Here is a 56,084-nt window from a genome sequence, read left to right as displayed (position 1 = left end):
CGCGCTCCCGCGCTTCGGCCGCGTCATTCGCTTTCGGCGATCCTGTTGGCGACGACGTCGGGAAGCAGCGTCTCGAACCGCGATAGCGCCTCCGCGCCCAGCGCCCCGATCGCATCGACCAGCGTCAGGATGTCGGGGCGGCTCTCCCCGGCGCGGACCGCCAGATAATGCCCGCGCGCGCTCTGCATCATCGGGACCGGCAGGGCGCGCAGGCTCCCGTCATGGAGGGCGTCCGCCGCCATCGGGACCCGCAGCAGGATGACGCCGAACCCCTGGCGCGCCGCCTCGACCGCCACGTCATGGTCCAGAAACTGCCGCCTGGACCCCAAGGCGGCCTGCGGCGCGCCGACCAGTCGGCCCCATCTCCGCCAGTCGGCGCTGTCGCCGTCGATCAGCAGCGGTTGCTGCATCATGTCGCGGGCAGCGATGCCCGCCAGTTCGGCCGCCAGATCGGGCGCGGCGGCCGGAACCACAAGGTCGGGAAAGAGCGGATGGACATCGACGCCGGGCCAGGACCCCAGCCCGTACCGCACGGCGATATCCATGTCGCGGGCCTCGACCTGCGCCAGGCGATATTCGGGAAGCAACTCGACATGCCGTCCGGGCACGACGGCCTCCAGATGCCGCAGGCGCGGCATCAGCCACAGCCGCACCATCGACGGCAGCGCGGAGATGCGCAGCGCGCCCCGATCGCGGCGGCTGATCAGTTCGGATCGCAGCGCCTCGATCGCGGCCAGCGACCGTTCGGCGCGGCGCAGGAATATCGTTCCCTGCGCAGTGGGTACGACACCCCGGCCCCCTCGCTCGAAAACCGGCGCGCCGAGCCATTGTTCGAGCGACTGGATCCGGCGGCTGACGGCACCGTGGGTCAGCCCGAGCCGTTCGGCGGCGGCGGCCATCGACCCCGTTCGGGCGGCCTCGATCGCGGCGATGAGCGCTTCGGAAGAGGGGATGTTGAGCAAGGATCGGGTCCGGCACGGAAGGAAGGATATGTGATTTTCACGCAAGGGAGCATGGCGATCGGCGATCTGGCTCGTCGATCGCCCCTGCCATAGCAGCTTCGCGATTGCAGGAGAAATGCCATGTTCCAGCCGACGGGGCTCACGCCCGTGTCCTTCGAAAGTTGCGAAGCCATCGCCATCGGTCCGGGCTGCACCCGCCGCGACCTGCCGTCGCGTCCCGGCGTGCGCGTCTGGATCGTCGAAATGGCCCCGGGTAGCGAATGGCCGCGCGTCGACCGTCATGGGGAAGGCGGCGAGGATGTCTTCGTCCTCGACGGCGAAGTCATCGAAGGCGACGAGCGGTTCGGCGTCGGCACCTATCTTCATTTCGATCCCGACAGTCGGCATCGACCCCGAACCGAAACGGGCGTCCGCCTGATCGGGTTCAACCTCCTGTGACGCGGCTTCTTTCCCGCGGCGACGGCACGAGCCGCAGGCAAGTGCTCGGCGGCGGCATCGCGGCGGCGGCAGTCGCGCTGGTGAGCGGCAAGGCTGCGTACGCCGAGACGGTGCCGACGCTGCGAATCCGGCGTCTGGCGTGGGCGGGTATCCGCCTCCAGCTTCCGAAGGCGACGCTGTTCGTCGATCCGCTGATCGACCCCGCGGTCTGGGGTTCCACGCTGCCCGACGAACTGATCGGCGTCGACGATGCGGTCGGCGACAGCGTCGTTCTTGTCACCCATCGCCATTCGGACCATGCCGACCCGGCCGCCATCGCCGCCGCCCTCGCTCATGGCGGCACGCTGGCCTATGCCGCCGGCACGCCGCCTTTCGGCGGCCTGCCCGACCGTGTGCGCCAGCGGCCCTGTCCCCTGTGGGAACCGCAGTTACTGGGCGATTTCACCGCGACGCCGGTTCCGGCCTCCGACGGCTATGGCGATCTGCAGGTGTCGTGGGTCGTTTCGGGCGGCGGCCGCCGGATATTCCACGGCGGCGACACGATGATGCACGGCGGCTGGTGGCGCGTGGGACGGCAGTTCGGCCGGTTCGACGCCGCGTTCCTGCCGGTGAACGGCGCGGCCTTTTCCTTTCGGCAGCCGACGACCGAAGAGCCTGCGGTCCTGACGCCGAAACAGGCGATCGCCGCGGCCACCATTCTGGGCGCGGAGCGGATCGTTCCGATCCATTACGGCATCGCCGGCGCCGAAGGCTATGCCGAGATGCCCGACCTTCTCGACTCGCTGCGCGGCGCCAGCAAGCCCGGCGGACCGCGCGTGGCGATCCTGAAACCGGGCGAATGGCTCGACTGGCAAGGCTGAGCGCCGCTACGGGCGCTGGAGGGGCTGCTGCCCTAGGCCTTTTCCAGCAATCGCTCGTCCTTGATCCGCTTCTGCCACACCAGCGGCGCGTTGACGTGGACGTTCTGACCCTCGCTGTCGACCGCGACGGTGACGGGGAAGTCCTTCACCTCGAATTCGTAGATCGCCTCCATGCCGAGGTCGCCGAAGCCGACGACCTTGCTGCCCTTGATCGCGCGCGAAACGAGATAGGCGGCGCCGCCGACCGCCATCAGATAGGCGCTCTTGTGCTTCGCGATCGCATTTGTCGCGGCGGGACCGCGCTCGGCCTTGCCGACGCAGGCGAGCAGGCCCTGTTCGAGCATCATGTCCATGAACTTGTCCATGCGCGTCGCGGTCGTCGGGCCGGCGGGGCCGACGATCTCTTCGCCGACCGGATCGACCGGGCCGACATAATAGATGACGCGGCCCTTGAACTCGACGGGCAGCTCCTCGCCTTTCGCCAGCATGTCGGCGATGCGCTTGTGCGCGGCATCGCGGCCTGTGAGCATCTTGCCATTGAGCAGGATGCGGTCGCCCTGCTTCCAGCTTGCGACGACTTCGGGCGTCAGCGTGTCGAGGTCGACGCGCTTCGCCGCGCTGTCGGGCGCCCAGTCGATCTGCGGATAATCGGCGAGCACCGGCGGTTCGAGGAAGGCCGGGCCGCTGCCGTCGAGCGTCACATGCGCGTGGCGCGTCGCGGCGCAATTGGGGATCATCGCGATCGGCTTCGACGCGGCGTGGGTCGGCCAGTCCCTGATCTTGACATCGAGCACGGTCGCGAGGCCGCCGAGCCCCTGTGCGCCGATGCCCAGCGCATTGACCTTTTCATACAGCTCGACGCGCAGCTCCTCGATCGGCGACGACGGCCCGCGCGCGAGCAGTTCGGTCATGTCGATCGGGTCCATCAGCGACTGTTTGGCGAGCAGCATCGCCTTTTCGGCGGTGCCGCCGATCCCGATGCCCAGCATGCCGGGCGGGCACCAGCCGGCGCCCATCTGCGGCACCATGTCGAGCACCCAGTCGACGATCGAGTCGCTGGGGTTCAGCATCTTGAACTTCGACTTGTTCTCGCTGCCGCCGCCCTTCGCCGCGACGTCGATGTGGACCTTGTCGCCCGGCACCATCTCGACGTTCAGGACCGACGGCGTGTTGTCCTTGGTGTTGACGCGGCTGAACGCCGGGTCGGCGAGGATCGAGGCGCGCAGCTTGTTGTCGGGATGCAGATAGGCGCGGCGCACCCCCTCATCGACCACCTGCTGCAGGCTGCGTGGGGACTCGAGACGGCAGTCCATGCCCCATTTGATGAACACGGTGACGATGCCGGTGTCCTGGCAGATCGGCCGATGCCCCTCGGCGCACATCCGGCTGTTCGACAGAATCTGCGCCATCGCGTCCTTCGCGGCGGGCGACACCTCGCGCTGATAAGCCGCGCCGAGCGCGCGAATATAGTCCATCGGGTGGAAATAACTGATATATTGCAGCGCGTCGGCGATCGTCTCGATCAGGTCGTCCTCGCGGATGATGACGGTGTTCATTCGGTGCAGCCTTCTTGTCCGTGTTTCGGATTCGGGGTTTCCCTAAGGCGCGATCGGCGGGAATTGCAATATGCGTGTCCGCGCGAAGCCGGGGACACGGAGCGTCGGGAAGCTCTCCGGGCGGGGGCGTATATCGGCTTTGCGGTATTCCCCGTCACCCCGGATCAAGTCGGCATATATTTGCTGCAGGCAAGTAAGGAGTTGTTCCCCGACGAAAGCCGGGGTCCAGATGGCACAGCACTACTCCGCGTGGACCCCGGCTTTCGCCGGGGAGCGGTTACTTGTCGAAAAGGGATAATCGCCGATCAATCCGGGGGTGACGGCGCAAGCGGTCTGCGCCCGATCAGCGTCCCGTCACTGGCACTCGGCGCACTTGCCGCGCACCTCGATTACCGGGCGTTCGGCGGCGAAGCCCGTCGCCTCCGCGGCGGCGCGGACTTCGTCCGACAGCCGGTCGTTGTCGACGTGCACCGCGGCGCCGCACTGGTCGCAGATCAGGAAGATGCAGTCGTGCAGGCAGCCGGGATGGCTGTTCGCGACGAAGGCGTTGGCGCTTTCGACGCGGCGGACGAGGTTGTTGGCGACGAACAGGTCGAGGATGCGATAGACGCTGTTCGGTGCCACCCGGCGCCCACGCTTCTGCGAGACGATGTCGGCGATTTCATAGGCGCTCGCGGGCTTGCCGATTTCGGCGACCGCATCGAAGATCTGCGCGCGCATGTCGGTCCACGCCTCGCCCGCCTTTTCGAGCGCGTCGCGGGCCGCCTGCGCGAGCGGAACGCCGCTCGCCTCGATATGCGCGTGATCATGCTTGCCCATCGCTTGTCCTCGGCGCGCGGCCTCGGTCCGCCGCGCCTTTGCAATGTAGGCCTTTAGGGGAGAGGTCGCAAGCCGCGGGCGGCGTCAGTGGGTCGCGCGGCGGTTGAGGTCGTGGCCGAGCGCGACGATCGCGACGCCCGCCATCGTCGCCAGTATCTCGCTGCCGTCGTGCGGCCGCGACAGCGCGCCCGCCATCATGCCGAGCCCGAAGCTGCCCACCGCGAACGGCATCATATAGCCGTGGCTGAGCACCCCGGCGACGAGCGTGACCAGCGCGAAGCCGATCGCGACGATCAGCCCGATTTCGTGGAACAGATGATTCTCGAGTACCCCGCTGACCGAGGCGATCGAAGCGAAGACGATGGTGCTTGCCAGGCAGTGGACGAGGCAGAGCCCCGACAGGCCCATCGCCAACTGGTCGCCCGAAAGCGAGGTCAACGGCCGCGAATCGCGCGCAGCCCGAACGATGGCGCCGAGGCGCATCAGCAGGGGGGCATGGCTGGCGACGTCCGTCACCCGATTCTCCGTTGGTCAAGCGTGCAGCGGGGATATGGCATAACATGAAGGAGGTTACAACATAACATTGCAGGGCGCCCGTCGCGCAGTCCGTGAACGCCGCCGTCCCTCATCGTTCGTCATGCCGAAACAAGCCCAGCATGACGGAGGTGCAAAACAGGTGCTGATCCTCCCCGCGCCACGGCACCTCGGCCGCGTTTCACCCCATGGCCTCGGCGCGCAGCGCCTTCCTGTCGAGTTTGCCGATCATCGTCTTGGGCAGGCTCTCGCGCACCTCGACCGCGCTTACCCGCTCATGCTTGCCGAGCTGGGGATTGAGCCAGGCGGCGAGCGCGTCGCCCGATGCCGCATATCCGTCCTCCAGCGTCACGAACGCCTTGGGCACTTCGCCGCGATAGGCGTCGGGCACCCCGAGCACGATCGCCTCCTTGACCGCGGGATGCTGATAGAGCTTGTGCTCGATCTCGCTGGGATAGACCTTGAAGCCGCCGACCGCGATCATGTCCTTCAACCGGTCGACGATGCGGATATAGCCGTCGGCGTCGATCGTCGCGACGTCGCCGGTGCGCAGCCAGCCGTCGGAGGTGAAGCTGTCCTTGTCGGCGTCGGGCCGGTTCCAGTAGCCGCGCATGATCTGCGGCCCCTTGACCGCGAGTTCGCCCGGCTCGTCCGCAGGGGCGTCGCGCGTCGGGTCCTCCTTGTCGAGCAGGCGAATGTGCGTCGCGGGGATCGGCTGGCCGATGGTGCCGGCCTTGACCGGGCCTTCATAGGGGTTGGTCGAGACGACGCCGGAGCTTTCGGTGAGGCCATAGCCTTCGACCAGCGACGCGCCGGTCGCGGCGACGAACTTGTCCCGGAGTTCGGCCGGCATCGGCGCGCCGCCGGAGATGCAGATGCGCAACGATGAAAAATCGGTCCTCGCCAGGTCGGGGTGGTCGAGCAGCGCCTGGTACATCGTCGGCACGCCGGGCAGCGCGGTCGCTTTCGTCCGCGTGATCGCCTGCAACGTCTGCTTGGCGTCGAAGCGCGGCAGCATCGCGATCATCCCGCCGTTGAGCACGGTGCGGTTGAGCACCGCGGTGTTGGCGAAGACATGGAAGAAGGGCAGCACGCCCAGGATGCGGTCGTCGGCGTCGCGGTCGGGGTCGATGCTGTTCACCTGCCGCGCGTTGGCGGTCAGATTCTGGTGCGTCAGCATCGCGCCCTTGGGCGTGCCGGTGGTGCCGCCGGTATATTGGATCAGCGCGATATCCTGTTCGGGGTCGATCGTCGCCGGGTCGGCGCGCCCGTCGTTGTCGACGAGGGCGGAAAAGCGGATCACGCGCGGGTCGTCGGGCAGCGGCGCGGTCTCCCGCCGCCGGAACAGCCGATAGAGCACCGACTTGGCGGCGGGCAGCCCGCCCGCCACCGATCCGACGACCAGCCGCTTGAGGCTCGATCCGTCGAGCACCGCGAGCGCGGTCGGCAGCAGCGCCGCGGCGCTGACGGTGAACAGCGTGTCGGTCGCCGAATCCTCGACCTGCGCTTCCAGTTCGGCGACGGTGTAGAGCGGGGAGAAATTGACCACCGTCGCGCCCGCCGCGAGCGCGCCGTAATAGGCGGCGACATAGTGCGGGACATTGGGCAGGAACAGGCCGACGCGGCTGCCCTTGCCGATCCCGCGCTGCTGCAGGCCGCGCGCGACGCGGGCGACGCCGCGCGCCACCTCGGCATAGCTGAACCGGCGCCCCATGAAATCGAGCATCGGCGCATCGCCCCTGCGCGCGACGCTTTCGGCGAGCATCGCGGGCAGCGAAAGCGGTGGAAAGCTCTGGTTCCAGTCGGTCGGGTGACGATAGGCTTGCGACCAGTCAAAGGGGGTATTCATCGGGCCGCGTCATCCTCTCTCTCGCCGGTTACTGACATTGCTTTAAGCAGCAAAGACGCGCCATCGCAATCTTGCGGCGCGGCGGCGCGGCGGCTAGGCAGGAGCATCGCCATCGTCAGAGGATCGTCATGCCGCACCCGTCGTCGCATCTCGCCGCGCTGATCGCCGCTCTCGGCCTCGCCGCGGCCACGCCGGCCGTCGCCAAGGACAAGGCGCCGCCGCCGCGCCCCGCGCAGATCGATGCGCTGTTCGGCTGCCGGGCGATAGCCGATCCGACCGAGCGACTGGCCTGTTTCGACCGCGAGGTCGGCGGGCTCGCCGCCGCCGACGCGAACCGCGATATCACCTTCGCCGACAAGGCGACGATGAAGGAGACGCGGCGCGGCTTGTTCGGTTTTCACCTTCCGGCGCTGGGTGGCATCTTCGGCGGCGACGAGGATCAGATCAAGGAAATCGAAACGACGATCCGATCGGTCAGCGTCGACCGATCGGGCAAATATACGCTGGTGATGGACGACGATGCCGTGTGGACGCAGATCGATACCGCCAGCCTGGGCCGCGATCCCAAGCCGGGACAGAAGGTGAAGATCAAGGCCGCGTCGATGGGCAGCTATTTCGCCACCGTCAACGGCGGCCGCATGATCCGTATGAAACGCGACCGCTGATCGCGCCGACGGGTCGCGACGGCAGGTTGACGGCAATGGCGGCGATTTCCGTGCCGGACATTCCGGTGCCGTCTGCGGGCTGCGCGCCCTTCGTGCTGCTCGACGATGCGCGCGTCGCGGGTGCAGCGGCGGCGCGATTGTTCCGCGATCCGGTCGACCTGCTCGTCGTGCACCGGGCGGAGGCGGTTCCGGCGCTGCTCGACGCGCTCGACGACGCGCGGGCGCGCGGTTTGTTCGCGGCGGGTTATCTCGCTTATGAGGCCGGGCGCGGACTGGCGCCGGCGTGGCGCGGCGCGGTGGGCGAAACCGCCGGCGACCGGCCGCTCGGCTGGTTCGGGCTTTTCGAGCGGGTCGAGCGGATCGACGCCGACGCGGTGCCGGCGCTGCTTCCCGATCCCGGCGCCAGCTGGGTCGGTCCGCCCGTGCCGCGGCTGTCGCGCGAAGCCTATCTGGCCGCGGCCCGGCGCGTGCTCGACTTCATCCGTGCCGGCGACATCTATCAGGCCAATCTGACCTTTCGCGCCGACGTGCCGGTGCACGGAAACCCGCTTGCCGCATACGCCCGGCTGCGCCGCTCTGCGCGCGCCGGCTATGGCGGTTTCGTCTGGACCGGCGAGCAGGCGATCGCGTCGCTGTCGCCCGAACTCTTCTTCGCGCTGCGCGGCGGGCAGGTGATGGCGCGTCCGATGAAGGGCACGGCCGCGCGCCGCCCCGATGCGGACGCCGACGCGCGCGCGCGCCGCGACCTAGCGGAGGATCCGAAGCAGCGCGCCGAAAATCTGATGATCGTCGATCTGATCCGCAACGACCTGTCGCGCGTCGCCGCGCCGGGTTCGGTCGCGGTACCCGACCTGTTCCGGGTCGAAAGCTTTCCGACGATCCACCAGCTCGTCTCCGACGTCGCCGCGCGGCTGCCCGACGGTGTCGGCGCGACCGACGTGCTGCGCGCCGCCTTTCCCTGCGGGTCGATCACCGGCGCGCCGAAGGTTCGGGCGATGGAGATCATCGACGCGCTGGAAAGCGACGCGCGCGGGGTCTATACCGGGTCGCTCGGCTTCATCGAGCCTGGCGGCGATGCCGCCTTCAACGTCGCGATCCGCACGCTGGTCTTTCCGCCGGCGGACGGGTTGCGCGCGGGTGCCATGTGCGTCACGCTGGGGCTGGGATCGGGAATCGTCGCCGACAGTCGCGCGCCGGAGGAGTGGCGCGAATGTCTGGCCAAGGGGGAATTTGTGGCCGCAGCGGGGGACAGTTTCGATCTTCTGGAAACCATGCAGTTCGATCCGGTCGACGGCGTCCAGCGGCTCGAGGGGCACCTCGCGCGGCTGAAGGCGAGCGCCGAGGCGCTGGGGTTCCGCTTCGACCGGCACGGCGCGCGCAACAGCCTGCAATCGGCGACCTTTCGCCTGCGCCACGCGGCGCGGGTGCGGATGCGCCTCGCGGTGTCGGGCGCGCTCGCGATCGAGGTAACGTCGCTGCCTCGACTCGCCGAACTGCCGGTGCCGGTCGCGCTGCGGCCCGCGCCGCTGGCGGCGGACGATTTCCGCCTCGCGCACAAGACCAGCCTTCGCGCGCCCTATGACGAGGCGCGCCGCGACAGCGGCGCGGCCGAGGTGGTGTTCGTCGACGAACCCGGTTTCGTCACCGAGGGGAGCTGGAGCAACGTCTTCGTCGAGCGCGACGGCGTGCTGCTGACGCCGCCGCTGGCGCTCGGGCTGCTCCCCGGGGTGCTGCGCGCCGAACTGATCGAAAAGGGGCGGGCGGTCGAATCGCACCTGCGCGCCGCCGACCTCGAAGGCGGCTTTTTCCTCGGCAATTCGCTGCGTGGGCTGGTCCCGGCGCGGCTGGCCGCGGCAGCGGATCGTCGATAGCCGCGGCTTCGCCCCGCATAGGGAAATTATCCGGCTCCCGGCTTGCGCATTGCGGGCGAAGGCTTTAGGCGCGGCCCCGCGCAATTTCCTGTTCCTTCGCCCTGTTTCCTTCGCCCTGTCTCCCGCGCTGTTCGAGGACGTGTTTTCATGACGCTGAAGCCGCATCTTTCCGCCGCCCTGGGCCGCATCCAGCCTTCGGCTACGCTCGCGATGACCGCGCGCGTGACCCGGCTGAAAGCCGAGGGTGTCGACGTGATCGGCCTGTCGGCGGGCGAGCCCGATTTCGACACGCCCGACTTCGTCAAGGAGGCGGCGATCGCCGCGATCCGCGCGGGCCAGACCAAATATACGCTGGTCGACGGCACCGTCGCGCTCAAGGAGGCGATCCGCGGCAAGTTCCGCCGCGACAACGGCCTCGACTACGGCCTTGACCAGATCACGGTCAACGTCGGCGGCAAGCATACGCTGTTCAACGCGCTCGTCGCGACGGTCGACGCGGGCGACGAGGTGGTGATCCCCGCGCCCTACTGGGTCAGCTATCCCGACATCGTCGCCTTCGCAGGCGGCACGCCGGTGTTCATCGCGGCGTCGGCGGCGCAGCATTACAAGATCACCCCCGCGCAGCTCGACCAGGCGATCACGCCGAAGACGCGCTGGGTCATCTTCAACTCGCCGTCGAACCCGTCGGGCGCCGCCTATTCGCCCGAGGAACTCGACGCGATCGGCGAGGTGATCCGCCGCCACCCGCAGGTGATGGTGATGTGCGACGACATGTACGAGCATGTCTGGTACGCCGATTTCGCCTTCTCGACGCTGGCGCAGCGCTGCCCCGACCTGATCGACCGCATCCTGACCGTCAACGGCTGTTCGAAGGCCTATGCGATGACCGGCTGGCGCATCGGGTTCGCGGGCGGTCCCGCCTGGCTGATCAAGGCGATCGGCAAGCTGCAGTCGCAATCGACGTCGAACCCCTGTTCGATCGCGCAGGCGGCGGCGGCGGCGGCGCTCGGCGGGCCGCAGCAGTTCCTCGACGACCGCAACGCCGCCTTCCGCAAGCGCCGCGACATGGTCGTGGCGATGCTCAACGACGCGCCGGGGCTGAACTGCCCGGTCCCCGACGGCGCCTTCTATGTCTATCCCGACGCGAGCGGCTGCATCGGCAAGAAGACGCCCTCGGGCCATGTGATCGACAGCGACGAAGCGCTGATCGACTATTTCCTCGACAGCGCGCGCGTCGCGGCGGTGCATGGCGGCGCGTTCGGCCTGTCGCCGGCGTTCCGCGTCTCCTATGCGACGTCGGAGGCGGTGCTCAAGGAGGCGTGCGTCCGCATCCAGCAGGCCTGCGCCGCGCTGAGCTGACCCGCGCCGCGCCGGCGCACTCGGCCGTGAACCGCGGGCGAATGTCCGGTTCACGCCTTGCTAACCCTGTCGCGCTACGGTGACGCCCGTCACTGCACGGCCGGCCGGGGGCGCACCATAACGTCGGTGAAACAACGAAGAACAGACCGACGACGGAACAAGACAAAGAGGCTCCCATGATTTCGATTCTCCGCTCCGACTGGTTCCTGAAGCTGATGGCCGGATTCACGGTCGGCGGGCTTTACGTGATGTTCCAGCAACCGGCGCTGGCGTTCGCGCTCTGACGCCGCGCCGCCGCACCCCCGCGGCACCGGAATTGCCTTCGCCGCTCTTGTGCGGATGATCCCCACTCCCCGGATCGGACGGGTTCCGCCGCTTGTCGCGGCAGACGAATCGTTCGTCGCAAATCGCTGGCGAGTCCGGCGCCCGTGCGGGACGAACGGTCCCGGCCAACGGGTCGGGATGATAGAGGGTCGCAGTCGCGGGGTTTGAATGAAGGTTCAGTTTTCGGGCAGGTCGCTGCTCGGCATGACAATCGGCTCGGTCCTGCTCGCCGGATGCGTGAGCAGCACCGCGCTGGTGCCGCCGCCGCGCCAGCAGCAGCAGACCGCGCACGGCGAAGCGGGCGCCGTCACCGTCCCGATCGGTCCGCCGGTCCGCCCGTCGGCCGCGCCGCCGCCGCCGCGCGGCACGCTCGATCCCGGTTTCCGCCGCCCGCCGCCCGGTCTCGACGATCGCATCGCCTCGCTGTGGCGTGCCTTTCCCGGCAAGACGGGGATTGCGATCCAGCGCGTCGACGGCGAATGGGCGCTGGCGCAGCGCGGCGGCGACCTGTTCCCGCAACAGAGCGTGTCGAAGCTGTGGGTGGCGCTGACGGTGCTCGATGCGGTCGACGCCGGCCGGATCAGCCTCGACCAGATGGTCCGCATCGGGCCCGAGGACCTGACCCTGTTCCATCAGCCGCTCGCCGCGCGCGTCCGCGCCGAGGGGGCGGTGACGATGAGCGTGCGCGATCTCATCGAAACCGCGATCACGCACAGCGACAATACCGCGAACGATAGCCTGCTGCGCACCGTCGGCGGGCCGAAGGCGGTGCGCGCCTTCATCGCCGACAAGGGGCTGGGCGCGATCCGCTTCGGCCCCGGCGAACGGCTGTTGCAGAGCGCGACCGCCGGGCTGAGCTGGCAGCAGAGCTATTCGGTCGGCCGCAATTTCCAGGCCGCGCGCTCGGCGCTGCCGGCCGCGAAGCGCCGGACGGCGATGGACAATTATCTGGCCGACCCGATCGACGGCGCCAGCCCCGCCGCGATCGCCAGCGCGCTGACGCGGCTCGCGCGCGGGACCTTGCTGTCGCCGGCCTCGACCGAATATCTGCTCGGCGTGATGAGCCGCACCCGCAGCGGCCCGAAACGGTTGAAGGCGGGGTTGCCGGACGGCTGGCAGTTCCTGCACAAGACGGGGACCGGGCAGGACCTGAACGGCATGACCGCCGGTTACAACGACATCGGCATCGCGACGGCCCCCGACGGCACGCGCTATGCGATCGTCGTGATGTTGGGCAACACCACCGCATCGATCCCCGCGCGCATGGCGCTGATGCAGGCGGTGTCGGGCGCCGTCGCCGAATTCCACGGACGATAGCTCCGCTCGATACGAGCGGGGGACGGACCGGACAGGCGCACGATGCCGGGGGGGCGTGCGAATAGCGTTTGGGCGGCGGGAATTTTCGACTATGGGCCGCGCATGAAAAGCTGCTCCGTCCTTCCCCTTCTCGTCCTGTCGCTGGCGCTCGCGGGCTGCGCGACGCCCGAGACGCGGCTGCGCACCGGGCTGCGCGACGCGGGTCTGTCGCAGGCGATGGCGATGTGCATGGCCGACCGCATGGTCGACCGGCTGTCGCTGGTCCAGCTTCGCCGCCTGTCCGCCCTCGGCAGCCTCCGCGACAAGCGCGTGACCGACCTGTCGCTCGACCAGTTCCTGCACAAGGTGCGCGCGCTGAAGGATGCCGAGATACTGGCGGTGACGACCAGCTCGGCGGCGGTCTGCGCGCTGCGCTGACGACCCGGCCCGCTTTCGGTGCGCCAAGAATTTCTGGACGTGGCAGGGGTAGCCTTGCCGCGCAACTTGTGCTTATGCGGCCGCGATCATCTCCTCTTCCAGAGTCGAAAGGGCCGGCAGATCCCATGAACATCCACGAATATCAGGCAAAAGAGCTGCTCGCGAAATTTGGTGTCGCGGTTCCCGCGGGCATCCCCGCGATGAGCGTCGAAGAAGCCGTCGCGGCGGCGAAGCAGCTTCCGGGGCCGCTCTATGTCGTGAAGGCACAGATTCATGCCGGCGGCCGCGGCAAGGGCAAGTTCAAGGAACTCGGCCCCGACGCGAAGGGCGGCGTCCGCCTCGCCAAGACGATCGAAGAGGTCGAGGCGCATGTCAGGGACATGCTCGGCAACACGCTCGTCACCGTCCAGACGGGCGAGGCGGGCAAGCAGGTCAACCGCCTCTACATCACCGACGGTGTCGATATCGGCAAGGAATTCTACCTCGCGCTGCTCGTCGACCGCGCGACCAGCCGCATCGCGGTCGTTGCCTCGACCGAGGGCGGCATGGATATCGAGGAAGTCGCCCATTCGACCCCCGAAAAGATCCACACCATCACCATCGACCCCGCCACCGGGCTGATGCCGCACCACGGCCGCGCAGTCGCCAAGGCACTGAACCTGACCGGCGACCTCGCCAAGCAGGCGGCGAAGATTCTCGAAGGCCTCTATGCCGCTTTCCTCGGCACCGACGCCTCGCAGATCGAGATCAACCCGCTCGCCATCTGCCCGACGGCGGACGGCGACAAGCTCTATGTCCTCGATGCCAAGGTCGGCTTCGATTCGAACGCGATGTTCCGCCACAAGGACCTCGCCGAACTGCGCGACCTGACCGAAGAGGACCCGGCGGAGGTCGAGGCGAGCGAATATGACCTCGCCTACATCAAGCTCGACGGCAACATCGGCTGCATGGTCAACGGCGCCGGCCTCGCGATGGCGACGATGGACATCATCAAGCTCAACGGGGCCTTCCCGGCCAACTTCCTCGACGTCGGCGGCGGCGCCAGCAAGGAAAAGGTGACCGCGGCGTTCAAGATCATCCTCAAGGACCCGGCGGTGCAGGGCATCCTCGTCAACATCTTCGGCGGCATCATGAAGTGCGACATCATCGCCGATGGCATCGTCGCTGCGGCGAAGGAAGTGAATCTTTCCGTTCCCCTCGTCGTCCGCCTCGAAGGTACGAACGTCGAGAAGGGCAAGGAAATCCTTGCGACCAGCGGCCTGCCGATCGTTCCCGCGAACGACCTGGGCGACGCGGCGAAGAAGATCGTCGCCGAGGTCGCCAAGGCGGCGTGAGACGATTCTGCCCTCTCCCCTTCAGGGGAGAGGATATGAAGGCTTGGCAGCTTGCTGCCTGGCCGGAGTTGGAGAGGGGCAGGCCGCGTCCCCCTCTCCAAGCTCTTCGGAGCAAGCTGCACTATCCTCTCCCCTGAAGGGGAGAGGGCTAGGGACTGCAAGGTTGACGTTTACGTAAACGCCAATTATGGCGCGGTGCACAATTTTTGAGAGGAGCTGGATAGCGATGAAGATCCTCGTCCCCGTGAAGCGGGTGCTCGATTACAACGTGAAGCCGCGGGTGAAGTCCGATGGCACGGGCGTTGACCTCGCCAATGTGAAGATGTCGATGAACCCGTTCGACGAGATCGGGGTCGAGGAAGCGATCCGCCTCAAGGAAAAGGGCGTCGCGACCGAGATCATCGCCGTCAGCGTCGGCCCGGCGAAGGCGCAGGAAACGCTGCGCACCGCGCTCGCGATGGGCGCCGACCGCGCGATCCTGGTGCAGACCGACGATGAGGTCGAACCGCTGGCGCTGGGCAAGATCTTCAAGGCGATCGCCGATGCCGAACAGCCGGGTCTTGTGATCCTCGGCAAGCAGGCGATCGACGGCGACAACAACCAGACCGGCCAGATGCTCGCCGCGCTCACCGGCTGGGCGCAGGGCACCTTTGCCAGCGCGGTCAACGTCGAGGGCGATCATGTCAGCGTGACGCGCGAAGTCGACGGCGGTCTCGAGACGGTGAAGCTCAAGCTCCCCGCGATCGTCACCACCGACCTTCGCCTGAACGAGCCGCGCTATGCGTCGCTGCCGAACATCATGAAGGCGAAGTCGAAGCCGCTCGATACCAAGTCGCCCGCCGATTACGGCGTCGACACGGCCCCGCGCGTCAAGACGGTCAAGGTCTCCGAACCGCCCGTCCGCTCGGCCGGCGTCAAGGTCGCCGACGTCGACGAACTGGTCGCCAAGCTCAAGGCCATGGGCGTCCACAGCTAACACCCACGGATCAGAAGGAACGCAAGAGATGAAAACTCTGGTTTGGGTCGAACATGACGGTTCGTCGGTCAAGGACGCCACGCTCGCCGCGGTGACCGCCGCTTCGAAGCTCGGCGAAGTCCACCTGCTCGTCGCGGGCGAAGGCGTCGATGGCGTTGCCAAGGCGGCGGCCGAAATCGCGGGCGTGCAGAAGGTGCATGTCGCCGACAACGCCGCCTTCGCGCACAACCTGCCCGAAAATGTCGCGCCGCTCGTCGCCGAGTTGATGGCGAACCACGACGCGTTCGTCGTCCCCGCGACGACCACCGGCAAGAATATCGCGCCGCGCGTCGCCGCGCTGCTCGACGTGATGCAGATTTCGGAAGTGCTGTCGGTCGAAGGGCCGAAGACCTTCACCCGTCCGATCTACGCCGGCAACGCCATCGCGACCGTCGAATCGTCGGATGCGAAGCTGGTCGTCACCGTCCGCGGCACCGCCTTCGAAAAGGCCGCCGCGACCGGCGGTTCGGGCACGGTGGAAGCCGTCTCGGCGGGCGGCGACGCCGGTCTGTCGAGCTTCGTCGGCGCCGAGATCGCCAAGCAGGATCGCCCCGAGCTCACCTCGGCGAAGATCATCGTCTCGGGCGGCCGCGCGCTGGGGTCGAGCGAGAAATATCAGGAAGTGATCGTCCCGCTCGCCGACAAGCTCGGCGCCGCGCTCGGCGCCAGCCGCGCCGCGGTCGATGCGGGCTATGTCCCCAACGACTATCAGGTCGGTCAGACCGGCAAGATCGTCGCGCCGGAAGTTTACTTCGCGATCGGCATTTCGGGCGCGATCCAGCACCTTGCCGGCATGAAGGATTCGAAGACCATCGTCGCGATCAACAAGGACGAGGACGCCCCGATCTTCCAGGTCGCCGACCTCGGCCTCGTCGCCGACCTTTTCAACGCCGTGCCCGAACTCACCGGCAAGATCTGAATTCAGATCGCATGGCATGAACGGAAAAAGGGCGGCCCGCAAACGGCCGCCCTTTCTTTTTGGGAGAAGATGATGTCCCTCGTCCTCGTCACCCGCGACGATGCCGTCGCCACCGTCACGCTCAACCGGCCCGAGGCGATGAATGCGCTGTCGCGCGCGCTGCGGGCCGAGTTCGCCGCCGCGATGCGCGGGCTTGCCGCCGATGACGGGATTCGCGCGATCGTGCTGACCGGCGCGGGCGAGCGGGCGTTCACCGCGGGGCTCGACCTCAAGGAACTGGGCGCCGACACCGGTAACCTCGGCGCCGCCAACGCGGAGGGCGCCGACGAAAATCCCGTGAAGGCGATCGAACTGTGCCCGCAGCCGGTGATCGGCGCGATCAACGGGGTCGCGATCACCGGCGGGTTCGAGGTGGCGCTCGCCTGCGACATGTTGATCGCCTCGACCAACGCGCGCTTTGCCGACACCCACGCGCGGGTCGGGGTGATGCCGGGCTGGGGCCTGTCGCAGAAGCTGTCGCGCCTGATCGGCCTCGGCCGCGCCAAGGAATTGTCGCTTACCGGTAATTTCCTGGGGGCGGAGGCGGCGCGCGACTGGGGTCTGGTGAACCGCGTCGTCGCGCCCGAGGACCTGCTGCCCGCCGCGCAGGCGCTCGCACGCGACATCGCGAGCGCCGACCCCGCGATGGTGCGCGCCTACAGGGCGCTGATCGACGACGGCTATGCGCTGCCCTACGGCGAGGCGCTGGCGCTCGAACATGCGCGCTCGTCGGCGGCGAACCGCACGGTCAGCGCCGACGCGGTCGAGGCGCGGCGCCTGGCGGTGATGAAGCGCGGGCGCGAACGCGCCGGCTGATCCGCGGGCGATTCGCGCTTGCCCACCGCAAAAATCCTTAGCAAGGTTAAGTAATGACCGATCTCGTGCAACCGCTTTCCGCCTTCATGACGCGCATCGCCGGCCCCGGCGAGCTTTCGGGCCTGTCGCGCCTGTCGGGCGGCGCCAACATGGAAAGCTGGGCGTTCGACTGGGCGGGGCGCGCCTATGTCCTGCGCCGCGCGCCCTCGGCCGAATATATGGAAGGGCGCCCCTACAGCCACGCGGTCGAGGCGGCACTGGTCCGGGCGGCGCACGCGGGCGGAGTGAAGGCGCCCGAGGTGGTCGGGGTGCTGGCGGACGCCGACGGCATGGGCACCGGCTATGTGATGCGCCGGGTGGTCGCGGAGGTCAGCCCGGCGAAGATATTGGCCGACCCGCCGCCGCCGCTCGTCGCCGATCTCGGGCGCGAACTTGCGCTGATCCACGCGCTGCCGCGCGCGGCGATCCCCGACGGCATAAAGGTGATGGACACCGCCGAGGCGCTTGCCGAGCTCAAGGCGCGCTTCCTCGCCTATGGCGGCGACCGGCCGGTGATCGCGCTCGCCGTCCGCTGGTGCGAGGCGCATCTGCCCGCGCCCGCCGATCCGGTGCTGGTCCATGGCGATTATCGCATGGGCAATGTGATGGTCGACGCGGACGGGCTGGCCGCGGTGCTCGATTGGGAACTCGCCCATCTCGGCGACCCGCACGAGGATCTGGCGTTCGGCTGCATGACGGTGTGGCGCTTCGGCCGACTCGACCGGCCGGCTTTCGGGGCCGGCAGTCTCGAGGATTATTTCGCGGCCTATGAGGCGGCGGGCGGGCGCCAGGTCGATCGTCAGCGCTTCCGCTTCTGGCTGGTCTACCGCACGCTCTGGTGGGCGCTCGGCTGTCTGCAGATGGGGCAGGCGTGGCGCAGCGGCGCCGACACCACGGTCGAGCGCGTCGTCGTCGGGCGCCGCACCGCCGAGCAGGAACTCGACCTGCTGCTGCTGCTCGGCGACGAGGCGCCCGCGGCCGAGCGGTCGCGTCCGTTGCCGCCGTCGTCCGCCCCGCCGGCGCCGCCGGTCGGCGAGCCGACGACGCGCGAGATGGTGCAGGCGGTGCGCGACTGGCTGGGCGAGGCGATCAAGCCCGGCGCCGAGGGGCACGGCAAGTTTCAGGTGGTGGTCGCGATGAACGCGCTCGGCATCGTGATGCGCGACCTCGAAGCCGGGGTTCGCGCCGAGGATCGCGCGCTGGCGGAGGCCTTGCTGTCGGGGGCGACGACGCTCGCCGAACCCGGCCTGCTCGCCCGGCTGCGCCGCGCCGTGCTCGACAAATGCGCCGTCGACAGCCCCAAATATGCCCCGCTCGCACAGGCGCGGGAGCAGTGGGACGGCTAGGGGATCCGCATACTCCTCTCCGTTTGCCCTGAGCTTGTCGAAGCACCGTTCTTTCCTTCAAGATCGATAGAAAGAACAGCCCTTCGACAAGCTCAGCACGAACGGAGCGGGTGACGGGTCAGAATTGAAAGGGAGAGGATGATGGATTTCGCGATTGCACCCGACCTGCAGGCCTATCTGGACGAACTCGACGCGTTCATCGAAGCCGAGATCAAGCCGCTGGAGGAGGCGGACGACAATATCCGCTTCTTCGACCACCGGCGCGAGCACAGCCGCACCGACTGGGACAATCAGGGCCTGCCGCGGCATGAATGGGAGGCGCTGCTGAAGCAGGCGACGCGGCGCGCCGACGCGGCGGGGCACTGGCGCTTCTCGGCGCCCAGCCAATATGGCGGCAAGGACGGGTCGAACCTGTGGATGGCGGTGATCCGCGAGCATTTCGCGGCGAAGGGACTCGGCCTCCACAACGATCTGCAGAACGAGCACAGCATCGTGGGCAACTTCCCCTTCGTCGCGATGTTTGAACAGTTCGCGACCAGCGACGAACAGAAGCAGGAATTCATCCTCGGCGGCTTCGAGGGCAAGCGCCGTGCCGCCTTCGGCCTGACCGAGCCCGACCATGGCAGCGACGCGACGCATATGGAAACGCGCGCGGTGCGCGAGACGCGCGACGGCGTCGACGGCTGGCTGATCAACGGCGAGAAGATGTGGACGACGGGGATGCACGTCGCGACCCACTGCGCGACCTTCTGCCGCACCAGCGGCGAGGACGGCAGCGCGAAGGGCATCACCTGCCTGCTCGTCCCCAACCCGTCGCCGGGCCTCGTCATCGAGGAATATCTGTGGACCTTCAACATGCCGACCGACCATCCGCGCGTCAGCTTCACCGACGTGTGGGTGCCCGACAGCGCGCGGCTCGGCCCGGAGGGCGGCGGGCTCGCCATCGCGCAGAGCTTCGTCCACCAGAACCGCATCCGCCAGGCGGCCTCGTCGCTGGGCGCGGCGGTCTACTGCATCGAGGAAAGCGTGCGCTACGCGCGCGAGCGCAAGCCGTTCGGCGAGGCGCTGGCGAAGAATCAGGCGATCCAGTTCCCGCTGGTCGAACTGGCGACGCAGGCGGAGATGCTGCGCCTGCTGATCCGCAAGACGGCGTGGGAGATGGACAACATGCCGCACAAGGAGATCGAGCGCCGGCTGTCCGACAAGGTCAGCATGTGCAACTATTGGGCGAACCGGCTCGTCTGCCAGGCCGCCGACCGTGCGATGCAGGTGCACGGCGGCATCGGCTATTCGCGGCACAAGCCCTTCGAGCACATCTATCGCCACCACCGCCGCTACCGCATCACCGAGGGTGCGGAGGAAATCCAGATGCGCAAGGTCGCGGCCTATCTGTTCGGCTTCATGGGGCCGCGCAAGGAGACGCTGGGGAAGATCTGAGGATCATATAAAGACCGTGTGTCCCCGCGAAGGCGGGGACCCATCTCCGGTCCATGCTGATGGACCCCCGCCTTCGCGGGGGAACACGAAAAAGTGAAGGGCGTCAGCGCTTCCGCACGAATTCGGCGCGCAGCACCAGTCCCTTGATCCCCTCGTGCCGGCAGTCGATCTCCTGCGCGTCGCCGGTCAGGCGGATCGACTTGATGACCGTGCCGACTTTCAGCGTCTGGCCCGCGCCCTTCACCGTCAGGTCCTTGACCAGCACCACCGAATCGCCGTCGTTCAGCAGGTTGCCGACCGCGTCGCGCACCTCGGGGCCTGCGGCGGCGGCTTCGGCCCGCGCGCGCGCTTCGTTCGCGGGCAGCCATTCGCCGCTCGCCTCGTCATAGACATAGTCATCATCGTCGCTGGTCATGGCGCCACCTTAGCGTTTCCTCCGGGCTTGCGGAAGCGCAGCGCGAACTGATCCGGTCTTGCTGCGGATCATGGGGGGGGGTGAAGACGTTCACGGTATGCGGATCGCTGGGGTTGATACCAACCTTCGTTCCCAGACTTCGCAAAGGAGCGCAGCGAAGCACGGCACCGAATCCTTGTTGCCGGTTGCTTTGTTCAACTTCGACTTCAGCGTCGGAAGAGGCGATCCCAAAACGAAACTTCTCGATCGAAAGCTGGAATTTTGAACAGTTTTATCTTCTGCACGGTCGATCGAACTGAAAGGGGGCCGCTAACGGATGGAGCCAGCCGCGGCCTCCCATCATATTTCATAACGACTGGGAACACGCCATCGTTCTCGATGCTTTGGGCACACTGGTCGTGAGCTGCGCGATACCCGGCTTCGAAGCCCTTGCGTCCGACTTCCCAGATTAGCGCGTCGAGCGTGTCTCGAAGACTATAACCTCGGTTGAGGGTTGGCCGCCCTACAAATCGTCGCAAATCGGATATCGACTTGTTCAGGGACGAAGAAGCACCTCTCGCGAAATCATCCATTCGCCTGATTCTCCCGAATATTGCTAACCGCCACCCGGTGCGTTCCTTCACCGGTCGCACGTGACCACAATCAATCCGAGGCCATGATAACCCCTAGGTCTATCTGAAATGCTAATGGCGCGCGTAGTCGCGCTTCGGCTATACTGGCTTTTTGAACCTTAGCATGAACTGGTCGGTCTTGCCGCGAATAGAGGGATCGAAGACGTTCGCGGTGCGTGGATCGTCGGGGCGCTTGTAAAGATCGCTCTCCGCTTCGAGTTGAAACCCCGCCTTAGTAAGCGCGGCGACGACCGCCGCCTTGTCGATGCGATGCAGGCTGTCGGACAGCGTCGTGCCGCTGCCGTCGGCCGCGCTGTGGTCGATGACGACGAGCGTCCCGCCGGGTTTCAGCGCCGCGAACAGCGCCGCGCTCGCCTTGTCGCCGATGCCTTCGGGGAAGGGCTTGAGGTAAAGGTCGTGGAAATTCTGCACGGTGACGATCGTGTCGAGCGGTACTGGAAAGGCGGGCGCCGCGAATGGCCCTGCGATCGCATCGACATTGGCATAAGCGGCATCGATCGCGGCCTGATCGTCGCCATATTGCTTCTTGAAGGCGATGAACTCGGCGGGCTGGAAGGCATAGACCTTGCCCTCCGGCCCGACCGCGCCCGCGAGGATGCGGGTCAGATAGCCGCCGCCCATCACGAAGTCGCCGACCGTCTGCCCCGGTTTCACGCCCGCGAAAGCGAGCAGTTCGGTGGGCTTGCGCGCGGCGTCGCGCTCGCGGTCGGCGGCGGGGCGCGCGGGATCGGCGAGGGCGGCCTTGTAATCGGGGGAGGGCGCCTGTTTCGCGGCGACGGGCGGAACGGCGACGGCGAGCAGGAGGCCGAGGGTTAGCGGGCGGATCATGGCATCGACTCCCTTTGGTTTGACGCGGCATCATAGCGCCTCGCGATGGTGTTCGCGCGCATATTCGCGCGGAAGGGGGGTTTCCTACATTATCCCGCAGTGTCAGAATCTATGCCATGCTCATCGCCTGCTTCATCATCGCTTCGCTCCGCGCGCAATGGCGGCCGCTCCTTTAAAGCGACAAAGGAGACAAAAAGGATGCGTCCATCCGTATCTTTTGTCGCCTTAAGGTTCTCGGCCAAAGCGCTTGGCATATCGGCAATCCATGATAGGTTTTGTCCTGAAACGAAAAATCGGGAGAGCGGACATGCATGATCTGGTGATTCGCGGCGGCACGGTCGTCGATGGTTCGGGCGCGCAGCCCTTTATCGCCGATGTCGCGATCGACGGCGACCGCATCGTCGCGGTCGGCGCCGACGTCGGCGCGGGTCGCGAAGAGATCGACGCGCGCGGCCGGATCGTCACCCCCGGCTTCGTCGACGTCCACACCCATTATGACGGGCAGGCGACGTGGGACCGGGAAATGGCCCCGTCAAGCTGGCACGGCGTCACCACCGTCGTCATGGGCAATTGCGGCGTCGGCTTCGCCCCCGCGCGTCCCGATCGCCACGACTGGCTGATCGGCCTGATGGAGGGGGTCGAGGATATTCCCGGCACCGCGCTGGCCGAGGGGATGTCGTGGGACTGGGAAACCTTCCCCGAATATATGGACGCGCTCGAAAAGCTGCCGCGCACGATCGACGTCGCCTGCCACGTCCCGCACGGCGCGGTGCGCGCCTATGTGCTCGGCGACCGGGAAAAGCCGGGCGCGGTGCCGACCGCCGAGGACATCGCGGAGATGTCGCGTATCGTCGAGGAAGGCGTGCGCGCGGGCGCGCTCGGCTTTTCGACCAGCCGCACGGTGATCCACAAGTCGGTCGATGGAGAGGTCGTCCCCGGCACCACCGCGACGGCGGAGGAACTGATCGAAATCGGCCGCGCGATGGGGCGCGTCGGCTACGGCGTGTTCGAGATGGCGAGCGACCTCAACCGCGAATGGAACGAGTTCGACTGGATGGGCAAGCTCAGCCGCGAAACCGGCCTGCCCGTGACCTTCGCCGCGCTCCAGTCGATCGCCAAGGAACTGCCGCTCGACGAGCAGATCGAAACGATGCGCGCCGAAAATGCGAAGGGCGCGAACATCGTCGCGCAGATCGCGCTGCGCGGCAACGGCATCATCATGGCGTGGCGCGGCACCGTGCATCCCTTCCGCTTCCGCCCGTCGTGGCGCGCGATCGAGGCGCTGTCGTGGGACGAGCAGAAGGCGAAGCTGCTCGACCCGGCCTTCCGGGCGCGGCTGCTGGCGGAGGAGAATGATTTCAGCGAGGTGCCCAAGGACATCATGGGGCTGCTGATGGTCGTCGCCGGCGGCTGGACGATGCAGTTCGAGATGGATGAGGATTTCGACTATGAGCCGGGGCCGGAGGCCAGCATCGCGGCGCGCGCCGCTGCGGCGGGGGTCGATCCCGCGGCCTATGCCTACGACCTGCTATGCCGCGACGACGGGGCCGGCTTCGCCTATCTGCCGATTCTCAACTATGCCGACGGCAATCTCGATTTCCTCGAAGCGTTGCAGGACGCCGACGACACGGTGAACAGCCTGTCCGACGGCGGCGCGCATTGCGGCACGATCTGCGACGCTGCGTCGCCGACCTTCATGCTCCAGCATTGGGTGCGCGACCGCAAGCGCGGCGGGCACATCCCGCTCGAACGCGCGATCAAGCGTCAGTGCCGCGATACCGCGCTGCTCTACGGGCTGGAGGATCGCGGCCTGATCGCCCCCGGCTATCTCGCCGACATCAACGTCGTCGACATGGAGCGGATTCGGCTCGGCAAGCCCTGGCTCGCCTTCGACCTGCCCGCGGGCGGCAAGCGCCTGCTGCAAAAGGCGGACGGCTATGACGCGACGATCAAGTCGGGGGTGGTGACCTTCCGCGGCGGCGAGGGGCAGGGCGCCTATCCCGGCACCGTCATCCGCGGCCCGCAGCGCGTCGAACTGGCGATGGCGGCCGAATAGGCTTCTCAGGCCAGCGCCGCCACCGCTGTCTCCACGTCCGCCGCGCCATTATAGGCGTGGAAGGACAGCCGTAGCACGGTACCGCGAAAATCGGCGTGCAGGCCGTGCCGGTCCAGCAGCGCCGCGACGCGCGGCCGGTCGGCGCCGGTGTCGATGCACAGCGTCCCGCCGATCGCGCCCTCGGGCCAGCGCCATTGCGGCGTCGCGGCCTCCAGCGCGTCGCGCAGCATCGCCTGCAGCGCGCGGTTGTGCGCCGCAATCCGGTCCACGCCGATCGCCGCGATCTCCGCGATCCCGGCGGTGGACAGGACAAAAGGTGCGACGTCGGGGGTGCCGCCCCACCAGCGGCGCGCGTCGGGGGCGTAGCGGAAATCGCCGATCGCCATCTCAAAGGGATCGGCATGGCTCCACCAGCCGCGCTCGCTGGGGCAGAGTGCGGTGCGGTCGTGCGGAGCGACCCATAACCAGCCGCCGCCGGGGCCGCCGCACAGCCATTTGACGCTGGTGCCCAGCACCGCGTCGACGCCCCATGCGGCGGGGGTGACGGGCACGACGCCGACCGATTGCGCGCAATCGGCGATGCAGCGCGCGCCCGCGGCGTGCGCCGCCGCCGCGACCGCCGCAATGTCGGTCAGCGCGCCGCTGTTCGAACTGACGTGCATCGGGACCGCCAGCGCGACATCGTCGTCGAGCGCCGCGATCCAGTTCGCGGCGTCGCGCACGTCGGCCTCGTCGGGCAGGTAGCGCACCGTCCACCCCGCCGCCGCCAGCCCGCCGGCGACATAGCCGATGGTCGGAAAGGCGCTCGGCGCGAGCAGGATCGTCCGCCGCCCGGTCGCGGTGTCCAGCGCCGAAAGATAGCGCGACAGGCCGGCGCTGACGTTGGCCGCGGGGCATAGGTCGCGGGCCTCGACGCCGATCAGGCCCGCCAGCGCGGCGCGCCAGGCGTCGATCGCGGCCAGCCAGTCGGGCCACGCCTCGCCGGTGTCGCGCCACGGCGCCAGCATCCGGTCGCGCAGCAGCCCCTCGGCGGCGCGCGGCTGGCAGCCGACGCTGTGGCTCTTGAGGTAGACGGCGCCGGGGGGCAGGTGGAAGCGGTCCGCGACCGCTTCCGAAAGCGGCGTGCCGGTCACAGCCCGCTGCCGTGGCCCGCCGCCGACGCGCCGCTGATGCTCGCCCGCTTCACGCCATATTCGGCGCCCCAGCGGTCGGTCATCTCGCAGCGAACGTCCCACAGCTCGGGAAAGAAGCGGTGCCGCATGCCCGCGTTGAGCAGCTCGACGGGGCGTCCCTTCAGCGATTTCGACCCCATGCCGATCGACCGGTGGATCAGCTGGATATGGTGCGCGCGGAACAGCTGGAACAGCTCGTCGAACTCGACCATCGCCTCGGCGACCATATAGGCGTCGTCGTGCCGATAGCCGGTGTCATAGACGTCCGCGACGCTGCGCCCGGCCGCGTCGAGATAGACCGCCTTGTAGCGCGCCCACAACGGCTGCGGCAGCGTCAGCAGCAACTGGAAGCCGGGACTTTCCTGTCCCGATCCGTTGCCGAGCAGCAGCCGGATCGCCTGATAGTCGAACGGACTCATCGTCTCGAGCAGCGCAAGCTGGTCGGTCATCAGCCGCATGATGCGGTGGACGCGGCCGAACAGCGTCAGGACGCGCATCGTCTCGCGCGCCGCCATGTGCCCGTCGATCTCGGCGAGCGTGAAGGCCATCAGCTTCATCCACAGCTCCTCGACCTGATGGACGATCTGGAACTGCAATTCGTCGGGCGTGGACAGGTCGGCGAGCCGCTTCTGGCACTGGAGCAGGCGGTCGACCGACAGGTAGACGCCGTAATCCTTCATCTCGGGCGTCTCGATACGGTTGTGGACTTCGATCTTGTCGAGCATGGGGCATCCCCTTGCGAAAATGGCACGAATGGACGGGGCGCGGGTCCGCGCCGGTCGCTCAGCCGCGCGGAGTGACGCCCGCAGGGGGGTGGCGCGGCGATCCGGACTGGCCGAGCCAGAGCGGCATGCCGGCGCGGCGCCTCCGGCCGGCGGAAGCGCGCGCTACGTGCGCGCGGGATTCGCCGCCCCGCCGTGCGGAGCCGCGATCGCCAGCCGGGATGCCTGATAGCGTCACGCCCCGATCGATAGCATGGCGCGCCGCGCCGTCGCCAGCCTAATTCGTCGCCGCGTCCGACGTGTCGCGGACATCGCCGTCGGCGTCGATCTCGGCGCGCGCTTCGCGCTCGATCGCGTCGTGCCGCGGGTGCAGCGGCGCGATACGCAGCACGACGAAGCCCGCGAGTGCCGCGGCCAGCGATCCCATCAGGATTCCGATCTTCGCCTCCTCGACCAGCAGCGGATCGCCGGGAAAGGCGAGGCCGCCGATGAACAGGCTCATCGTGAAGCCGATGCCGCACAGCAGCGCGACGCCATAGACCTGCCACCAGGTCGCGCCGCGCAGCGGCCCCGCGATGCCGAGCTTCACCGACAGCCAGACGCTGCCGAAGATGCCGACCTGCTTGCCCAGGAACAGCCCCGCCGCGATGCCGAGCGGCAGCGGCGAGAATATCTGCGCGGCGGTCAGCCCGCCGATGTCGACCCCCGCATTGGCGAAGCCGAACAGCGGAACGATCGCGAACGCGACCCACGGATGCAGCGCATGCTCGAGCCGGTGGAGCGGCGAGGTCGCGCTGTCGGGCGCATCGGGGGTGCGCTCGAAGGGGATGGCGGTCGCGGCGAGCACCCCGGCGATCGTCGCATGCACCCCCGACAGCAGCATCGCGTACCAGAGCAGGCCGAACAGCGGGACATAGACCGAAAGGCGCCGGACGCCTGCGCGGTTGCACGCGGCCATGACCGCGAGCACCGCCGCCGCCGCGCCCAGCGCCGCAAGGTCGATCTGCGCGGTGTAGAAGAGCGCGATGATCGCCACCGCGCCCATGTCGTCGACGATCGCGACGGTGACGAGGAACAGCTTGAGCGAGGTCGGCGCGCGGCGTCCGAGCAGCGCCAGCACCCCGATCGCGAAGGCGATGTCGGTCGCCGCCGGGATCGCCCAGCCCCGTGCGAGGCCGGGGGTGCCCGCCGCGAGCAGCGTATAGAGCAGCGCCGGCACCGCCATCCCCGCCGCCGCGGCGATCATCGGCAGGCGCCGCCGGTCCCAGCTGGCGAGCCGCCCGTCGACGAACTCGCGCTTGATCTCCAGCCCGACGAGCAGAAAAAAGACCGCCATCAGCCCGTCGTTGATCCACAGATGCACCGTCATCGGGCCGATCGCGTCGGCCAACACCGGCCCGGTCACGGCATGGATCGCATGGTGGTAAGCCGGACCGAAGGACGAGTTGGCGACCAGCATCGCCAGCGCCGCCGCGACGATCAGCAGCATCCCGCCGGCGCTCTCGCTCGCCAGAAAGGCGCGCAGGACGGAACGGGGCGTCGGGCGATGCGGCATGCGGGGAATATCCTGTCGGGTCGGCGGCGGTGAGTGCCGGGAAGCCGTTCCTATGCCCGTTCGGTGCGCGCGGATCAAACCGAAGCCAACGCCGCCGCTCTTCTCCCGCTTGCGGGAAGGGAGGGCAGGCGTCGTGGGTTTACGCCGGCGGACTATGCCGCCCGCATTCGGTAGTGACTCGGTCCGGATTTGGAAGGAGCAATTTCCTATCTCGTCACCCCGGATCAAGTCGGCAATTATCCCTTCTCGACAAGTAACTGTTCCCCGGCGAAAGCCGGGGTCCAGATGGCACAACACTGTCCCGCATGGACCCCGGCTTTCGCCGGGGAACAGTTCCTGACTTGTCTGAAGGGTATATATCCCGATCAAGTCCGGCGTGACGAAGAAAGCAAAACCTCGCTCCTGCTTTCAAACCGAGTCGCCACCCCGCATTCCTCACACTTTACAAATGCGTGACCGGCACTAGGCATGGACCCTTCGGGAGATGGACGTCGGCGCAGGGGGGCGAGTTCGGCGGTGGATCAGGCGGCCGCATGGATCGAATGGCTGGTGCAGGGCATCCGCCACGAACTGATGCTCTTCGCGGCAGTCGGCATCCTCGTCATGGGCCTCGACGATCTGCTGTTCGACGGCCTGTGGTTCGGGGTCCGGCGCAGCATCGCCCGTCGCGCGGCGAGCCGTCCCGCCGGGCCGCGATTGCGCGGCGTCTTCGCGGTTTTCGTGCCCGCGTGGGACGAGGCCGATGTCCTGCCCCACACGTTGATCCACGCGCTTCGCGCCTGGGATGGCGAGGCGGTCCGCCTCTATGTCGGCTGCTATCCCAACGATGCCGCCACGCTGTTCGCCGCCTCGCCGTTCGCGGCGCGCGACCCGCGGGTGCGGCTCGTCATCGGCGACGCCGACGGTCCGACGACCAAGGGGGATAATCTCAACCGGCTGTGGGATGCGCTTTGCGAGGATGAGCGGCGCGAGGGGCTGCGCTTCGCCGCCGTCGTCCTCCACGATGCGGAGGATCGCGTCCACCCGGCCGAGATCGCGCTCTATCGCGACTGGCTGCCCGATCATGCGATGATCCAGATTCCCGTCGTGCCGACGAAAGGCGCGGACGCGACGTGGGTCAGCGGCCATTATGGCGACGAGTTCGCCGAGGCGCATGGCAAGGAACTGGGCGTCCGCTCGCATCTGGGACTGCCGCTTCCCGCGGCGGGCGTCGGTTGCGCCTTCGCCCGCGACGCGCTTTCGCTGCTCGCGCTCCACCGCGGCGGCGCGCCGTTTCGCGCGGACAGCCTGACCGAGGATTATGAGGTCGGCATGCTCATCGGCCATTGCGGGCTGTCCGCCGCCTTCGTCGAGGCGTGGCGCGCGCCGGGCGATCCGGTGGTCTCGCGCGGGGCGTTCCCGGTGACATTGGAGGCGGCGGCGCGGCAGAAGGCGCGCTGGGTCGCGGGCATTTCGCTCGCCGGTTGGGATCATCTCGGCTGGCCGCCGCTGGCTGGCGGAAACGGCGGCCGGCGGCGCGCGTGGCTGGCGCGCTGGATGCTGTGGCGCGATCGCCGGGCCCCGCTCGCGGCGCTGATCCTGCTTGCCGCCTATGCCGGCATGGTCGTGACGGGGATTGTATGGGCCGGCGAGGCGCTGCTCGGCTGGACACCGCCGCCGATCGGCGACGGCTTTCGCCTGCTGCTGGCGGTCGATGCCGCGCTGCTGCTCTGGCGGCTCGGGATGCGGGGGCATTTTGCCGCGCGCTGGTACGGGATGCACGAGGCAATGCTGTCGATCCCGCGCGCCTTTGTCGCGAATATCGTCGCCATGCTCGCCGCCCGCCGAGCGGTCCTGCTTTACGGCCGGATGCTGCGATCGCGCGAGGTGGTCTGGGACAAGACGCGGCATAGCGAAGCGCCGCCGCCCGCCCAACCCGATCCGCTGGCCGATCCGTTGGCGATCCCGGTGCGGATCGCATGATGATGCTCTCGCCCGGGCCGCGTTCGCGGCGCGATGCTTCGGCGCTGCGCTTCCTGGCGCTGTGCGTCGGGGGCTGGATCGCGCTGCGGACGATGATGCTGTGGAATCCGGCCTGGCTGCTGTCCGATCCGGGCGCGGATCGCTGGCGGCCGCCGGCGCCCTTCGTCGCGCCGCAATGGCGCGATACCGCGCTCGCCACTCCGCATCGAAGCGATGTGACGCCGATGCCTGCGCCGCCGCGGCGCGCCGCCGCCGTGCCCGTCGCCGAGCCGCGTTTCGCATCGGTCGCCGAGCCCGCCCCGATGGTCGGCCAACCGACTGCCGTCAGCGGCCGGGGCGGCGGCGAGCCGGGTTTTGCGGGATGGGGGACCAACCGCCATGCAATTCGCCTCGCGCTGATCGCGCGGACGCTGCCCGCGCCGGTCGGCGGAGAGGCGCGCTCGGCGCTGCGCGGATCGCTGCCATGGCCCTCCGGGGCGGCGGCGCGGCACGCCGATCCGGGGCGCGGTGCGCCCTTCTGGATGCAGCGCGACCTGAGCGGCCTGTCGCTCGGCGGCTGGGTCTATCTGCGCGAAGCGTCGAGCGCGGTGCCGGGCGGAATCGCGGCGGCCGGGCAGCTCGGCGGCAGTCAGGCGGGCGCGCGGCTGGCCTACGGCCTCGGCGCGACGGGACGAACGCGCATCTATGGCCGCGCGATCGTCGCGCTCGAACGGACGCGGCAGCGCGAGCTGGCTTTCGGTGTCGTCCATGCGCCGGTGACGGGCTGGCCGATCGATCTTGCAGTCGAGCAGCGCGTCGCCATCGGCCGCGAAGGCCGGAGCGCGCTCGCCGCTTTCGTCAGCGGCGGGATCGGCGACGTGCCGCTGACGAAGGGCTTCCGCCTCGAAGCCTATGGCCAGGCCGGGGTCGTCGGGGCGCAGCGACGCGACGCCTTTGCCGACGGTGCGGTGGCGGTCGACCGCGGCTTTGGCGCGGACGGCGCCGGCCGGTTGCGGATCGGCGCGCTCGCGGCGGGCGCGGTCCAACCCGGCGCCGGGCGGGTCGATGTCGGGCCGCGGCTGACGCTGCGCCTACCCCGCGTCGGCGAGGGCAGCCGGTTGGCGCTCGACTGGCGTCAGCGCATCGCGGGCGAAGCGCGCCCCGAAAGCGGACTGGCGCTGACGCTGGCGACCGATTTCTGAAATTCTCCGCATTCGCCGCACAGCCGATTCCCCGGCTCCGAAAAATGGTCTAGGGTGGCGGAATCGGCCCCGTTCGGGGCTCGGCCATCGTTCAGGGTTCCATGGATCTTTATCTTCCCGTCGCCAATCTGTCGGTCAACGCGCTGGTGATCGTCCTGCTCGGCGGCGGCGTCGGCCTGCTGTCGGGGATGTTCGGCGTCGGCGGCGGTTTCCTGACCACGCCGCTGCTGATCTTCTACGGCATTCCGCCGACGGTGGCGGTGGCCTCGGCGGCGACGCAGGTGACGGGGGCCAGCGTGTCGGGGGTGATGGCCTATCTCGATCGCGATGCGGTCGATCTGCGCATGGGGTCGGTGCTCGTCGCCGGGGGGCTGCTCGGCTCGCTGATCGGCGCCGGGCTGTTCGAACTGCTCGCGGCGCTCGGGCAGATCGATACGGCGATCTCGATCCTCTATGTCGGCCTGCTCGGCACCGTCGGTGCGCTGATGGGGCGCGAGGCGTGGGGAACGCTGCGCTCGATGCAGGCGGGCCTGCCGCCGCCGGCGCGCAAGCGGCGCCACCATCCGATGGTCGCCAACCTGCCGATGCGCTGGCGCTTCTATCGCTCGGGCCTCTATATCTCGCCGCTCGCGCCGCTGCTGCTCGGCATGGCGGTCGGCATCCTCACCATGCTGCTGGGGGTCGGCGGCGGCTTCATCCTCGTCCCCGCGATGCTCTATCTGCTCGGCATGGGGACGCAGGTCGTCGTCGGCACCTCGCTGTTCCAGATCCTGTTCGTGACGATCGCCACGACGATGGTCCATGCGATGACCACCGGCGCGGTCGACATCGTGCTCGCGGGGCTGCTGCTGCTCGGCAGCGTCACCGGCGCGCAGGTCGGCGCGCGCTTCGCGCAAAAGGCGCGGCCCGAATATCTGCGCCTCGCGCTCGCGGTCATCGTGCTGCTCGTCGCGGTCCAGATGGCGGTCGGCCTGTTCATCCGTCCCGACGAAATCTACACGGTGCAATGAGGCGGCTTGCCGCCTTTCTGCTCTGGCTGGCATTGTCGGGCGGGCTGGGGGGAACGGCGCACGCCGCCGATCCGCGCCTCGTCCCCGACGTGTCGAGCCGCGCGATCGAGATTCAGTACAGCTTCACCGGCGAGGAACTGCTGCTGTTCGGCGCGATCCTCTATCCGGGGCAGCGCCTGCCCGACGACCGCGCCGACATCGTCGTCGTGCTGAAAGGGCCGGTGCGCCCGATCGTGCTGCGCGAGAAGCGGCGCGTCGCCGGCATGTGGGTCAATGCGAACAGCATCCGCCTGCGCACCTCGCCGGGTTTCTATGCGATCGGCTCGTCGCGCCCGATCGAGCAACTGGTCGACGAGCGCACCGCGGCGATCTTCGAACTCGGGCTCAGCAACCTGTCGATGTCGCCGACCGGCTTTTCGGAATCGGGCAAGCTCGAACGCTTCGAGAACGGTCTGATCGACCTCTATTCGCGCCAGGGACTCTTCTATCAGAACCCCCGGGCGGTCGAGATCACCGAGGGCGTGCTCTACCGCGCGCGCATCCCGCTGCCCGCGCGTGTGCCGGTCGGCACCTATCGCGCCGAGACCTATCTGATCAGCAAGGGGCGGGTGCTCGCGGTCGCCTCGCGCGACGTGCAGATCCGCAAGGCGGGCTTCGAGCGATTCGTCGCGCTCGCGGCGCAGCGGCACGGTTTTCTCTATGGATTGAGCGCGGTGCTGTTGTCGCTCGTGCTCGGCTACGGCGCCTCGGCGCTCTTCCGCCGCCGCTGACGGCGGTGCGCGCGGCATAAGCGCTTTCTTTACGAACCGATGCGATAATCGCCCGCGGGACAGACCAGAGCAGGCGGGGCGATTGATGGATATGCAGGGCAGCGGCTTTCCGGCCGCGGATTCGACGGCGGTGCAACACGTCCGGCTGGCCGGCGGCGGCACCGTGGCGGCCTCCGCCGCTGCGCCCGCGCCCGTCGCGGCGCCGCATCGCGACGACCTGCTGATCGGCGAGGTCATCGACATCGCGGGTTCGGCCTCACGCATCCTCCTCGACGCCACGACCCTCGCAAAACTCGCCAATTCCCCCGACCCCGCCCTCGCGATGGCAGGGCAGGTCGGCGCGCAGGTCAAGGTTCGCGTCGGCAATGTGTGGCTGCTCGCCAGCATCCGCGACCAGCAGCTTCATGACAGCGGGCAGGGCCTGATCGTCGCGTCGATCGACTTCCTCGGCGAGGGCGACGAGGAGAAGATCACCGGCCGCATCCATAATTTCCGCCGCGGCGTGACGCGCTATCCGATCCCCGGCAGCCAGGTTTATGCCGCGACCAACGCCGACCTGAAGCAGATCTACGCCGCCGACGAGCGCGCGCATGTCGAGATCGGCACCGTCTATCCGACGCGCGACATCCGCGGTTCGCTCTATGTCGACGCGATGCTCGGCAAGCATTTCGCGCTGCTCGGGTCGACCGGCACCGGCAAGTCGACCAGCGCCGCGCTGATCCTCCACCGCATCTGTGAACTCGCGCCGCAGGGTCACATCGTGATGGTCGATCCGCACGGCGAATATTCGGCGGCTTTCAAGGGCACCGGCGCGCTGTTCGACGTCGACAACCTTGCCATGCCCTATTGGCTGATGAACTTCGAGGAGCATTGCGAGGTCTTCGTCACCAGCGAGGGCCGCGACCGGCAGGGCGATTGCGACGTGCTCGCCAAATGCCTGCTTCAGGCGCGGATGAAGAACCGCCTGGCAGAGGGCATGACGAAGATCACCGTGGATTCGCCGATCCCCTATCTGCTGTCCGACCTGCTCAGCATCCTGACCAACGAGATGGGCAAGCTCGACAAGGCGACATCGTCGGCACCCTTCATGCGGATCAAGGGCAAGATCGAGGAAATGCGGGCCGATCCGCGCTATAATTTCATGTTCTCGGGCATGCTCGTCGCCGACACGATGGCGAATTTCATCGGCAAGATATTCCGGCTGCCTTCGGACGGGCGGCCGATCTCGATCATCGACGTGTCGGGGGTGCCCTCGGATATCACCGGCGTCGTCGTCGCGGTGCTCTCGCGCCTGACGTTCGACTATGCGATCTGGTCACGCGGCGAGCCGCAGCGCCCGATCCTGCTCGTCTGCGAAGAGGCGCACCGCTATATTCCGGCCAAGGACGTCGGCCAGGGGCAGGCGGTGCGCAAGATCCTCGAGCGGATCGCCAAGGAAGGCCGCAAATACGGCGTGTCGCTGGGCCTGATCACCCAGCGCCCGTCGGATCTGGCCGAGGGCGTGCTGTCGCAGTGCGGTACGATCATCTCGATGCGCCTCAACAACGAGCGCGACCAGCATTTCGTCAAGGCGGCGATGCCTGAAGGATCGCGCGGCTTCATCGATTCGATCCCGGCGCTGCGCAACCGCGAATGCATCGTCTGCGGCGAGGGTGTGTCGATCCCGATCCGCATCCATCTCGACACGCTCGAAGAGGACAAGCGACCGGCCTCGGGCGACCCGCTCTTCTCGAAGCTGTGGCGCGAAACCGGCGGCGAGGCCGAGATGGTCGAGCGCATCGTCAAGCGCTGGCGCAGCCAGGGGCGCTAAGGGTTCCGAATATCCTCCGCGCTTGCGGGGAGAGTCTCACATGGCTGCGCGACTGCTGCTGGACTCAGCCCGCCGGCGGCTCCCATAACTCGATCGGGTTGCCCTCCGGGTCGTGCACCCGGGCGAAGCGGCCGACGGCCGAGTCGTCCCATTCGGCTTTGGTGACGATGGCCTCGCCCGCGGCGCGGAACGGCGCGAGCACGGCGTCGAGATCGTCGACGCGCAGGTTGATCATGAACTGGCGGTCGGCGGGGAAATAGCCCGTGTCGGCCTGGAACGGCGAAAACACCAGCGGCCCGCCGGTGACGGTCCAGACCCACTGGTTGACCGGAGCGCTGTCGTCGGCGGTGCAGCCGCCGCCGACGCCCAGCCGGTCGCGATACCAGGCGCTCAGCGCTTCGGGGTCGCGGGCGCGGAAGAACAGCCCGCCGATGCCTTTCACATGTCCCATGTCCAGCCTCCCTGCCGTGTCGGCCGGACGATACCTCCGCCGCTCTACCGAATCCACTCTCCGCTCTTGCGGAACTCCTCGCGGATCTGGCCCGACTGGTTGAGCCGCGGGTCAGTGTAGGCCGGGGGCGGTGCGCTTGGCGTCGGCGTCGCGGCGGCGGTGCCGGTCTGCGCCATCGCCTGCGGCATGGGGGCCGCGGTGCCGCCAGGCAGCGGCGCAGGCAGGATCGCGCCGTCGATCGGCGGCAGCCCCGCCGCCGTCCCGCCGCCGCGCAACGCGGCGAGCTGACCGGCAACGGGCAGATAGGGGCCGGGCACCGGCTCATGGCCCAGATAGGGCGCGCGAAAGGCGTCCGGCATCCCCCAGCGCCCGCGCCAGCGATGGAAGATATGCGCGCCGACGATGTTGGTCATAACCAGGCTCTTGCCCCAGCGCGGCCAGATGGCGGTGGTGTGATAGTGGGTGGCCAGCCCGACGCCCGGATAGACCGAGCCGCCGAGCGCGGCCGAGGCGATGCGGCTCGCGCGCAGCCATATCGCCTTGTCCGGCGCGCGCGCCATCGCGCCGTCGCAGGCGAAGGTGAACTGGCATACGCCGGGGCGCTGCGATCCCTGGAAGACGACGCCGCAGATCGTGTTGGGAAAGCTGGGGTGCCGGGCGCGGTTGAGCACGACCTGCGCGACGCCGCGCATCCCGTCGTCGCTTTCGGACGCCGCCTCATAATAGACGGCGGCGGTCAGGCAGTAATGCGCGCGCTCGCGGTCGAGCGCGGTGAGCCCCTTGAAGGCATAGCTTTTCGCGGGCGGCCCGACGAACGCCTCGTCGCGCAGCGTCGCCGGATCGACCGGCGGCTGCGCGGCGGCGTCGGCATAGCCGATGCTGCCGGGATCGGGCAGCGTCGGGTCGATCTTCAGCGCGTCGGCATAGCTGCCGGCATTCATCACCGCCCAGCGCGTCGGGTCGTAGGGCTTGAAATCAAGCGGCACGGTGATGCGGTGCGGGCCGAAGCCGGGTGCGCGCGCCGCGCCGCTCGACAGCGCGAGCGCGAGGCTGGCAACGATCACCGCTGCGACCAGCGCTGCCCAGAAATTGCGCCCCGGCCCGGCGGGCCTTGCCGCTGCGGGGTCGAGCCAGGCCGACCGAGCCGTCAGGTGCAATTCGGGCTTCATGCGCGCGTCAATCATCCGATTCGGCTTCCGCCCGACCGATTCGTGCGGGACAATTCGATCCGCCTTATGCCGTGAGGTGCGAACAAAGTGTTGCGGCACGATCCGCATGTCCCGCAGCGGGACAGGCGCGGCGGATGGGGCGAAACGGCGCGATTGTCAAATCGGCGCGCCTCGGGGGTTATCGCGCTATCGCGCGGCCCCAACGGTCACGCCTCGATGGCGGCGTCGAACCATTCGCCGCGCGCCCGCACGGTCATGGGCAGCCCGAACAGGCCGGTCAGCGCCTCGCCGGTCAGCAACTCGGCCTTGGCGCCGTCGCGGTGGAGCCGGCCGCCGCGCAGCATCACGATGCGGTCGATCTCGGGCAATATCTCCTCGATATGATGGGTGATCAGCAGCAGCGTGGTGCCGCCGCGCGCGACGTCGCGCAGCATGGCGAGGAAATGGTGGCGCGATGCGGGGTCTAGCCCGGCGCAGGGCTCGTCGAGCAGCAGCGCGCGCGGCCGATGCGCGAGCGCGCGGGCGATCAGCACGCGCCGCGCCTCACCCGTCGACAGGCTCGCCATGCTGCGCCCGATCAGATGGCTCGCCCCGACCTCTTCGAGCGCGGCGCGCGCGGCGTCGATCATCGCCTGCGTATAGTGCTGGTGCGCCCACAGCCCGCGCGAGGCGAAGAAGCCCGAGACGACGCAGTCGAGCGTTTCGAGCGGCGGATCGGCGTCGAAATCGAGCTGCATCGCACCCGACACGATACCGAGCAGCTTCCGCAGGTCGAAGACGTTCCAGCTTTCCTGCCCGAAGATGCGGACCTGCGCGCCGTAACGCGGATAGAGCTGGCGCGCGATCAGCTTGACCAGCGTCGACTTGCCCGACCCGTTGGCGCCGAGGATCGCGGCATTCTCGCCCGCGCCGATGGTCAGCGCGGGCAGGTCGAGGATGCACGTCTCGTCGGCGATGACGCGGACATCGGCAAGGTCGAGCAGGGGCGGGTCGATGGTCATCGCGCGCCCCACAGCATGGCGGGGCGCATCGGGGCAAGCGAAAATGCCGCCGCCGTCAATAGGCCAGCGCACAGCCGTCGGCGCGCATCTCGCTCGCGGCGGCATAGACGCGGGTGTCGCCGTCCATGCGATGCTCGACGCATTGATAGCGGCCGAACCCGCCGTCGGGCTCGCCGATCGTCCAGCCGATCTCCGCCAGCCGCGCGCGCGTCGCCGCGGGCACCCCGCTTTCGAGACGCAGCAGTCCGTTCGGTCCCAGTCCCTCGGCATCCTCGCCCATCGACTGCGACGACCCCTCGTGGTGCCAGCGCGGCGAATCGCCCGCCGCCTGGATTTCGAGCCCATAGTCGACGCGGTTGACGACGATCTGCGTCTGCCCCTGCGGCTGCATGTCGCCGCCCATCACGCCGAAGCTCATCCACGGCGTGTCGCCGTGCGCGGCGAAACCGGGGATGATCGTCTGGAAGGGCCGCTTGCCGGGGGCATAGATGTTGGGATGCCCGTCCTGCAGAGTGAAGAGCTGGCCACGGTCCTGGAACATGAAGCCCAGCCCGTCGGCGACCAGCCCCGACCCCATGCCGCGGAAGTTCGACTGGATCATCGACACCATCATCCCGTCCTTGTCGGCGCAGCTGAAATAGGTGGTGTCGCCGTGGCTCGGCGCCTGGCCGGGATGGACCGGCGACAGGATGCGGTCGGGGCGGATCAGCTTCGCGCGCTCGGCGGCATAATCCTTCGACACCAGCCATTCGACCGGCACCTCGGCGAAATGCGGGTCGGCATAATATCGCGCGCGATCCTCATAGGCGAGGCGCTTCGCCTCGGCCTGGAGGTGGATCGACAGCGGCGACTGGAATCCGGCGCCCTTCAGGTCGAAATGTTCGAGGATGTTGACCATCTGCAGCGTCGCGATCCCCTGCGTGTTGGCGCCGAGCGCATAGACGTCGGTGCCGCGATAGCTGGTGCGGTGCGGTTCGATCCATTCGGACCGGTGCGCCGCCAGATCCTCGCGGCGCAGCCAGCCGCCGATGCGCCGGAAATAGGCATCGATCGTGCGCGCGATCTCGCCCTCGTAGAAGACGTCGCGTCCGCCCTCGGCGATCAGGCGGAAGGTGCGTGCAAGGTCGGGGTTGCGGAATACCTGACCCGCCGCCGGCCCCTTGCCGTCGGCCATGCCATAGGTGCGCATCGCATTGTCGATCTCCTCGATCCCGCGTCCCGGCTGGCGGAAACCGGCTAGGCTGCGGCGGATGTACCAGGCGATCATGTCGGGCACCGGCGCCCCCGCCTCGGCGTGGGCGATCACCGGCTCGAACAGTTCCTTCCACGGCAGCTTTCCGTAGCGCTGGTGCATCGTCCACCAGGCGTCGACCGCGCCGGGCACCGAAACGCTGATCGCGCCATAGGCGGGCAGGGTGCCCTGCTTCGCCTGCGCGCGCACCGTCGCGAGGTCGAGCCCGCGCGGGCTCTTCCCCGAACCCGCGAGCCCGACGAGTTTGCGCTGCCCGGGGTCCCAGATCATCGCATAGGCATCGCCGCCGATGCCGTTCGCGGTCGGTTCGAGCAGGCCGAGGCAGGCGTTGATCGCGATCGCGGCATCGACCGCCGACCCGCCGCGCTTCAATATGTCGATCCCCGCCTGCGTCGCTAGCGGATGCGCGGTGCCGGCCGCGCCGCTGAGACCATATGCGGCGGTGCGTGAAGCGAAGCTCGCCCCGACGGGCCGGTCGCCGCCGCCGACATCCGGGCGCACGAAGCGGTCCGCGCCCGCGTCCCACGCGGGCGGCAGCGGCGGCGCATCCTTCTTCGCGGGCTGGGCGGTGCCTGCCGTGGGCAGGAAGGCCACCGCGGGGGCGGCGGCGAGAAGCGTGCGACGGCGCATGGACAATCCCCTCGAAAAAAAGACTTTGTTGCGCCGTCGGTGGGTGATGGCAAGGTGCGAATGTCCGCCCGGCGGATCGCTCAGCCCTGCGTTGGCCGTATCTCGATCGTCAGATGCGCGATTTCGTGCACCGGACGGACGCGCGCGTGGACGGTGTCGCGATCGATCCCTTCCGCGCTGATGATCGCGCCGTGCGCCGCGGGACCGAGCCGCCAGACGTGCAGGTCGACGATGCGCGCATCGCCCGGACCTTCGACATGCCGGCGGATTTCCGCTTCCAGCGCCGGGTTGGTGGCGTCGAGCAGCACAGAGGCCGTGTCGCGCATCAGCGACCACGACCAGATGGCGATGACGATCGACCCGGCGATCCCGACCGCCGGGTCGAGCCACGCCCAGCCGAGATAGCGCCCACCGAGCAGCGCCGCGATCGCGAGCACCGAGGTCAGGGCGTCGGCGAGCACGTGCAGATAGGCCGACCGCAGATTATTGTCGTGGTCGTGAGGATGCTCCCCGTCAAGCGCATGATCGTCATGCGCGTGCTCGTCATGGCCGTGGCCGAGCAGCAGCGCGCTGATGATGTTCACCGCCAGGCCGATCGCGGCGACCACGGTTGCCTCGACGAAGGCCACCGGGCGCGGGTCAACGAGCCGCGTCAGCGATTCCCACGCGATGCCGATCGCGACGATCCCGAGCACGAGCGCCGAGGCGAAACCCGCGAGGTCGCCGACCTTGCCGGTGCCGAAGCTGTAGCGGCCGCTCGTCGCATGGCGCTTCGCATAGGCGTAGGCGAGCGCCGCGATGCCAAGTGCGCCGGCATGGGTCGCCATGTGAAAGCCATCGGCGAGCAGCGCCATCGAATCGAAGGCGAGCCCCGCGGCGATCTCCGCCACCATCATCGCCGCGGTCAGCAGTACGACCCACAGGGTGCGGCGGGCATTTTCGTCGTGCCGCGCGCCCAGATAGACATGATTGTGCGTGAGCGTGTCGATTTCGCTGTCGAGCGACATGCGGCGCGCTCCCTATCGAGCGTGGCCGCGGATCGCGGTCGCGCGCGGTGCTGCCTGTCTGGCGGTGCGCCGGACGCGCGCGAGAAGTCGATCTCTGTTCGTGCGGGCATGCGCCATGGGACAGGGACCTGCCCGATATCCGCGGGCGGGACAAGGATGAAGATCGAACGGCGCCCCTGTCATTCCCCCTTGCCGTCGCCCCCGCATCGGCCTATATGCAGCCCACTTCTTGACATGGTTAGCCAGTTGGGACGTCGGGGCCGCGGGCCGCGACGGCTTTTCCCGCATGGGTTTTCCGGTCGTCCGGTTTGGGATCATCAATTGGTCGATTTCGACGCCCTCAACGCGATCATCGCGCCCGAAGCCGAGGCGATGGGCCTCGCGCTCGTGCGCGTCGCCTTCTTCGGCGGCGAGAGCGACCCGACGCTGCAGGTGATGGCCGAGCGGCCCGACACGCGCCAGCTCACCATCGACGACTGCGCCGACCTGTCGCGCCGCATCTCCGACCGGCTCGACGCGCTGGAGGAAGCGGGGAAGGACCCGATCGACGGCGCCTATCGGCTCGAGGTATCGTCGCCCGGCATCGACCGGCCGCTGACGCGACCCGCCGACTTCGCCGACTGGGCGGGGCACGAGGTGAAGATTGCGCTCAAGGAAAAGCGCGACGGGCGCCAGCGCTTCAACGGCACGCTGGTCGGCATTGACGGCGATGTCGTGACGATAGTGGACAAGGAAGAGGTCGAGCATCGCCTGCCGTTCGACGCGATCGACACGGCGAAGCTGGTGCTCACCGACAGATTGATTGCCGCAACCGTTCCGCTCTCTACCGAGGGCGCCGACGAAATGGAAGAAGAAGGACAGGACTGATGGCCACTGCCATTTCCGCCAACAAGGCCGAACTGCTTGCGATCGCCAACAGCGTCGCCAGCGAGAAGATGATCGACAAGGGGATCGTCATCGAGGCGATCGAGGAAGCGATCCAGCGTGCTGCGCGCGCCCGCTACGGCGCCGAGAATGACATTCGTGCCAAGCTCGACCCGCAGACCGGCGATCTTCGTCTGTGGCGCGTCGTCGAGGTGGTCGAGACGGTCGACGACTATTTCAAGCAGGTCGACCTTGCCGCCGCGCAGAAGCTTCAGAAGGATGCGAAGATCGGCGATTTCATCGTCGATCCACTGCCCGCGGTCGATCTCGGCCGCATCGATGCGCAGTCGGCGAAGCAGGTCATCTTCCAGAAGGTGCGCGAAGCCGATCGCGAGCGCCAGTATGAAGAGTTCAAGGACCGTGCGGGCGAGATCATCACCGGCGTCGTCAAGTCGGTCGAGTTCGGCCACATCGTCGTCAACCTCGGCCGCGCCGAGGGCGTGATCCGCCGCGACCAGCAGATCCCGCGCGAATTGATGCGCGTCGGCGACCGCGTCCGCGCGCTGATCCTGTCGGTGCGCCGCGAGAACCGCGGGCCGCAGATCTTCCTGTCCCGCGCGCACCCCGACTTCATGAAGAAGCTGTTCGCGCAGGAAGTCCCCGAAATCTACGACGGCATCATCGAGATCAAGGCGGCGGCGCGCGATCCGGGCAGCCGCGCCAAGATCGGCGTCATCAGCTACGACGGCAGCATCGACCCCGTCGGCGCCTGTGTCGGCATGAAGGGCAGCCGCGTCCAGGCGGTGGTGCAGGAGATGCAGGGCGAGAAGATCGACATCATTCCCTGGTCGGAGGACACCGCGACCTTCGTCGTCAATGCGCTCCAGCCCGCGACGGTGCAGCGCGTCGTGATCGACGAGGATGACGGCCGTATCGAGGTCGTCGTTCCCGACGACCAGCTTTCGCTCGCCATCGGGCGGCGCGGCCAGAACGTCCGTCTCGCGAGCCAGCTCACCGCCAAGCAGATCGACATCATGACCGAGGCCGACGCGAGCGAGAAGCGCCAGCGCGAGTTCATCGAGCGCTCGACGATGTTCCAGGAAGAACTCGACGTCGACGAGACGCTCGCGCAGCTCCTCGTTGCCGAGGGCTTCGGAGAACTCGAAGAGGTCGCCTATGTTCCGCTCGAGGAACTGGCGGGCATCGAGGGTTTCGACGAGGAACTGGCCGAGGAATTGCAGAGCCGCGCGACCGAGGCGCTCGAACGCCGCGAGGAGGCCGCGCGCGCCGAACGCCGCGAACTCGGCGTCGAGGATGCGCTGGCCGAGATTCCGCACCTGACCGAGGCGATGCTCGTCACGCTCGGCAAGGCGGGGATCAAGACGCTCGACGACCTCGCCGACCTCGCGACCGACGAACTGATCGCGAAGAAGCGCAGCGACAACCGGCGCGGCCCGTCGCGCGAGCGCGCCGAGCGCGCAGAGGATCGCGGCGGCGTTCTCGGCGAATACGGCCTGTCGGAAGAGCAGGGCAACGAGATCATCATGGCGGCGCGCGCACACTGGTTCGACGACGAGCCGGCGCCTGAGGCGGAAGTCGCGTCGCAAGCCGGGGAGGCCGCCGATGCGGACCCCGCGCAATGATCAGCTAGGCCGAACCGACCGCGCGGGCAGGCGCGGCGACCATGCGCCCGAGCGGCGCTGTGTGGTGACCGGCGCGGTGGCGCCGGCTGAAGGGCTCGTGCGCCTTGCGCTCGGGCCCGACGGCGTCATCGCGCCCGACGTGCTGGGCAAGGCACCGGGACGCGGCGCGTGGATCGGCGTGCCGCGCGCCGACCTCGAAACCGCGCAGGCGAAGGGCAAGCTCCGGGGCGGGCTCGCGCGGGCGCTGCATGCGAAGGATTTCACGATCCCCGACGATCTCGGTGCGCGGATCGAGGCGCAGCTTCGCCGCGCGGCGCTCGACCGGTTGGGGCTCGAAGCGCGCGCGGGCACGCTGATCCTCGGCAGCGACCGTATCGAGGAAGTGGCGCGACGCGGGCAGGTGCGCCTGCTGCTCCACGCCCGCGATGCCGGCGAGGACGGGCGCCGCAAACTGGCGCAGGCATGGCGCGTCGGCACCGACGACGAAGGCTCGGGCCGGCAGGGTATGGTCTTGCCGGTGGACCGGGACGCCCTATCTATGGCATTGGGGCGCGACAATGCGGTGCATCTGGCGCTGACGGACGCCCGCGCCACGGACCGGGTGTTGGCGCATTTGAGCCGCTGGCAGTTTTTCACCGGATGGTTTAGGGACGCGGCGAACCGTGGCCCGGATGCGGATTCCCGCGATGCGGGGGCTGGGGCGGCGTCGACGGATTCTGCCGTTTCGGACGCCTTTTGAAGGAATATGACGTTTCGATGAGTGACGAACAGGACAAGCCGACTCTGACCCGCAAGCCGCTTGGGCTCAAGCGGACGGTCGAGGCCGGACAGGTGCAGCAGCAGTTCAGCCACGGCCGCCGCAACACGGTGGTGGTCGAGGTGAAGCGCCGCCGCGTGATCGGTCGTCCGGGCGAAGCCGCTCCGGCGCCCGAGGTCGAAGAGGCGAAGGCCGCTCCGGCTCCCGCGCCCAAGCCCGCCGCGCCCGCCCCGGCGCCCAAGCCCACCGCGTCGAAGGTCGACAGCCTGATGACGCGCCAGGAGCGCCAGGCGCAGCTGCTGCGCGAGGCCGAAGAGGCGCGCCTCGCGGCGCTTGAGGACGCGCGTCACCGCGAAGAAGCGGCGCGCGCCCGCGCGATCGAGGAGGAAAAGGCCCGCGTCGAAGCGCGCGAGGAAAAGGCGAAGGCCGCCGAAGTCGTGGAGACCGCCGCTCCGGCGCCCGCGCCGGCCGAGGAAGCGCCCGCCGCGCCCGCGCCTGCCGCAAAGGCGGAGGAAACCACCCGTGCCGCGCCGGCGAGCGCTCCGGCGCCGCGCCGCTTTACTCCGGTCGAGACCAAGCGTCCGGAGCCGAAGCGTCCCGAGCCCAAGACCGAGCGTCGCGGCGACCACCGCCGCCAGTCGGGCAAGCTGACCGTCACCCGCGCGCTCAACGACGACGAGGGCGCGCGCGCGCGCAGCCTCGCGGCGCTCAAGCGCGCCCGCGAGAAGGAAAAGCGCGCGCACATGAGGCCGTCCTCCGGGCCGCGCGAGAAGCAGGTCCGCGAAGTCGTCGTGCCCGATACGATCACGGTGCAGGAACTTGCCAACCGCATGGCCGAAAAGGGTGCCGACCTCGTCAAGGCGCTGTTCAAGATGGGCATGATGGTCACGGTCAACCAGACGATCGACCAGGACACCGCCGAACTGCTCGTCACCGAGTTCGGGCACGAGATCAAGCGCGTCAGCGAGGCCGATGTCGACATCCGCACCGAAGAGGATGTCGATTCGCCCGAGCAGATGAAGGCGCGCGCACCGGTGGTGACGATCATGGGCCACGTCGATCACGGCAAGACGAGCCTGCTCGACGCGCTGCGCGGCGCGAACGTGCAGGCGGGCGAGGCCGGCGGCATCACCCAGCATATCGGCGCCTATCAGGTGAAGACCCCCGACGGGTCGATGGTCACCTTCCTCGACACGCCGGGCCACGAGGCCTTTACCGAGATGCGCGCGCGCGGAGCGAACATCACCGACATCGTCATCCTGGTGGTTGCCGCCGACGACGGGCTCAAGCCGCAGTCGATCGAGGCGATCAACCATGCGAAGGCGGCCGGAGTGCCGATCATCGTCGCGATCAACAAGATCGACAAGGACGGCGCCAATCCCCAGCGCGTGCGCGAGCGCCTGCTCGAGCATGAGCTGGTGGTCGAGGAAATGGGCGGCGACGTCCAGAACGTCGAGGTGTCGGCGCTCAAGAAGATCAATCTCGACAAGCTGCTCGACGCGATCGCGCTGCAGGCCGAGATCATGGAGCTGAAGGCGAACCCCGACCGCGCTGCAGAGGGCACGGTGGTTGAGGCGAAGCTCGACAAGGGGCGCGGCCCGGTCGCGACGGTGCTCGTTCGCCGCGGCACGCTCAAGGTCGGCGACGTGTTCGTCTGCGGCGCCGAAAGCGGCCGCGTCCGCGCGCTGGTCGACGATCATGGCAAGCAGATCAAGCAGGCCGGCCCGTCGATGCCGGTCGAGGTCCTCGGCCTCGGCGGCGTCCCGATGGCGGGCGACACGCTGACCGTGGTCGAGAATGAGGCACGCGCCCGCGAGGTCGCCGCCTATCGCCAGGAACAGGCGCTCCGCAAGCGGACCGCGCAGGCGCCGGTCAGCCTCGAAGGCATGTTCTCGGCGCTCGCCGACAAGGCCAAGGTCATCGAATATCCGGTGGTCATCAAGGCCGACGTGCAGGGCAGCGTCGAGGCGATCGTCAACGCGCTCAACAAGCTGTCGACCGACGAGATCCGCGTCCGGGTGCTCCATTCGGGTGCCGGCGCGATCACCGAAAGCGACGTAACCCTCGCCGCCTCGACCGGCGCGCCGATCATCGGCTTCAACGTCCGTCCGAACGCCAAGGCGCGCGAGATCGCGAACCGCGAGAAGGTGCGCTTCCTCTACTATGACGTCATCTATCACCTGACCGAGGAAGTCGCGAAGGAGATGGCGGGCGAGCTGGGTTCGGAACGCGTCGAGACCGTCGTCGGCCGCGCCGAGGTCAAGGAAGTCTTCCCGGCCGGCAAGCGCGACAAGGCGGCGGGCCTGCTGGTGCTCGAAGGCAGCATCCGCAAGGGGCTCCACGCGCGCCTCACCCGCGAAGACGTCATCGTCTCGGCGACGACGATCGCCTCGCTGCGCCGGTTCAAGGACGACGTCGCCGAAGTGCGCGCCGGCCTGGAGTGCGGCGTCGTGCTGGCCGACACCAACGACATCAAGCCGGGCGATCACCTCGAAGTCTTCGAGGTCGAGGAACGCGAACGGACGCTGTAAGGGGACCGACCCATGGCTGAGAGTTTTTTCAGCCGGTTTCCGGCACCGCCCTGCGCGCAGCTTCTCGGTTGGGAACTGATCGCGGAATATCCGGGCGAAGGACGGATCGAGATCGCCTTTCACCCGACCGCGCAGATGCTCAACCCGCGCGGGACGGTGCAGGGCGGCTTCGTCGCGGCGATGCTCGACGACACGATGGGACCGGCGCTGGTCAGCATGACCGGCGGCACCGAGGTTCCGGCGTCGATCGACCTCAATGTCAGCTTCCTCAAACCGGTGATGCCCGGCCGGGTCATCGGCAAGGGGCGCGTCGTCGGTCGCGGCCGATCGGTCGCTTTTCTGGAAGCCGAACTCTTCGACGAGAAGGGCGAGCTTCTGGCCCGCGCGACGTCGAGCGCGCGCATCATGGAATTTGATCGAAATGCGTCATAGCGAAACCCCGTCCGGCCCTTCGGTTCGCGTGTTGCGTGTTGGCGAGCAGGTGCGGCATGTGCTCAGCGAAATCCTTCAGCGCGGCGACGTGCACGACGATGTGCTCGCGAGCCATCCGGTAAGCATCACCGAGGTGCGCATGTCGCCCGACCTGCGCCATGCCACAGTGTTCGTGAAGCCGTTGCTCGGCCGCGACGAAGAGGCGGTGCTGCGGGCGCTGCGCACCAACACCGCCTATCTCCAGCGCGAGGTCGCGCACCGCATCCGCATGAAATATGCCGCAAAGCTGAAATTCCTGCCCGACGAAAGCTTCGACGAGGCGAGCCACATCGACAAGCTGCTGCGCGACCCGAAGGTGGCGCGCGATCTGGGCGAGTCCGAGGCCGAATAACCACCGCCGTCCCCGCGAAGGTTGGGGGCGAAGGCTATTTCTTCCCCTTCCGGATTCCTGCCACTTCCTCCAGTTCAACCAGCGCCTCTTCCAGATAGTCGATCATCCGCTGCGCGTGCGGGACGCTGCGGCGGCAGGCGGTGATGCCGAAGTCGATATTCCTGAAATTCGACACCTGGGTGATGTTCATCGCCATGCCGTCGACCGGGATGCTTGCGGGATACATGCCGTCGAGCCGCGCGCCGTTCCAGTACATCTGCTCGCGCGGCCCCGGCACGTTGGAGATGGTCGCGGAGTAGGCGGGGAATTTGTCGGCGGTGCGCGTCAGCGCGGTCAGCATCATCGGGAAGCTGGTGATCGCGGTATAGAGCTGGATCTGCGCCGCAGTCATCGCGCGAAGCTGGGCCTTCGCCGAATTCATCGATTCCTGGATCGCCGCCATCCGCGCCGCGGGGTCGTCGATGTGCGTCGCCAGATTGGCGGTGACCGAGGCGACCGAATTGCCCGAATCGATATCGTCCTTGGGACGGATCGACACCGGCGCCATCGCTTTCAGCGGCTTGTCGGGAAGCTCGTTCAGCGACTGGAGATATTTGCGCATCGCCCCCGCGCACATGCCGAGCACCGCGTCGTTGATCGTCCCGTCATAGGCCTTGCCCAGCGCGCGCACCCGGTCGAGCGACCAGCTCTGCGCGACGAAGCGCCGCGCGCCGGTGATGTTGCGGTTGAAGCTGGTGCGCGGGACGCCGGCGAAGGGGGTGGCGAGACCGTCGCCACCGATGCCGAACATCGCGGCGACATATTGGTTGAGCGCCCTGGTCACCCCGACGCTGTTGCCCCATTGTTCCTTTAGGAAATCGCCGATCGCGGTGATGTCGGTCAGGCTGGGCCGCGGTGGCTTCTTCGGCATCGGGAATTTGCGCTTGTAGGCTTCATAGGCCTCGACCGACAGCGGCGACGCGGTGCGCCGCTCGTTCGGGTCGGGGGTCAGCATCGAATTGTAGAAATGGATGCTCGCCGCGCCGTCCATCAGCGCGTGGTGGATTTTCTTGAAGGTCGCGATCTGCCGGTTCGGCAGGCCCGAGATCAGCGTCATCTCCCACAGGGGGCGGGTGCGGTCGAGCAGCCCCGAATGGAGGCGCGAAGCGAGCTCGAACATCTCGCGATAGCGCCCCGGCCTGGGCAGCGCCGCGGCGCGGACGTGATAGTGCATGTCGATGTCGCGGTCGGGTTCGAGCCGGATCGGGCCATATTGGCCGAGCGGCGTCAGCTTCAGCACCTCGCTGAACGGCCGCCGGAGACCCTCCGGCTGTCGCAGCAGCGCGAGCTGCTCGTTCAGCCAATCGGTCTCGTCGACGTCATCGGGCAATGTATAGAGGTTGATGCCGCCGATATGCATCGGCATCTCGCGACTTTCCCCCACGAGGAACATCGCATCGCTGATCGGCATCAGACGCATAGGCAGCTCTCTCCCCAACATGCTGCATCTTTTGTGCGCAGCATGACAGGCGATGGCGGCGAGTCAAGCCGCGGACGCGGCAGCGCAAAAGGCGATTTCGATCGTCACCGACCCGCGCCGTTCCAGATGATGCGGAACGTGTGGGGGGATCAGCATGGTGTCGCCGGATTTCAGCAGGCGATGGCCCCCCGCTTCGTCATCCCAATGGAAACGGATCGATCCGGCGATGACCGACAGCAATCCCCAGGCCCCTTCCTTGAGCGTATGGCGGCTGAGCAAACCGGTGGGAATGGTATCGGCCCCGAACGGCCCGATGGTGCGATACGCGCGGGCGCCGGAAGGAAGCGGCGGCCCGCGCTCCGCGATCGGCGCCACGATCAGAAACCGGCCGAGGCGCGGGCGAGGAAGACGACGATACCGAGGAAAGCGAAGCCCGCCGGAACCGCAAGGATCTGCGCGGCGACGGTGCGCGCGTCCATCGGCCCCGTCCAGGTTTCGAGTAGGCCGCCGGCGCGGTCGAGCGGCGAGTCGTGCTCGCGTCCCTTCTGCTTGTGGAGGAGGCCAGCGGTACCGAAGAACATCAGCATGTAGAGCAGCGAGATGACGAGCATCATCACCGTTGCGGTGTCGCGCCCCGTCGCCGCGGCGACGGCGATGAAGAAGATCGCGTAGAAGGCGAACATCGAATGCCATATCCAGCGCGGAAGCTGGAAGCCGGCCTGGACCCCGCTCGTCTCGTGCGGGTCGTTGGCGATGTAGGGCGGCTGCGATGCCGCAGGCAGGTCAGAGGACGGATGAGACATGGGGCAGTTCCACTTTCTTGGCGAGCGGGTCTTCTCGGTCGCGATGGACCCAGATGCCGGTGAGCAGGCTCTCGGCGATCATCCGCGCCTTGCCGCCGATGTGGCGGGCCGCTTCGGGGGTCGGCGCGATCGCGTGCAGCGTCCGGTAGAAGAGCGCGAGCCACTGCTGGAAATGCTCCTGTGCGATCGTCGGGATCGCGAGATGCTTCATCATCGGGTTGCCGGTGAAATTGCCGGCGCTGAGCAGGACCGACTGCCAGAAGCGGTTCATCTGGCCGAGATGCGCGGGCCAGTCGGAAATCTGCGCGTCAAAGATCGGGCCCAGCACCGCATCCTCGCGCACCGAGGCATAGAAGCGATCGACGAGATCGGCGATGAAGGGTTCATCGATTCCCATCGCAAGCGCCTCGGCGCGCCGTTCCTCGCGCGCCGCGATCGCATGCGGGTGGGCCTGCACCGTTCTCGTTGCCATGGCTCGTTCGAAATCCTGAGGGTCGATCTAATTGGGTATCTGAAATACCTGTTTAGCGACCTTGAGCGGAAAAGCAATATTCAATATACCTAATTCATGCGACTGAGCCTGCACAGCGATTACGCCCTACGCATCCTGATGGCGCTCGCCGCCACCGGGCGCCAGATGTCGGTCGAGGAGATCGCGGGCCAGTACGGCATTTCGCGCAACCATCTCGCCAAGGTCGCGCAGCGGCTGCAGGCGCTCGGCTATGTCAGCGCGCAGCGCGGTCGCGGCGGCGGGCTGACGCTCGCGCGCGGGGCCGACGACGTCGGAGTCGGCACGGTCGTCCGCCAGTTCGAAAATCTGGAGGGGCTGGTCGAATGCATGGATCCCGCGACGTCGACCTGCCCGGTGTGCGGGGGGTGCGGCCTGCAGAATGCGCTCGGCGGGGCGCTGGCGGCGTTCCTGGCGCATCTCGACGGCTATACGCTCACCGACCTGGTGCCGCAGCCATCGCGGTTCCGCGCGCTGCTCGGCGTCGCCTGATTCCCGTTGCGCCGCGCCGCGCACGCGATAACAGGCGCTGATGGCCAAGCTCTATTTCTATTATGCCAGCATGAACGCGGGCAAATCGACGACGCTGCTTCAAGCGGATTTTAACTATCGCGAGCGCGGCATGGAGACGATGCTGTGGACTGCGGCGCTCGACGACCGCTATGGCGCCGGGCAGATCACCAGCCGCATCGGCCTGCTCGCCGATGCCTGCAAGTTCGATCCCGACAGTGATTTGTGGGCGGCGGTGCAGGCGGAGAATCGCCAGCGTCCGCTCGCCTGCGTGCTTGTGGACGAGGCGCAGTTCCTGTCGCGCGCGCAGGTGCTCGACCTCGCGCGGCTGGCTGACGAGGCGAACATCCCGGTGCTCTGCTATGGCCTGCGCACCGATTTCGCCGCCAACCTCTTTCCCGGCTCGGCGGCGCTGCTCGGGCTGGCCGACGCGCTGATCGAACTGAAGGCGGTGTGCGAGTGCGGGCGCAAGGCGACGATGAACCTGCGCGTCGACGCCGACGGCCGCGCGGTGGTCGAGGGCGCGCAGACGGAGATCGGCGGCAACGACCGCTATGTCGCGATGTGCCGGCGGCATTTCATGCAGAAACGGCGCGAGGCCGCGGAGGTAAAGGCGCCCGCCGATGCTTGACCGCCTCCATGCCGAACTTGCTGACGGCGCCCTCGCGCTCGTCAGGCTGACCGAGGGGCACTGCGAGGCGCTCCGCGCGGTCTGCGCCGCCGACGCCGATATCTGGCCGATCTATTCGGTCAGCTATGATCCCGCGCATTTCGATGCGAGCTTCGACGCGCTGATCGGCGGCGAGGGACGGATGCCCTATGCGATCGTCGCGGACGGCCGGCTGGTCGGCATGACCGCGTGGCTGCGCCCGGTCCCGTCGGCGCAGACAGTCGAGATCGGCAACAGCTATATCCATCCCGACGCGCGCGGTACCGGCCTGAATGGCCGGGTCAAGCGGCTGATGATCGACCACGCCTTCGGGGTCGGTATCCGCCGCATCGAATTCCGTATCGACGAGCGCAATGCGCGCAGCCAGGCGGCGGTCGCGAAGCTCGGCGCGCGCAAGGAAGGCGTGCTGCGCGCCGAGCGCGTCACCTGGACCGGCCATGTCCGCGACACGGGGCTGTGGTCGCTGCTCGAAGCGGACTGGCGCCGCTAGCGCTTCGTCCTTGCGAGGAACGGCAGGCGACAAAGCAATCCCCGGCCATCGGTCCTGCGCAAGACTGGAGGCTGGAGATTGCTTCGCTCCGCTCGCAATCCCGGGGTCGGGAATTTGCTGTCCGTGGGTCAGCCCGCGTTCAGGCGCGCCGTGCCATCATTCGCGGCATGAAACGGACAATCGCTCTCTCCCTGGCCGCCCTGCTGCTTCCCCTTTCGGCAGCGGCGGCCGACGAACCGGCACAGGCGCCGCGCGCGCTGGGCGTCGAATCGAGCATCGCCTTTCCCGGCGACGCGACGATCCGCAACTGGCAGGCGGATGGCGAGGACGGCATCTGGATCGAGGGGCACCGCGGCGAATGGTTCTACGGACGCTTCGTCGGCCCGTGCCGCGACCTCGATTTCGCGCAGGCGATCGGGATCGACGCGCGCGGCGTGTCGCGGCTCGACAAGTTCGCGACGCTCATCGTGCGCGGCGAACGCTGCCGCCTCAACTCCTTCGTCACCTCGGCGCCGCCGCCTGCGAAGAAGGCGGCGGCCGATCCACAAAAGTGACGCGAAATTGAAGCGAAATTGACAAGGCGCGTCGTCGCGCCCTAGCGGCGCGCGAATGAACGGCTGGATCATCCTCGACAAGTCCATCGGCCTCGGCTCGACCCAGGCGGTCGCCGCGGTCAAGCGCGTGTGCCGCGAACGCGGGCTCGGCAAGGTCAAGGTGGGGCATGGCGGGACGCTCGACCCGCTGGCGTCCGGGGTGTTGCCGATCGCGCTCGGGGAGGCGACCAAGCTGTGCGGGCGGATGCTCGACGCGAGCAAGGTCTATGATTTCACCATCGCGTTCGGAACCGAGACCGCGGGCCTCGATGCCGAGGGCGAGGTCGTCGCGACGAGCGACGTCCGGCCAGCGCTGGCGGACATCGAAGCGGTGCTGCCGCGCTTCACCGGGCCGATCGAGCAGGTGCCGCCGGCCTTTTCGGCGATCAAGGTGGAAGGGCAGCGCGCCTATGACCTGGCCCGCAAGGGCGCGGCGGTCGACATGAAGGCGCGCGCGGTGATCATCTACAACCTGCGTAATGCCGGACTTGATCCGGCATCCGTTCGTTCGGTGCGAGAGGAATGGCCCCCGGATCAAGTCCGGGGTGACGAGATGGGGGAGGGGTTGAACTCCATCACTCTCAGCGCGCATGTGTCGAAGGGCACCTATATCCGCAGCCTCGCGCGCGACATCGCCCGCGCGGCCGGCACCGTCGGGCATGTCGCCATGCTGCGCCGTACCCGGGCGGGGCCGTTCACGCTGGCGCAGGCGATTTCGCTGGACAAATTGAACGCTTTCGGTCAAGGCGCCGCGCAATCAGATGTGATTCTGCCGCTCGAGGCAGGGCTGGTCGACATCCCGGCTCTGGACCTCTCCCCGGAAGCGGCAGGGGCGATCCGCCAGGGTCGTGTCTGGACCGGGGAAAGCGCGCACGACGGGCTCTATTGGGGACGGGACAGCGAGAAGCGGCCCGTCGCGTTGATAGAGGCTTTGGCCGGAAGGCTGAAGGTCGTGCGGGGCTTCAATCTGTAATGAGGATGTTCGAAGGACGTAACACATGTCGATTACCGCCGAACGCAAGGCCGAACTGATTCAGGAACATGCCCGCGAAAAGGGCGATACGGGTTCGCCCGAGGTGCAGGTCGCGATCCTGACCCACCGCATCAACACGCTGACCGAGCATTTCAAGGCGCATCACAAGGACAATCACAGCCGCCGCGGGCTGCTGATGATGGTCAACAAGCGCCGCAGCCTGCTCGACTATCTGCGTCGCAAGGACGAGGGCCGCTATCAGGACCTCATCGCGAAGCTGGGTCTGCGCAAATAGGAATGCGAGGGCGGCTCCGGGTTCGGGGCCGCTTTCATTTTGGTTCGCGTGGAATTCGCGAACCGCAAGGGCCGCTCCCGCATCCGGCGGGGCCGCCATAGGGCAGATAGACGCCCTACACCGCCCCGGGCCGGATTGCCCGGAAACAGAGGCCCCGCCCGGCATAGGGCCCGGCGGGCGAAGGAAACCGAATGTTTGACGTGAAAAAAGTATCGATCGAGTGGGGCGGTGAAACGCTGACGCTCGAAACGGGCAAGGTTGCCCGCCAGGCCGATGGCGCCGTCGTGGCGAGCCTTGGCGAGACGGTCGTGCTCTGCGCCGTCACCGCCGCCAAGTCAGTGAAGGACGGGCAGGATTTCTTCCCGCTGACTGTCCACTATCAGGAAAAATTTTCGTCGGCGGGGCGCATCCCCGGCGGCTTCTTCAAGCGCGAGCGCGGCGCGACCGAAAAGGAAACGCTGGTCAGCCGCCTGATCGACCGTCCGATCCGCCCGCTGTTCCCCGAAGGTTTCTATAACGAGATCAACGCCATCGCTCAGGTGCTGAGCTATGACGGCCACAACGAGCCCGACATCCTCGCGATGGTCGCCGCCTCGGCCGCGCTCACCATTTCGGGCGTGCCCTTCATGGGGCCGATCGGCGCCGCGCGCGTCGGCTATCTGAACGGCGAATATATTCTCAACCCGACCGACGAGCAGGTTGCCGAGGGCGACCTCGACCTCGTCGTCGCCGCGACGCACGACGCGGTGATGATGGTCGAATCCGAAGCCAACGAGCTGTCGGAAGAGGTGATGCTGGGCGCCGTGATGTTCGCGCACGATGCGTGCCGCGAGGTCGTCAAGGCGATCATCAAGCTCGCCGAGCAGGCCGCCAAGGATCCGTGGGAAATGGCGTCGTCGGACGACAATGCCGCGCTCAAGGACAAGATCAAGAAGCTGGTCGGCAAGGATATCGCCGCCGCCTACAAGTTGACCGACAAGTCGGCCCGCTCGAACGCGCTCAACGAAGCGCGCGCGAAGGCGAAGGAGATGTTCGTCGCCGAGGGGCTGGACCCGCAGGCGGTGATGGCCGGCATCAAGCTGACCAAGAAGCTGGAAGCGGAGATCGTCCGCACCGCCATCCTCAAGGAAGGCAAGCGCATCGACGGCCGCACGACGACGCAGATTCGCCCGATCGAGGCGGAAACGCATTTCCTGCCGCGCGCGCACGGTTCGGCGCTGTTCACCCGCGGCGAGACGCAGACGATCGCGACCTGCACCCTGGGCACCAAGGAAGCCGAGCAGATGATCGACGGGCTCAACGGCCTGTCGTATCAGAATTTCATGCTCCACTATAACTTCCCGCCCTATTCGGTCGGCGAAGTCGGCCGCTTCGGGGCGCCGGGCCGTCGCGAGATCGGCCACGGCAAGCTCGCATGGCGCGCGCTGCACCCGGTGCTGCCCTCGAAGGAGGATTTCCCCTACACGATCCGCCTGACCAGCGACATCACCGAATCGAACGGCTCGTCGTCGATGGCGACGGTGTGCGGCGGTTCGCTGTCGCTGATGGACGCTGGCGTGCCGATCAAGCGCCCGGTCAGCGGCATCGCGATGGGCCTGATCCTCGAAGGCAAGGATTTCGCGATCCTTTCCGACATCCTCGGCGACGAGGATCATCTCGGCGACATGGATTTCAAGGTGGCGGGCACGTCCGAAGGCATCACCACGATGCAGATGGACATCAAGATCGCCGGCATCACGCAGGAAATCTTTGAAAAGGCGCTGGCGCAGGCCAAGGAAGGCCGTGCGCATATCCTGGGCGAGATGAACAAGGCGCTCGGCGAAACCCGCAGCGAGCTGTCGGCGCATGCGCCGCGCATCGAGACGATCACGATCGACAAGTCGAAGATTCGCGACGTCATCGGCACCGGCGGCAAGGTGATCCGCGAAATCGTCGCGACCACCGGCGCCAAGGTCGACATCGACGACGAGGGCATTATCAAGATCGCCTCGTCCGACACCGCGCAGATCGAGGCCGCCAAGGCCTGGATCCTCGGCATCGTCGAGGAGCCCGAAGTCGGCAAGATCTATAACGGCAAGGTCGTCAACCTCGTCGATTTCGGTGCCTTCGTGAACTTCATGGGCGGCAAGGACGGTCTCGTCCACGTCTCGGAGATCCGGAACGAACGCGTCGAGAAGGTCTCCGACGTCCTGTCTGAAGGGCAGGAGGTCAAGGTCAAGGTGCTGGAGATCGACCCGCGCGGCAAGGTGCGCCTGTCGATGCGCGTCGTCGATCAGGAAAGCGGCGAGGAACTCGAAGATACCCGCCCGGCGCGCGAACCGCGCGGCGACCGCGGCGATCGCGGTCCCAGAGGAGACCGGGGCCGTGACGGCGACCGGGGTCGGGGCGGCCGCGATCGCGGTCCGCGCCGCGACGGTGAAGGCCGGGGCGACCGCGGCCCGCGCCGCGAGCGCTCGGACGACGGTCCGGAAGACCAGGGCCATGTGCCCGACTTCCTGAAGGACTGATCCTTCGGACAGCGAATGATGAAGGGGCCGCGAAAGCGGCCCCTTTTTCGTGGGGCGTCAGGACGCCGGTCTCCCTCCCATTTGGGGGAGGGGCAGCGAGGCTTGCCGGCTTGCTGGCTAGACTCTGATGACTTTGGATTGACCCCTTTCGTCATTGCGAGCGGAGCGAAGCAATCCAGGGCGGTTACCGCACGCTCTGGATTGCCGCGCGGCTTCGTCGCTCGCAATGACGAGTCCATTCGATGTCATCACGCTCTAGCTGTGAGCTTTCAGGAGGTTGTTCATCCGGCGTGACCGGACCAGACTGATGTTGCGACACGTCAGCTCTGGAAGGACGACCGGATGAACATCCACAGGAATGCCCGAACCACGCCCTACAGTCGAGCCGAGATCGTGCGGCGCGTGATGGTGCTGCGCGAGACACCCAAGGCGGTCGCGACCGCCCTGGGTGTCTCGCAGCGAACCGTTGCCAAGTGGCTGGCTCGCTATCGGACCGAAGGCGAGGCCGGCCTCGCCGACCGCAGCTCGCGGCCCCACGCCATGCCCGGTGCCGCGTCTGCGGACGTGGTCGATCAGGTCATCGCCCTGCGCCGCCAGCGCATGACCGGCAAGCAGGTCGCCATCACGCTCGGCCTCTCGCCAGCGACTGTCAGCCGCTTGCTGCGCAAGGCGCGCCTCAGCCGGATGCGTGACCTCGATCCGCCCGAGCCGGTGCGCCGCTACGAGCGCGAACACCCCGGAGACCTCATCCACATCGATATCAAGAAGCTCGGCCGCTTCGAGCGCGTCGGCCACCGCATCACCGGCGATCGCACCAGGCAGGCCAACCAGCGCGGCACCCGGGACGGCCAACGCTATGGCATCGGCTGGGAGTTCGTCCACGTCTGCATCGACGATGCCTCGCGCATCGCCTTCAGCCAGGTCCTGCCCGACGAAAAGAAGGAAAGCGCCGCCGCCTTCCTCCATGCTGCCGTCGAATACTACCGCAGCCTCGGCGTCACCGTGACCCGCGTCATGACCGACAACGTCCTATGTTGGGAAGCAGCGGCGGGAACAGGCCAGCAGATCTCGTTGCGCCGAGTGTGATCGGCGCTGATGATTTTATGATCCAGATGGCTT

General features: G+C 67.9%; 51 protein-coding genes and 1 pseudogene. 33 read left to right on the top strand and 19 right to left on the bottom strand.

Features of this window, described 5'->3' with window-relative positions; all coding sequences use genetic code 11:
• Nucleotides 1-23: 23 nt before the first annotated feature.
• The gene (locus ABS88_RS10650; RefSeq protein ID WP_076076605.1) at nt 24-962 is read right to left on the bottom strand and encodes a LysR family transcriptional regulator; all 939 of its coding nucleotides are present in this window, start codon (nt 960-962) and stop codon (nt 24-26) included.
• A 120-nt stretch (nt 963-1,082) separates the two neighbouring features.
• On the opposite strand from ABS88_RS10650, the gene ABS88_RS10645 reads away from it, so the two are divergent.
• Together ABS88_RS10645 and ABS88_RS10640 are read left to right on the top strand one after the other, a co-directional pair.
• On the top strand, nt 1,083-1,400 hold the full coding sequence (locus tag ABS88_RS10645; RefSeq protein ID WP_076076603.1) for a cupin domain-containing protein: 318 nt from the start codon (nt 1,083-1,085) through the stop codon (nt 1,398-1,400).
• A complete protein-coding gene (locus tag ABS88_RS10640; protein ID WP_076076602.1) occupies nt 1,397-2,260 on the top strand; it encodes an MBL fold metallo-hydrolase in 864 nt (287 codons plus the stop codon). Before ABS88_RS10645 ends, ABS88_RS10640 begins: the two co-directional genes overlap by 4 nt.
• A gap of 32 nt (nt 2,261-2,292) precedes the next feature.
• On the opposite strand, the gene ABS88_RS10635 is transcribed toward ABS88_RS10640, so the two are convergent.
• From ABS88_RS10635 to ABS88_RS10620, 4 genes are all read right to left on the bottom strand, one after another.
• Nucleotides 2,293-3,816: a fumarate hydratase gene (locus ABS88_RS10635; protein WP_104959827.1), complete on the bottom strand. Its 1,524-nt coding sequence runs from the start codon at nt 3,814-3,816 to the stop codon at nt 2,293-2,295.
• A 354-nt stretch (nt 3,817-4,170) separates the two neighbouring features.
• Entirely contained in the window at nt 4,171-4,635 is a 465-nt protein-coding gene (locus ABS88_RS10630) for a Fur family transcriptional regulator (protein WP_067108473.1), read from the bottom strand.
• A gap of 84 nt (nt 4,636-4,719) precedes the next feature.
• On the bottom strand, nt 4,720-5,151 hold the full coding sequence (locus ABS88_RS10625) for a MerC domain-containing protein (protein ID WP_234002460.1): 432 nt from the start codon (nt 5,149-5,151) through the stop codon (nt 4,720-4,722).
• A 199-nt stretch (nt 5,152-5,350) separates the two neighbouring features.
• Nucleotides 5,351-7,018 (bottom strand): long-chain-fatty-acid--CoA ligase, encoded by a 1,668-nt coding sequence (locus ABS88_RS10620; RefSeq protein WP_076076599.1) that lies wholly within the window; start codon nt 7,016-7,018, stop codon nt 5,351-5,353.
• A gap of 128 nt (nt 7,019-7,146) precedes the next feature.
• On the opposite strand from ABS88_RS10620, the gene ABS88_RS10615 reads away from it, so the two are divergent.
• The 11 genes from ABS88_RS10615 to ABS88_RS10565 all read left to right on the top strand — a co-directional run bounded on the left by ABS88_RS10615 (nt 7,147) and on the right by ABS88_RS10565 (nt 19,916).
• Nucleotides 7,147-7,683: a hypothetical protein gene (locus tag ABS88_RS10615; RefSeq protein ID WP_104959826.1), complete on the top strand. Its 537-nt coding sequence runs from the start codon at nt 7,147-7,149 to the stop codon at nt 7,681-7,683.
• 35 nt (nt 7,684-7,718) lie between these two features.
• A complete protein-coding gene (gene pabB / locus ABS88_RS10610; RefSeq protein WP_199775006.1) occupies nt 7,719-9,554 on the top strand; it encodes an aminodeoxychorismate synthase component I in 1,836 nt (611 codons plus the stop codon).
• Nucleotides 9,555-9,701: 147 nt separating this feature from the next.
• A complete protein-coding gene (locus ABS88_RS10605; protein ID WP_076076597.1) occupies nt 9,702-10,913 on the top strand; it encodes a pyridoxal phosphate-dependent aminotransferase in 1,212 nt (403 codons plus the stop codon).
• A 492-nt stretch (nt 10,914-11,405) separates the two neighbouring features.
• Nucleotides 11,406-12,554 (top strand): class A beta-lactamase, encoded by a 1,149-nt coding sequence (gene bla / locus ABS88_RS10600; protein ID WP_104959825.1) that lies wholly within the window; start codon nt 11,406-11,408, stop codon nt 12,552-12,554.
• 102 nt (nt 12,555-12,656) lie between these two features.
• Entirely contained in the window at nt 12,657-12,971 is a 315-nt protein-coding gene (locus ABS88_RS10595; protein ID WP_067108483.1) for a hypothetical protein, read from the top strand.
• Nucleotides 12,972-13,096: 125 nt separating this feature from the next.
• On the top strand, nt 13,097-14,305 hold the full coding sequence (gene sucC / locus ABS88_RS10590; protein ID WP_076076594.1) for an ADP-forming succinate--CoA ligase subunit beta: 1,209 nt from the start codon (nt 13,097-13,099) through the stop codon (nt 14,303-14,305).
• Nucleotides 14,306-14,531: 226 nt separating this feature from the next.
• The gene (locus ABS88_RS10585; RefSeq protein ID WP_076076593.1) at nt 14,532-15,281 is read left to right on the top strand and encodes an electron transfer flavoprotein subunit beta/FixA family protein; all 750 of its coding nucleotides are present in this window, start codon (nt 14,532-14,534) and stop codon (nt 15,279-15,281) included.
• A 28-nt stretch (nt 15,282-15,309) separates the two neighbouring features.
• On the top strand, nt 15,310-16,239 hold the full coding sequence (locus ABS88_RS10580; RefSeq protein ID WP_076076590.1) for an electron transfer flavoprotein subunit alpha/FixB family protein: 930 nt from the start codon (nt 15,310-15,312) through the stop codon (nt 16,237-16,239).
• A 72-nt stretch (nt 16,240-16,311) separates the two neighbouring features.
• Nucleotides 16,312-17,094, top strand: a complete 783-nt coding sequence (locus ABS88_RS10575; RefSeq protein WP_076078072.1) for an enoyl-CoA hydratase — start codon at nt 16,312-16,314, stop codon at nt 17,092-17,094.
• 53 nt (nt 17,095-17,147) lie between these two features.
• Entirely contained in the window at nt 17,148-18,479 is a 1,332-nt protein-coding gene (locus ABS88_RS10570) for a phosphotransferase family protein (protein WP_076076587.1), read from the top strand.
• 141 nt (nt 18,480-18,620) lie between these two features.
• Nucleotides 18,621-19,916 (top strand): acyl-CoA dehydrogenase family protein, encoded by a 1,296-nt coding sequence (locus ABS88_RS10565; RefSeq protein WP_076076586.1) that lies wholly within the window; start codon nt 18,621-18,623, stop codon nt 19,914-19,916.
• A gap of 103 nt (nt 19,917-20,019) precedes the next feature.
• On the opposite strand, the gene ABS88_RS10560 is transcribed toward ABS88_RS10565, so the two are convergent.
• Nucleotides 20,020-20,331, bottom strand: a complete 312-nt coding sequence (locus tag ABS88_RS10560; RefSeq protein WP_076076584.1) for an alkylphosphonate utilization protein — start codon at nt 20,329-20,331, stop codon at nt 20,020-20,022.
• A 710-nt stretch (nt 20,332-21,041) separates the two neighbouring features.
• Nucleotides 21,042-21,791, bottom strand: coding sequence for a class I SAM-dependent methyltransferase (locus tag ABS88_RS10555; RefSeq protein ID WP_104959824.1), 750 nt, complete (start codon nt 21,789-21,791; stop codon nt 21,042-21,044).
• Between the two features lie 307 nt (nt 21,792-22,098).
• Here ABS88_RS10555 and ABS88_RS10550 point away from each other — a divergent pair, with 307 nt between their 5' ends.
• Nucleotides 22,099-23,847 (top strand): N-acyl-D-amino-acid deacylase family protein, encoded by a 1,749-nt coding sequence (locus ABS88_RS10550; RefSeq protein ID WP_076076583.1) that lies wholly within the window; start codon nt 22,099-22,101, stop codon nt 23,845-23,847.
• A gap of 5 nt (nt 23,848-23,852) precedes the next feature.
• Here ABS88_RS10550 and ABS88_RS10545 read toward each other — a convergent pair whose 3' ends face one another.
• The 3 genes from ABS88_RS10545 to nhaA all read right to left on the bottom strand — a co-directional run bounded on the left by ABS88_RS10545 (nt 23,853) and on the right by nhaA (nt 27,296).
• Nucleotides 23,853-24,980 carry an aminotransferase class V-fold PLP-dependent enzyme gene (locus tag ABS88_RS10545; RefSeq protein ID WP_076076581.1) on the bottom strand — a complete coding sequence of 376 codons (1,128 nt, stop codon included), beginning with the start codon at nt 24,978-24,980 and terminating at the stop codon, nt 23,853-23,855.
• On the bottom strand, nt 24,977-25,744 hold the full coding sequence (locus ABS88_RS10540; protein WP_067108501.1) for a tryptophan 2,3-dioxygenase family protein: 768 nt from the start codon (nt 25,742-25,744) through the stop codon (nt 24,977-24,979). Before ABS88_RS10540 ends, ABS88_RS10545 begins: the two co-directional genes overlap by 4 nt.
• 274 nt (nt 25,745-26,018) lie before the next feature.
• Entirely contained in the window at nt 26,019-27,296 is a 1,278-nt protein-coding gene (nhaA, locus tag ABS88_RS10535; RefSeq protein WP_104959823.1) for a Na+/H+ antiporter NhaA, read from the bottom strand.
• 516 nt (nt 27,297-27,812) lie between these two features.
• Here nhaA and ABS88_RS10530 point away from each other — a divergent pair.
• The 5 genes from ABS88_RS10530 to ABS88_RS10510 all read left to right on the top strand — a co-directional run bounded on the left by ABS88_RS10530 (nt 27,813) and on the right by ABS88_RS10510 (nt 34,029).
• A complete protein-coding gene (locus ABS88_RS10530; RefSeq protein ID WP_286749721.1) occupies nt 27,813-29,258 on the top strand; it encodes a glycosyl transferase family protein in 1,446 nt (481 codons plus the stop codon).
• The gene (locus ABS88_RS10525; RefSeq protein WP_104959812.1) at nt 29,258-30,439 is read left to right on the top strand and encodes a hypothetical protein; all 1,182 of its coding nucleotides are present in this window, start codon (nt 29,258-29,260) and stop codon (nt 30,437-30,439) included. The genes ABS88_RS10530 and ABS88_RS10525 overlap by 1 nt, the downstream gene beginning before the upstream one ends.
• Nucleotides 30,440-30,540: 101 nt before the next feature.
• Nucleotides 30,541-31,449, top strand: a complete 909-nt coding sequence (locus tag ABS88_RS10520) for a sulfite exporter TauE/SafE family protein (protein WP_067107977.1) — start codon at nt 30,541-30,543, stop codon at nt 31,447-31,449.
• Nucleotides 31,446-32,219 (top strand): TIGR02186 family protein, encoded by a 774-nt coding sequence (locus tag ABS88_RS10515; protein ID WP_076076577.1) that lies wholly within the window; start codon nt 31,446-31,448, stop codon nt 32,217-32,219. Before ABS88_RS10520 ends, ABS88_RS10515 begins: the two co-directional genes overlap by 4 nt.
• 85 nt (nt 32,220-32,304) lie before the next feature.
• Nucleotides 32,305-34,029 carry an ATP-binding protein gene (locus ABS88_RS10510; RefSeq protein ID WP_104959811.1) on the top strand — a complete coding sequence of 575 codons (1,725 nt, stop codon included), beginning with the start codon at nt 32,305-32,307 and terminating at the stop codon, nt 34,027-34,029.
• Between the two features lie 64 nt (nt 34,030-34,093).
• On the opposite strand, the gene ABS88_RS10505 is transcribed toward ABS88_RS10510, so the two are convergent.
• From ABS88_RS10505 to dmeF, 5 genes are all read right to left on the bottom strand, one after another.
• The gene (locus ABS88_RS10505) at nt 34,094-34,480 is read right to left on the bottom strand and encodes a VOC family protein (RefSeq protein ID WP_076076575.1); all 387 of its coding nucleotides are present in this window, start codon (nt 34,478-34,480) and stop codon (nt 34,094-34,096) included.
• A gap of 44 nt (nt 34,481-34,524) precedes the next feature.
• Nucleotides 34,525-35,664, bottom strand: a complete 1,140-nt coding sequence (locus tag ABS88_RS10500; protein ID WP_234002457.1) for a cell wall hydrolase — start codon at nt 35,662-35,664, stop codon at nt 34,525-34,527.
• Nucleotides 35,665-35,855: 191 nt separating this feature from the next.
• Nucleotides 35,856-36,650 carry an ABC transporter ATP-binding protein gene (locus ABS88_RS10495; RefSeq protein WP_076078067.1) on the bottom strand — a complete coding sequence of 265 codons (795 nt, stop codon included), beginning with the start codon at nt 36,648-36,650 and terminating at the stop codon, nt 35,856-35,858.
• 55 nt (nt 36,651-36,705) lie between these two features.
• The gene (locus ABS88_RS10490) at nt 36,706-38,532 is read right to left on the bottom strand and encodes a gamma-glutamyltransferase family protein (protein WP_286749720.1); all 1,827 of its coding nucleotides are present in this window, start codon (nt 38,530-38,532) and stop codon (nt 36,706-36,708) included.
• Nucleotides 38,533-38,612: 80 nt separating this feature from the next.
• Complete coding sequence (gene dmeF, locus ABS88_RS10485) at nt 38,613-39,539, bottom strand: CDF family Co(II)/Ni(II) efflux transporter DmeF (RefSeq protein ID WP_104959810.1); 927 nt, start codon at nt 39,537-39,539, stop codon at nt 38,613-38,615.
• 321 nt (nt 39,540-39,860) lie between these two features.
• Here dmeF and rimP point away from each other — a divergent pair, with 321 nt between their 5' ends.
• From rimP to rbfA, 6 genes are read left to right on the top strand one after another with little or no spacing between them, the layout of a single operon-like run.
• On the top strand, nt 39,861-40,406 hold the full coding sequence (gene rimP, locus ABS88_RS10480; RefSeq protein WP_076076569.1) for a ribosome maturation protein RimP: 546 nt from the start codon (nt 39,861-39,863) through the stop codon (nt 40,404-40,406).
• Nucleotides 40,406-42,046 carry a transcription termination factor NusA gene (nusA, locus tag ABS88_RS10475; RefSeq protein ID WP_067107994.1) on the top strand — a complete coding sequence of 547 codons (1,641 nt, stop codon included), beginning with the start codon at nt 40,406-40,408 and terminating at the stop codon, nt 42,044-42,046. Before rimP ends, nusA begins: the two co-directional genes overlap by 1 nt.
• Entirely contained in the window at nt 42,027-42,785 is a 759-nt protein-coding gene (locus ABS88_RS10470) for a DUF448 domain-containing protein (protein WP_083675142.1), read from the top strand. Before nusA ends, ABS88_RS10470 begins: the two co-directional genes overlap by 20 nt.
• Nucleotides 42,786-42,802: 17 nt before the next feature.
• The gene (gene infB, locus ABS88_RS10465; protein WP_286749716.1) at nt 42,803-45,334 is read left to right on the top strand and encodes a translation initiation factor IF-2; all 2,532 of its coding nucleotides are present in this window, start codon (nt 42,803-42,805) and stop codon (nt 45,332-45,334) included.
• 12 nt (nt 45,335-45,346) lie between these two features.
• Nucleotides 45,347-45,766: a PaaI family thioesterase gene (locus ABS88_RS10460; protein ID WP_076076564.1), complete on the top strand. Its 420-nt coding sequence runs from the start codon at nt 45,347-45,349 to the stop codon at nt 45,764-45,766.
• Nucleotides 45,756-46,157: a 30S ribosome-binding factor RbfA gene (rbfA, locus tag ABS88_RS10455; RefSeq protein WP_076076561.1), complete on the top strand. Its 402-nt coding sequence runs from the start codon at nt 45,756-45,758 to the stop codon at nt 46,155-46,157. The genes ABS88_RS10460 and rbfA overlap by 11 nt, the downstream gene beginning before the upstream one ends.
• Nucleotides 46,158-46,191: 34 nt before the next feature.
• On the opposite strand, the gene ABS88_RS10450 is transcribed toward rbfA, so the two are convergent.
• The 4 genes from ABS88_RS10450 to ABS88_RS10435 form a co-directional block, all read right to left on the bottom strand.
• On the bottom strand, nt 46,192-47,616 hold the full coding sequence (locus ABS88_RS10450; RefSeq protein ID WP_104959808.1) for a WS/DGAT/MGAT family O-acyltransferase: 1,425 nt from the start codon (nt 47,614-47,616) through the stop codon (nt 46,192-46,194).
• Nucleotides 47,617-47,679: 63 nt separating this feature from the next.
• A complete protein-coding gene (locus ABS88_RS10445) occupies nt 47,680-47,991 on the bottom strand; it encodes a TehB-like domain-containing protein (protein WP_076076556.1) in 312 nt (103 codons plus the stop codon).
• Between the two features lie 2 nt (nt 47,992-47,993).
• Entirely contained in the window at nt 47,994-48,419 is a 426-nt protein-coding gene (locus ABS88_RS10440; protein ID WP_067185658.1) for a hypothetical protein, read from the bottom strand.
• Entirely contained in the window at nt 48,400-48,891 is a 492-nt protein-coding gene (locus tag ABS88_RS10435; RefSeq protein ID WP_067108018.1) for a group III truncated hemoglobin, read from the bottom strand. The genes ABS88_RS10440 and ABS88_RS10435 overlap by 20 nt, the downstream gene beginning before the upstream one ends.
• Nucleotides 48,892-48,987: 96 nt before the next feature.
• Between ABS88_RS10435 and ABS88_RS10430 the strand changes: the two genes are divergently transcribed.
• The 8 genes and pseudogenes from ABS88_RS10430 to ABS88_RS10395 form a co-directional block, all read left to right on the top strand.
• On the top strand, nt 48,988-49,419 hold the full coding sequence (locus tag ABS88_RS10430) for an RrF2 family transcriptional regulator (RefSeq protein ID WP_067108021.1): 432 nt from the start codon (nt 48,988-48,990) through the stop codon (nt 49,417-49,419).
• Between the two features lie 40 nt (nt 49,420-49,459).
• Nucleotides 49,460-50,068, top strand: a complete 609-nt coding sequence (locus ABS88_RS10425; RefSeq protein WP_076076551.1) for a thymidine kinase — start codon at nt 49,460-49,462, stop codon at nt 50,066-50,068.
• Entirely contained in the window at nt 50,061-50,597 is a 537-nt protein-coding gene (locus tag ABS88_RS10420) for a GNAT family N-acetyltransferase (protein WP_076076549.1), read from the top strand. Before ABS88_RS10425 ends, ABS88_RS10420 begins: the two co-directional genes overlap by 8 nt.
• A gap of 167 nt (nt 50,598-50,764) precedes the next feature.
• Complete coding sequence (locus ABS88_RS10415; protein ID WP_234002456.1) at nt 50,765-51,151, top strand: DUF6491 family protein; 387 nt, start codon at nt 50,765-50,767, stop codon at nt 51,149-51,151.
• A gap of 55 nt (nt 51,152-51,206) precedes the next feature.
• Nucleotides 51,207-52,163 carry a tRNA pseudouridine(55) synthase TruB gene (gene truB, locus ABS88_RS10410; protein ID WP_104959807.1) on the top strand — a complete coding sequence of 319 codons (957 nt, stop codon included), beginning with the start codon at nt 51,207-51,209 and terminating at the stop codon, nt 52,161-52,163.
• Nucleotides 52,164-52,188: 25 nt separating this feature from the next.
• Nucleotides 52,189-52,458, top strand: coding sequence for a 30S ribosomal protein S15 (rpsO, locus tag ABS88_RS10405; protein ID WP_067185645.1), 270 nt, complete (start codon nt 52,189-52,191; stop codon nt 52,456-52,458).
• Between the two features lie 191 nt (nt 52,459-52,649).
• Nucleotides 52,650-54,965, top strand: coding sequence for a polyribonucleotide nucleotidyltransferase (gene pnp / locus ABS88_RS10400; RefSeq protein ID WP_076076541.1), 2,316 nt, complete (start codon nt 52,650-52,652; stop codon nt 54,963-54,965).
• Nucleotides 54,966-55,307: 342 nt separating this feature from the next.
• Nucleotides 55,308-56,015, top strand: a pseudogene (locus ABS88_RS10395) (leucine zipper domain-containing protein); the annotation flags it as partial.
• Between the last annotated feature and the right edge of the window lie 69 nt (nt 56,016-56,084).

This window comes from Sphingopyxis sp. SCN 67-31, assembly GCF_001725095.1.
The sequence above is the reverse complement of the archived record's forward strand: the minus strand, read 5'-3'. Positions and strand labels throughout refer to the sequence as shown.

What these genes read in the sequence shown, in the direction of transcription:
- ABS88_RS10645 (WP_076076603.1), top strand. Translation starts at nt 1,083, where the DNA reads ATGTTCCAGCCGACGGGGCTCACGCCCGTGTCCTTCGAAAGTTGCGAA.
- ABS88_RS10635 (WP_104959827.1), bottom strand. Translation starts at nt 3,816, where the DNA reads ATGAACACCGTCATCATCCGCGAGGACGACCTGATCGAGACGATCGCC.
- ABS88_RS10630 (WP_067108473.1), bottom strand. Translation starts at nt 4,635, where the DNA reads ATGGGCAAGCATGATCACGCGCATATCGAGGCGAGCGGCGTTCCGCTC.
- ABS88_RS10620 (WP_076076599.1), bottom strand. Translation starts at nt 7,018, where the DNA reads ATGAATACCCCCTTTGACTGGTCGCAAGCCTATCGTCACCCGACCGAC.
- ABS88_RS10615 (WP_104959826.1), top strand. Translation starts at nt 7,147, where the DNA reads ATGCCGCACCCGTCGTCGCATCTCGCCGCGCTGATCGCCGCTCTCGGC.
- pabB (WP_199775006.1), top strand. Translation starts at nt 7,719, where the DNA reads ATGGCGGCGATTTCCGTGCCGGACATTCCGGTGCCGTCTGCGGGCTGC.
- ABS88_RS10605 (WP_076076597.1), top strand. Translation starts at nt 9,702, where the DNA reads ATGACGCTGAAGCCGCATCTTTCCGCCGCCCTGGGCCGCATCCAGCCT.
- bla (WP_104959825.1), top strand. Translation starts at nt 11,406, where the DNA reads ATGAAGGTTCAGTTTTCGGGCAGGTCGCTGCTCGGCATGACAATCGGC.
- ABS88_RS10595 (WP_067108483.1), top strand. Translation starts at nt 12,657, where the DNA reads ATGAAAAGCTGCTCCGTCCTTCCCCTTCTCGTCCTGTCGCTGGCGCTC.
- sucC (WP_076076594.1), top strand. Translation starts at nt 13,097, where the DNA reads ATGAACATCCACGAATATCAGGCAAAAGAGCTGCTCGCGAAATTTGGT.
- ABS88_RS10585 (WP_076076593.1), top strand. Translation starts at nt 14,532, where the DNA reads ATGAAGATCCTCGTCCCCGTGAAGCGGGTGCTCGATTACAACGTGAAG.
- ABS88_RS10580 (WP_076076590.1), top strand. Translation starts at nt 15,310, where the DNA reads ATGAAAACTCTGGTTTGGGTCGAACATGACGGTTCGTCGGTCAAGGAC.
- ABS88_RS10575 (WP_076078072.1), top strand. Translation starts at nt 16,312, where the DNA reads ATGTCCCTCGTCCTCGTCACCCGCGACGATGCCGTCGCCACCGTCACG.
- ABS88_RS10570 (WP_076076587.1), top strand. Translation starts at nt 17,148, where the DNA reads ATGACCGATCTCGTGCAACCGCTTTCCGCCTTCATGACGCGCATCGCC.
- ABS88_RS10565 (WP_076076586.1), top strand. Translation starts at nt 18,621, where the DNA reads ATGGATTTCGCGATTGCACCCGACCTGCAGGCCTATCTGGACGAACTC.
- ABS88_RS10560 (WP_076076584.1), bottom strand. Translation starts at nt 20,331, where the DNA reads ATGACCAGCGACGATGATGACTATGTCTATGACGAGGCGAGCGGCGAA.
- ABS88_RS10555 (WP_104959824.1), bottom strand. Translation starts at nt 21,791, where the DNA reads ATGATCCGCCCGCTAACCCTCGGCCTCCTGCTCGCCGTCGCCGTTCCG.
- ABS88_RS10550 (WP_076076583.1), top strand. Translation starts at nt 22,099, where the DNA reads ATGCATGATCTGGTGATTCGCGGCGGCACGGTCGTCGATGGTTCGGGC.
- ABS88_RS10540 (WP_067108501.1), bottom strand. Translation starts at nt 25,744, where the DNA reads ATGCTCGACAAGATCGAAGTCCACAACCGTATCGAGACGCCCGAGATG.
- nhaA (WP_104959823.1), bottom strand. Translation starts at nt 27,296, where the DNA reads ATGCCGCATCGCCCGACGCCCCGTTCCGTCCTGCGCGCCTTTCTGGCG.
- ABS88_RS10525 (WP_104959812.1), top strand. Translation starts at nt 29,258, where the DNA reads ATGATGCTCTCGCCCGGGCCGCGTTCGCGGCGCGATGCTTCGGCGCTG.
- ABS88_RS10520 (WP_067107977.1), top strand. Translation starts at nt 30,541, where the DNA reads ATGGATCTTTATCTTCCCGTCGCCAATCTGTCGGTCAACGCGCTGGTG.
- ABS88_RS10515 (WP_076076577.1), top strand. Translation starts at nt 31,446, where the DNA reads ATGAGGCGGCTTGCCGCCTTTCTGCTCTGGCTGGCATTGTCGGGCGGG.
- ABS88_RS10510 (WP_104959811.1), top strand. Translation starts at nt 32,305, where the DNA reads ATGGATATGCAGGGCAGCGGCTTTCCGGCCGCGGATTCGACGGCGGTG.
- ABS88_RS10505 (WP_076076575.1), bottom strand. Translation starts at nt 34,480, where the DNA reads ATGGGACATGTGAAAGGCATCGGCGGGCTGTTCTTCCGCGCCCGCGAC.
- ABS88_RS10500 (WP_234002457.1), bottom strand. Translation starts at nt 35,664, where the DNA reads ATGATTGACGCGCGCATGAAGCCCGAATTGCACCTGACGGCTCGGTCG.
- ABS88_RS10495 (WP_076078067.1), bottom strand. Translation starts at nt 36,650, where the DNA reads ATGACCATCGACCCGCCCCTGCTCGACCTTGCCGATGTCCGCGTCATC.
- ABS88_RS10490 (WP_286749720.1), bottom strand. Translation starts at nt 38,532, where the DNA reads ATGCGCCGTCGCACGCTTCTCGCCGCCGCCCCCGCGGTGGCCTTCCTG.
- dmeF (WP_104959810.1), bottom strand. Translation starts at nt 39,539, where the DNA reads ATGTCGCTCGACAGCGAAATCGACACGCTCACGCACAATCATGTCTAT.
- nusA (WP_067107994.1), top strand. Translation starts at nt 40,406, where the DNA reads ATGGCCACTGCCATTTCCGCCAACAAGGCCGAACTGCTTGCGATCGCC.
- ABS88_RS10470 (WP_083675142.1), top strand. Translation starts at nt 42,027, where the DNA reads ATGCGGACCCCGCGCAATGATCAGCTAGGCCGAACCGACCGCGCGGGC.
- infB (WP_286749716.1), top strand. Translation starts at nt 42,803, where the DNA reads ATGAGTGACGAACAGGACAAGCCGACTCTGACCCGCAAGCCGCTTGGG.
- ABS88_RS10460 (WP_076076564.1), top strand. Translation starts at nt 45,347, where the DNA reads ATGGCTGAGAGTTTTTTCAGCCGGTTTCCGGCACCGCCCTGCGCGCAG.
- rbfA (WP_076076561.1), top strand. Translation starts at nt 45,756, where the DNA reads ATGCGTCATAGCGAAACCCCGTCCGGCCCTTCGGTTCGCGTGTTGCGT.
- ABS88_RS10450 (WP_104959808.1), bottom strand. Translation starts at nt 47,616, where the DNA reads ATGCGTCTGATGCCGATCAGCGATGCGATGTTCCTCGTGGGGGAAAGT.
- ABS88_RS10440 (WP_067185658.1), bottom strand. Translation starts at nt 48,419, where the DNA reads ATGTCTCATCCGTCCTCTGACCTGCCTGCGGCATCGCAGCCGCCCTAC.
- ABS88_RS10435 (WP_067108018.1), bottom strand. Translation starts at nt 48,891, where the DNA reads ATGGCAACGAGAACGGTGCAGGCCCACCCGCATGCGATCGCGGCGCGC.
- ABS88_RS10430 (WP_067108021.1), top strand. Translation starts at nt 48,988, where the DNA reads ATGCGACTGAGCCTGCACAGCGATTACGCCCTACGCATCCTGATGGCG.
- ABS88_RS10425 (WP_076076551.1), top strand. Translation starts at nt 49,460, where the DNA reads ATGGCCAAGCTCTATTTCTATTATGCCAGCATGAACGCGGGCAAATCG.
- ABS88_RS10420 (WP_076076549.1), top strand. Translation starts at nt 50,061, where the DNA reads ATGCTTGACCGCCTCCATGCCGAACTTGCTGACGGCGCCCTCGCGCTC.
- ABS88_RS10415 (WP_234002456.1), top strand. Translation starts at nt 50,765, where the DNA reads ATGAAACGGACAATCGCTCTCTCCCTGGCCGCCCTGCTGCTTCCCCTT.
- truB (WP_104959807.1), top strand. Translation starts at nt 51,207, where the DNA reads ATGAACGGCTGGATCATCCTCGACAAGTCCATCGGCCTCGGCTCGACC.
- rpsO (WP_067185645.1), top strand. Translation starts at nt 52,189, where the DNA reads ATGTCGATTACCGCCGAACGCAAGGCCGAACTGATTCAGGAACATGCC.
- pnp (WP_076076541.1), top strand. Translation starts at nt 52,650, where the DNA reads ATGTTTGACGTGAAAAAAGTATCGATCGAGTGGGGCGGTGAAACGCTG.